At 39.9% G+C, this 57,671-nt stretch carries 52 protein-coding genes, 2 pseudogenes and 1 other annotated feature (1 of these 55 running past the window's edge); of the genes and pseudogenes, 16 read left to right on the forward strand and 38 right to left on the reverse strand.

Translation table 11 applies throughout. The features are described 5' to 3' along the window. Positions 1-123 precede the first annotated feature (123 nt). The 4 genes from thiI to refZ all read right to left on the reverse strand — a co-directional run bounded on the left by thiI (position 124) and on the right by refZ (position 5,094). The gene (gene thiI / locus ACO1D1_RS15110) at positions 124-1,329 is read right to left on the reverse strand and encodes a tRNA uracil 4-sulfurtransferase ThiI (RefSeq protein WP_149871254.1); all 1,206 of its coding nucleotides are present in this window, start codon (positions 1,327-1,329) and stop codon (positions 124-126) included. Continuing rightward, the gene (locus ACO1D1_RS15115) at positions 1,330-2,472 is read right to left on the reverse strand and encodes a cysteine desulfurase family protein (protein ID WP_423336390.1); all 1,143 of its coding nucleotides are present in this window, start codon (positions 2,470-2,472) and stop codon (positions 1,330-1,332) included. Between the two features lie 134 nt (positions 2,473-2,606). Further along, on the reverse strand, positions 2,607-4,295 hold the full coding sequence (gene ezrA, locus ACO1D1_RS15120; RefSeq protein ID WP_190284687.1) for a septation ring formation regulator EzrA: 1,689 nt from the start codon (positions 4,293-4,295) through the stop codon (positions 2,607-2,609). 166 nt (positions 4,296-4,461) lie between these two features. Next, positions 4,462-5,094, reverse strand: a complete 633-nt coding sequence (refZ, locus tag ACO1D1_RS15125; protein ID WP_149871257.1) for a forespore capture DNA-binding protein RefZ — start codon at positions 5,092-5,094, stop codon at positions 4,462-4,464. A 147-nt stretch (positions 5,095-5,241) separates the two neighbouring features. Between refZ and ACO1D1_RS15130 the strand changes: the two genes are divergently transcribed. Next, complete coding sequence (locus tag ACO1D1_RS15130; RefSeq protein ID WP_149872771.1) at positions 5,242-5,724, forward strand: GAF domain-containing protein; 483 nt, start codon at positions 5,242-5,244, stop codon at positions 5,722-5,724. A gap of 138 nt (positions 5,725-5,862) precedes the next feature. Here ACO1D1_RS15130 and ACO1D1_RS15135 read toward each other — a convergent pair whose 3' ends face one another. From ACO1D1_RS15135 to ACO1D1_RS15145, 3 genes are all read right to left on the reverse strand, one after another. Continuing rightward, positions 5,863-7,224 (reverse strand): IS1182 family transposase, encoded by a 1,362-nt coding sequence (locus tag ACO1D1_RS15135; protein WP_423336448.1) that lies wholly within the window; start codon positions 7,222-7,224, stop codon positions 5,863-5,865. Between the two features lie 124 nt (positions 7,225-7,348). Beyond that, positions 7,349-8,533 carry a methionine gamma-lyase gene (gene megL / locus ACO1D1_RS15140; protein WP_149871258.1) on the reverse strand — a complete coding sequence of 395 codons (1,185 nt, stop codon included), beginning with the start codon at positions 8,531-8,533 and terminating at the stop codon, positions 7,349-7,351. A 93-nt stretch (positions 8,534-8,626) separates the two neighbouring features. After that, complete coding sequence (locus ACO1D1_RS15145; protein WP_149871259.1) at positions 8,627-10,057, reverse strand: sensor domain-containing diguanylate cyclase; 1,431 nt, start codon at positions 10,055-10,057, stop codon at positions 8,627-8,629. A gap of 363 nt (positions 10,058-10,420) precedes the next feature. Here ACO1D1_RS15145 and rpsD point away from each other — a divergent pair, with 363 nt between their 5' ends. After that, a complete protein-coding gene (gene rpsD / locus ACO1D1_RS15150) occupies positions 10,421-11,023 on the forward strand; it encodes a 30S ribosomal protein S4 (protein WP_149871261.1) in 603 nt (200 codons plus the stop codon). Between the two features lie 92 nt (positions 11,024-11,115). Here the strand turns inward: rpsD and ACO1D1_RS15155 are convergent, their stop codons facing one another. The 5 genes from ACO1D1_RS15155 to tyrS form a co-directional block, all read right to left on the reverse strand. Next, positions 11,116-12,702 carry a SagB family peptide dehydrogenase gene (locus tag ACO1D1_RS15155; protein ID WP_149871262.1) on the reverse strand — a complete coding sequence of 529 codons (1,587 nt, stop codon included), beginning with the start codon at positions 12,700-12,702 and terminating at the stop codon, positions 11,116-11,118. A 24-nt stretch (positions 12,703-12,726) separates the two neighbouring features. Beyond that, positions 12,727-14,664 carry a TOMM precursor leader peptide-binding protein gene (locus tag ACO1D1_RS15160; protein WP_149871263.1) on the reverse strand — a complete coding sequence of 646 codons (1,938 nt, stop codon included), beginning with the start codon at positions 14,662-14,664 and terminating at the stop codon, positions 12,727-12,729. After that, complete coding sequence (locus ACO1D1_RS15165) at positions 14,664-16,610, reverse strand: putative thiazole-containing bacteriocin maturation protein (protein ID WP_149871264.1); 1,947 nt, start codon at positions 16,608-16,610, stop codon at positions 14,664-14,666. The genes ACO1D1_RS15160 and ACO1D1_RS15165 overlap by 1 nt, the downstream gene beginning before the upstream one ends. A gap of 238 nt (positions 16,611-16,848) precedes the next feature. After that, entirely contained in the window at positions 16,849-17,085 is a 237-nt protein-coding gene (locus tag ACO1D1_RS15170; protein ID WP_149871265.1) for a heterocycloanthracin/sonorensin family bacteriocin, read from the reverse strand. Positions 17,086-17,301: 216 nt separating this feature from the next. Further along, positions 17,302-18,558: a tyrosine--tRNA ligase gene (tyrS, locus tag ACO1D1_RS15175; RefSeq protein ID WP_423336391.1), complete on the reverse strand. Its 1,257-nt coding sequence runs from the start codon at positions 18,556-18,558 to the stop codon at positions 17,302-17,304. A 45-nt stretch (positions 18,559-18,603) separates the two neighbouring features. Then, positions 18,604-18,822 (reverse strand) — a binding site (T-box leader). Positions 18,823-18,969: 147 nt separating this feature from the next. On the opposite strand from tyrS, the gene ACO1D1_RS15180 reads away from it, so the two are divergent. Next, complete coding sequence (locus ACO1D1_RS15180; protein ID WP_149871267.1) at positions 18,970-21,717, forward strand: transglycosylase domain-containing protein; 2,748 nt, start codon at positions 18,970-18,972, stop codon at positions 21,715-21,717. A 51-nt stretch (positions 21,718-21,768) separates the two neighbouring features. Here the strand turns inward: ACO1D1_RS15180 and acsA are convergent, their stop codons facing one another. Further along, positions 21,769-23,487, reverse strand: a complete 1,719-nt coding sequence (gene acsA / locus ACO1D1_RS15185) for an acetate--CoA ligase (protein ID WP_149871268.1) — start codon at positions 23,485-23,487, stop codon at positions 21,769-21,771. Between the two features lie 229 nt (positions 23,488-23,716). On the opposite strand from acsA, the gene ACO1D1_RS15190 reads away from it, so the two are divergent. From ACO1D1_RS15190 to ACO1D1_RS15200, 3 genes and pseudogenes are all read left to right on the forward strand, one after another. Then, positions 23,717-24,349: a GNAT family N-acetyltransferase gene (locus ACO1D1_RS15190; protein WP_149871269.1), complete on the forward strand. Its 633-nt coding sequence runs from the start codon at positions 23,717-23,719 to the stop codon at positions 24,347-24,349. Positions 24,350-24,389: 40 nt separating this feature from the next. Further along, positions 24,390-25,037 (forward strand): acetoin utilization AcuB family protein, encoded by a 648-nt coding sequence (locus ACO1D1_RS15195; protein WP_149871270.1) that lies wholly within the window; start codon positions 24,390-24,392, stop codon positions 25,035-25,037. Continuing rightward, positions 25,034-26,207, forward strand: a pseudogene (locus ACO1D1_RS15200) (acetoin utilization protein AcuC). The gene ACO1D1_RS15195 and the pseudogene ACO1D1_RS15200 overlap by 4 nt, the downstream one beginning before the upstream one ends. A 277-nt stretch (positions 26,208-26,484) precedes the next feature. Here ACO1D1_RS15200 and ccpA read toward each other — a convergent pair. From ccpA to ACO1D1_RS15225, 5 genes are all read right to left on the reverse strand, one after another. Further along, complete coding sequence (gene ccpA, locus ACO1D1_RS15205; protein ID WP_149871272.1) at positions 26,485-27,483, reverse strand: catabolite control protein A; 999 nt, start codon at positions 27,481-27,483, stop codon at positions 26,485-26,487. A 237-nt stretch (positions 27,484-27,720) separates the two neighbouring features. Continuing rightward, positions 27,721-28,797 carry a bifunctional 3-deoxy-7-phosphoheptulonate synthase/chorismate mutase gene (locus tag ACO1D1_RS15210; RefSeq protein ID WP_149871273.1) on the reverse strand — a complete coding sequence of 359 codons (1,077 nt, stop codon included), beginning with the start codon at positions 28,795-28,797 and terminating at the stop codon, positions 27,721-27,723. Between the two features lie 312 nt (positions 28,798-29,109). Beyond that, positions 29,110-29,442, reverse strand: coding sequence for a bacillithiol system redox-active protein YtxJ (gene ytxJ / locus ACO1D1_RS15215; protein ID WP_149871274.1), 333 nt, complete (start codon positions 29,440-29,442; stop codon positions 29,110-29,112). A 69-nt stretch (positions 29,443-29,511) separates the two neighbouring features. Continuing rightward, positions 29,512-30,009, reverse strand: a complete 498-nt coding sequence (locus ACO1D1_RS15220; protein WP_423336392.1) for a YtxH domain-containing protein — start codon at positions 30,007-30,009, stop codon at positions 29,512-29,514. A 19-nt stretch (positions 30,010-30,028) separates the two neighbouring features. Further along, entirely contained in the window at positions 30,029-30,490 is a 462-nt protein-coding gene (locus tag ACO1D1_RS15225; protein WP_149871276.1) for a DUF948 domain-containing protein, read from the reverse strand. Positions 30,491-30,702: 212 nt separating this feature from the next. On the opposite strand from ACO1D1_RS15225, the gene ACO1D1_RS15230 reads away from it, so the two are divergent. Continuing rightward, positions 30,703-31,818 (forward strand): aminopeptidase, encoded by a 1,116-nt coding sequence (locus tag ACO1D1_RS15230; protein WP_423336393.1) that lies wholly within the window; start codon positions 30,703-30,705, stop codon positions 31,816-31,818. Positions 31,819-31,860: 42 nt separating this feature from the next. Here the strand turns inward: ACO1D1_RS15230 and murC are convergent, their stop codons facing one another. The 7 genes from murC to ACO1D1_RS15265 form a co-directional block, all read right to left on the reverse strand. Further along, positions 31,861-33,159 (reverse strand): UDP-N-acetylmuramate--L-alanine ligase, encoded by a 1,299-nt coding sequence (gene murC, locus ACO1D1_RS15235; protein WP_423336394.1) that lies wholly within the window; start codon positions 33,157-33,159, stop codon positions 31,861-31,863. A gap of 246 nt (positions 33,160-33,405) precedes the next feature. Beyond that, a complete protein-coding gene (locus ACO1D1_RS15240) occupies positions 33,406-35,742 on the reverse strand; it encodes a DNA translocase FtsK (RefSeq protein WP_423336395.1) in 2,337 nt (778 codons plus the stop codon). Positions 35,743-35,905: 163 nt separating this feature from the next. Then, the gene (locus ACO1D1_RS15245; RefSeq protein ID WP_149872773.1) at positions 35,906-36,694 is read right to left on the reverse strand and encodes a DUF1444 domain-containing protein; all 789 of its coding nucleotides are present in this window, start codon (positions 36,692-36,694) and stop codon (positions 35,906-35,908) included. A 93-nt stretch (positions 36,695-36,787) separates the two neighbouring features. Next, positions 36,788-37,102, reverse strand: coding sequence for a thioredoxin family protein (locus ACO1D1_RS15250; protein ID WP_149871279.1), 315 nt, complete (start codon positions 37,100-37,102; stop codon positions 36,788-36,790). Between the two features lie 137 nt (positions 37,103-37,239). Continuing rightward, positions 37,240-37,767 (reverse strand): hypothetical protein, encoded by a 528-nt coding sequence (locus tag ACO1D1_RS15255; RefSeq protein ID WP_149871280.1) that lies wholly within the window; start codon positions 37,765-37,767, stop codon positions 37,240-37,242. A 118-nt stretch (positions 37,768-37,885) separates the two neighbouring features. Next, entirely contained in the window at positions 37,886-38,398 is a 513-nt protein-coding gene (locus tag ACO1D1_RS15260) for a DUF84 family protein (protein ID WP_149871281.1), read from the reverse strand. Between the two features lie 56 nt (positions 38,399-38,454). Beyond that, positions 38,455-39,525, reverse strand: a complete 1,071-nt coding sequence (locus ACO1D1_RS15265) for a M42 family metallopeptidase (protein ID WP_149871282.1) — start codon at positions 39,523-39,525, stop codon at positions 38,455-38,457. A gap of 165 nt (positions 39,526-39,690) precedes the next feature. On the opposite strand from ACO1D1_RS15265, the gene ACO1D1_RS15270 reads away from it, so the two are divergent. After that, complete coding sequence (locus ACO1D1_RS15270; RefSeq protein ID WP_149871283.1) at positions 39,691-40,017, forward strand: PepSY domain-containing protein; 327 nt, start codon at positions 39,691-39,693, stop codon at positions 40,015-40,017. Positions 40,018-40,060: 43 nt separating this feature from the next. On the opposite strand, the gene ACO1D1_RS15275 is transcribed toward ACO1D1_RS15270, so the two are convergent. Both ACO1D1_RS15275 and trmB read right to left on the reverse strand, forming a co-directional pair. Beyond that, positions 40,061-40,903 (reverse strand): YtnP family quorum-quenching lactonase, encoded by an 843-nt coding sequence (locus tag ACO1D1_RS15275; protein WP_149871284.1) that lies wholly within the window; start codon positions 40,901-40,903, stop codon positions 40,061-40,063. Positions 40,904-41,005: 102 nt separating this feature from the next. Continuing rightward, positions 41,006-41,647, reverse strand: coding sequence for a tRNA (guanosine(46)-N7)-methyltransferase TrmB (gene trmB, locus ACO1D1_RS15280; protein WP_149871285.1), 642 nt, complete (start codon positions 41,645-41,647; stop codon positions 41,006-41,008). A gap of 159 nt (positions 41,648-41,806) precedes the next feature. On the opposite strand from trmB, the gene ACO1D1_RS15285 reads away from it, so the two are divergent. Beyond that, positions 41,807-42,085, forward strand: a complete 279-nt coding sequence (locus ACO1D1_RS15285) for a YtzH-like family protein (protein WP_149871286.1) — start codon at positions 41,807-41,809, stop codon at positions 42,083-42,085. Positions 42,086-42,101: 16 nt separating this feature from the next. Here ACO1D1_RS15285 and ACO1D1_RS15290 read toward each other — a convergent pair whose 3' ends face one another. The 5 genes from ACO1D1_RS15290 to pepV form a co-directional block, all read right to left on the reverse strand. Continuing rightward, positions 42,102-42,875 carry a phosphotransferase family protein gene (locus tag ACO1D1_RS15290; protein ID WP_149871287.1) on the reverse strand — a complete coding sequence of 258 codons (774 nt, stop codon included), beginning with the start codon at positions 42,873-42,875 and terminating at the stop codon, positions 42,102-42,104. Between the two features lie 210 nt (positions 42,876-43,085). After that, entirely contained in the window at positions 43,086-45,221 is a 2,136-nt protein-coding gene (gene pulA / locus ACO1D1_RS15295) for a type I pullulanase (RefSeq protein ID WP_149871288.1), read from the reverse strand. Next, complete coding sequence (locus tag ACO1D1_RS15300; RefSeq protein WP_423336396.1) at positions 45,208-46,200, reverse strand: diacylglycerol/lipid kinase family protein; 993 nt, start codon at positions 46,198-46,200, stop codon at positions 45,208-45,210. The genes pulA and ACO1D1_RS15300 overlap by 14 nt, the downstream gene beginning before the upstream one ends. Before the next feature lie 12 nt (positions 46,201-46,212). Beyond that, on the reverse strand, positions 46,213-46,782 hold the full coding sequence (gene thpR / locus ACO1D1_RS15305) for an RNA 2',3'-cyclic phosphodiesterase (RefSeq protein ID WP_149871290.1): 570 nt from the start codon (positions 46,780-46,782) through the stop codon (positions 46,213-46,215). 335 nt (positions 46,783-47,117) lie between these two features. Beyond that, positions 47,118-48,539: a dipeptidase PepV gene (gene pepV, locus ACO1D1_RS15310; protein WP_149871291.1), complete on the reverse strand. Its 1,422-nt coding sequence runs from the start codon at positions 48,537-48,539 to the stop codon at positions 47,118-47,120. Positions 48,540-48,972: 433 nt separating this feature from the next. On the opposite strand from pepV, the gene ACO1D1_RS15315 reads away from it, so the two are divergent. Beyond that, on the forward strand, positions 48,973-49,194 hold the full coding sequence (locus tag ACO1D1_RS15315) for a DeoR family transcriptional regulator (RefSeq protein ID WP_007086548.1): 222 nt from the start codon (positions 48,973-48,975) through the stop codon (positions 49,192-49,194). Positions 49,195-49,375: 181 nt separating this feature from the next. After that, positions 49,376-50,731 (forward strand): amino acid permease, encoded by a 1,356-nt coding sequence (locus ACO1D1_RS15320; RefSeq protein ID WP_149871292.1) that lies wholly within the window; start codon positions 49,376-49,378, stop codon positions 50,729-50,731. A gap of 55 nt (positions 50,732-50,786) precedes the next feature. On the opposite strand, the gene ACO1D1_RS15325 is transcribed toward ACO1D1_RS15320, so the two are convergent. The 3 genes from ACO1D1_RS15325 to ACO1D1_RS15335 form a co-directional block, all read right to left on the reverse strand. Continuing rightward, the gene (locus tag ACO1D1_RS15325) at positions 50,787-51,119 is read right to left on the reverse strand and encodes an ArsR/SmtB family transcription factor (protein WP_149871293.1); all 333 of its coding nucleotides are present in this window, start codon (positions 51,117-51,119) and stop codon (positions 50,787-50,789) included. Then, positions 51,120-51,542 carry an SRPBCC family protein gene (locus tag ACO1D1_RS15330; RefSeq protein ID WP_149871294.1) on the reverse strand — a complete coding sequence of 141 codons (423 nt, stop codon included), beginning with the start codon at positions 51,540-51,542 and terminating at the stop codon, positions 51,120-51,122. Between the two features lie 152 nt (positions 51,543-51,694). Continuing rightward, positions 51,695-52,123, reverse strand: a complete 429-nt coding sequence (locus ACO1D1_RS15335; protein WP_149871295.1) for a DUF2935 domain-containing protein — start codon at positions 52,121-52,123, stop codon at positions 51,695-51,697. 128 nt (positions 52,124-52,251) lie between these two features. Here ACO1D1_RS15335 and ACO1D1_RS15340 point away from each other — a divergent pair, with 128 nt between their 5' ends. Continuing rightward, on the forward strand, positions 52,252-52,998 hold the full coding sequence (locus ACO1D1_RS15340; protein ID WP_149871296.1) for an AAA family ATPase: 747 nt from the start codon (positions 52,252-52,254) through the stop codon (positions 52,996-52,998). A gap of 38 nt (positions 52,999-53,036) precedes the next feature. Here the strand turns inward: ACO1D1_RS15340 and speD are convergent, their stop codons facing one another. Further along, on the reverse strand, positions 53,037-53,846 hold the full coding sequence (gene speD, locus ACO1D1_RS15345) for an adenosylmethionine decarboxylase (RefSeq protein ID WP_149871297.1): 810 nt from the start codon (positions 53,844-53,846) through the stop codon (positions 53,037-53,039). A 155-nt stretch (positions 53,847-54,001) separates the two neighbouring features. Between speD and ACO1D1_RS15350 the strand changes: the two genes are divergently transcribed. From ACO1D1_RS15350 to ACO1D1_RS15365, 4 genes and pseudogenes are all read left to right on the forward strand, one after another. Beyond that, positions 54,002-55,267: a TolB family protein gene (locus ACO1D1_RS15350; protein ID WP_149871298.1), complete on the forward strand. Its 1,266-nt coding sequence runs from the start codon at positions 54,002-54,004 to the stop codon at positions 55,265-55,267. Between the two features lie 88 nt (positions 55,268-55,355). Then, complete coding sequence (locus tag ACO1D1_RS15355; protein WP_149871299.1) at positions 55,356-55,790, forward strand: Dps family protein; 435 nt, start codon at positions 55,356-55,358, stop codon at positions 55,788-55,790. 130 nt (positions 55,791-55,920) lie between these two features. Beyond that, positions 55,921-56,169: pseudogene (locus ACO1D1_RS15360) on the forward strand (DUF4309 domain-containing protein); the annotation flags it as partial. Next, a complete protein-coding gene (locus ACO1D1_RS15365; RefSeq protein ID WP_263315365.1) occupies positions 56,142-56,657 on the forward strand; it encodes a polysaccharide deacetylase family protein in 516 nt (171 codons plus the stop codon). The pseudogene ACO1D1_RS15360 and the gene ACO1D1_RS15365, both read left to right, overlap by 28 nt. Positions 56,658-56,722: 65 nt before the next feature. On the opposite strand, the gene ACO1D1_RS15370 is transcribed toward ACO1D1_RS15365, so the two are convergent. Next, entirely contained in the window at positions 56,723-57,442 is a 720-nt protein-coding gene (locus ACO1D1_RS15370) for a pseudouridine synthase (protein ID WP_149871302.1), read from the reverse strand. Continuing rightward, positions 57,439-57,671, reverse strand: partial view of a putative polysaccharide biosynthesis protein gene (locus tag ACO1D1_RS15375; protein ID WP_149871303.1) — the 3' portion only. The gene runs 1,393 nt beyond the window's last position; only the last 233 of its 1,626 coding nucleotides appear in the window; its start codon lies beyond the right edge, outside the window — the gene reads right to left on this strand; it ends in the stop codon at positions 57,439-57,441. The genes ACO1D1_RS15370 and ACO1D1_RS15375 overlap by 4 nt, the downstream gene beginning before the upstream one ends.

The raw sequence follows: 57,671 nt of genomic DNA on the forward strand, positions 1-57,671 counted from the left end.
GTTGCTTGCCATGTGATATCACCTCCTTGTGAGTATAGATTGTGTAAAACCCACAAGGTTCATTCCAAATTCTAATTGGTAATTGTTCACAAAATGTTCAATCTTTGTCACTATTCTTAGTTACTAAAATAATGATTCAAATTCCGATTTCTGTTCGTCCTCCCGTTTAACGACGATCGTCTCAACCTCTTGAACCGCTACCTGAATCAATGGTTCAAAATCAAAATAGCTTTCAAAATGTTGGACTTTTTCTCTTTTCGGTTTTGTTTTAGGTGAGGATGGAACAAAGATGGTACAGCAATCTTCAAACGGTCTGTTAGATATTTCAAATGTATCGATTTCCTCTGCCAGTTTTATGATTTCTGTTTTATCCATTGTAATCAATGGGCGCAAAATAGGTGTATTCGTAACCTCATTGATCGCATACATGCTCTCTAATGTCTGACTTGCAACCTGCCCAAGGCTTTCGCCTGTAACAATAGCAAGCCCTTCCTGTCTTTTCCGAATCTCATCTGTGATTCGCAGCATCATTCTTCTTGTCGTTGTCATCGAATAGTTTTCCGGAATTTGCTCACGAATTGCTTGTTGAATATCTGTAAACGGCACTATATGCATGGTGATGGAACCGTATATCTCCGCTAGCTTTTTAGATAAATCAATTACTTTTTCCTTTGACCGCTCACTCGTGAATGGGGGACTAAAAAAATGAACGGCTTCGATTTCTAATCCACGTTTCATCGCCAAATAGCCGGCCACAGGGCTGTCAATGCCACCGGAAAGCATGAGCATCGCTTTCCCGCTTGATCCGATTGGAAGCCCACCCGCACCCTGTATCGTTTCGCAAGAAAGATAAACGGCTTCTTTTCGGACTTCAATCCGTAAATTAATATCCGGATTTTTCACATCCACTTTGAGTCCCGGAATATGTTGCAGTAAATGACCGCCAATTGTGTGATTGATTCCTTCTGTATTCAATTCAAATGTTTTATCCGACCGTTTAGGTGTAATTTTAAACGTTTGCCCATCCTTGTATAAGGATTGAACTAATTCCAGTGACGTCTCTTTTAAGGATGGTACATCTCTTTCCACCTTGATTGCCGGGCTAAAGGATTGAATCCCAAATATAGTCTTTAATCTTCCCATGATTTCTATTCCATTTTCACCATTTAATAACACATACATCCGATCTCGGCTTGATTCAATCTTAATGTTTGGAAAGGGAGCGAGTGCAATTCTTACACTTTTTCGAAGTTTATCAACAAATTTATTGCGATTTCGCCCCTTCGTTGAAATCTCGCCATAGCGAATTAATATTCGATCATATTTCATTTAATCCATAACCTTTCGTAATTGGTTTGCTGTTTTTTTAATCACTGAAACAGCTGTTTTTGTTTCATCTTCCGTATTTTCAAAGGAGAGGCTGACCCTGATGGCACTTTCCGCTAAACTCTCGGGAACACCCATGGCAAGCAGCGTTTTACTAGGTGATTTCCTTTTTGATGAGCAAGCACTTGTCGTCGAAACAAATACACCCTGCTGCTCAAGAGCGTGGATAAACACTTCCGATCTCATCCCAATAAGGGAAAAGTTTACAATATGGGGTGCTGAATGTATGACTGGTGTATGGATCTTGACACCATCTATTTCATTTAGCTCCGTTCTTAGCATGCTCTGGATTTTCTTCATTCTTTCCAAACCTGCTTCACTTTTATCCATAGTCATTCTTAATGCTTTTGCCATGGCAACTGCCCCTGCAACATTTTCCGTGCCGCTGCGCATCTTTCGTTCTTGATTACCCCCTGAAAATAATGGAGCGAGTCTGGCTCCTTCACGAATAAACAGCGCGCCTGTCCCTTTTAGCCCATGGAATTTATGAGCTGACAGTGAGCAAAGGTCCACATTGCTATTCTTTAAAGACAGGGGTACTTTGCCAATGCCCTGAACGGTATCAACATGAAATAAGATTTGGGAATAATTTTTTAGTATTTCGCCAATTTCAGTTATCGGCTGAACGCTGCCCACTTCATTATTCACCTGCATGATCGAAATGAGAATTGTATCTTTTCGAATTGCTTTTTCGACATCATCCACACCAACTCTTCCGTTCTCGTCTACAGGAAGATAGGTGATCTCGAAACCTTCCTGTTCGAGCTCCTCCATAGCAGCCCTGACAGAGGCGTGCTCCACACTTGATGTAATGATGTGACGTCCTTTATTTCTATTCAATCGGGCCGCACCTTTTATTGCAATATTATTACTTTCGGTTCCACCTGAGGTAAAATAAATCTCAGCCGGCTTTACCTTTATTAGCTTCGCCAGCTGTTCCCTTGCTTGTGATAAGAGCTTTTCAGCCTGTCCCCCTAAACTATGTAGGGAGGAAGGATTGCCAAAGTATTCACTTGAAACCGTTACAAAGGAATCTAATACTTCTTTAAATGGTTTTGTCGTTGCACTATTATCTAAATAAATCATATTAATCTCCTCCTGTCCATCCTAACCTAATCTGGCGCTCCGCCCTTTTCCTTACGACAATAAATCTTATCACAAAGATATTCGTTTGAAAAGAAAAACCGATTCGACCATTGAAGGCTGAATCGGTTTTCTGCTTATTCAGTTCCTATTGCTGCTTTTATTTTCTTTAAGGCGTCAGGGTCTATTCCTTCAAGTGACGCCGCGACCTGCTCTAAAGCCTCTTGATAATCATAATGTCTGAATGCCGTCTCCGCATCTGTTAATCCTTTGGCAACCGACGGGTAGTGACTACGGTAACGATTTCCGTACTGAATCGCTTTCTCAGCCAGCGTCACATTCTCAATTAAATCATAAGTTGTCTGAATGAGTTTATCCACCGTTAATACAGCCACCTCTAAGTACTGATTAAGCGCTGAAATATTTAGCGGCTTTTCTTCAAGCTGGTAGCGAACATTTTGAATACTTTCGTTTGTATCCTCAAATAAATAATGATAGTCTGCCGGCACACCCGGAATATTGTTTTTCTTCACCAAACGTACGGTCTCGCCGACTCTTTTAGTAAGCTCCATAATCTTTTCTCTTGCTTCGATTTCATCTTTCCTAAGCGCCTGGAGTTTAAGCGCAAATTCTTGCTGTCCTTCACGGATTACATCCAATTGATCTTTTATTCCACTTAATTCCTCACTTAGCACCGTTTGCGCCGTTCCGTTTAGTTTTAATTTTTCAACTAAAATTTCATAGTGCTTGTAAACTGTGGAAAGCTCCTTTTCAAGATTCCTTTGCGTTTCAAAATCATCATCCGATAACTGATAGCTTTGTTGAACCTGATATACCTCGCCGGCAAGATTCTTATTTTCCTTTTGAGCTGCAGCCAGAAGTTCATATGCTCCCTTTTCATGCTTAATTACATAATGCTTAGCGTGAACTTCTTTCTCTAAAAGATCAAAAAGAATATCGACTCGGTCCTTTACTTCTTTTATCCCTTCTACAGCTTTATCAATTTCAGTTGCCTCAATAAAAGCAAGGTTTTCAGAAAGCTTTTCTTCTAAGCGTTTTATTTCCTTTTCGACATTTATATGCTCTAAATAATATTCCTGCGCAGCCATTTCCCGGTGTCCTTCTAAACAATCGGAAAGCTGGTTTGGAAGCAATGATTGACATTCAATTAAAAGCTGCGGAATTAAATCCATATGGTTTTTTATGGTTCCAAGATGTGCCTGAATCTGTAATACTATTTCGCGCGCTTCAAGATAATTGCCGAGTTCCGTTTTTTCATCAAATTCCTGAAATTTTTGCGCTGTGTCGTTAAGCTTTGCCTCTAAATATTTTTCAGAATTGCCGAAGCTGTGTCTGTGAGCAAGGAGCATTTTTTTCGCTTCCCGATATAACTCTTTTAACTCCTCTATTTCTACCCGGTTTTTTTCTTCACTTCCTACAAGCTCATGTAACTCTTCTAATATTTTTTTTATCTGATCTTCCGTTTCCTGCAATTTAGTATTAATTGCTTGTTGAACCTCTTTGGCTTTTTTGAATCGGTAGCGGTCTATGTACTCTTCTGCATCGAAAAGCATTTCCTCTAAGTCAGGCAGCTTTACTGTAACCACATCATCCCATTGATTTCGCCAGCTTTCGAAAAGCTCTTCCGTCTGGCCTGTCATATTTAACTGTTTTACCTTTGACATTTCATCCAGTACTGGTCGATCCATTAAATCAATTTTCCAAGCTTCCAATCGATCCATTTCTTTAAAATATTTTTTCTTTATTAAATATCCCAATACAAATAAGGCTAGTAATAGGATGAAAAATCCAATGAAATATTTCACAAGTAAGCCCCCTATTTCAAACAGCATTGATTCTATTCGTTCCGTTACACATCTATATTAATAAAATCTTCTTGTTCCATTCGTTGCTTTTATGATACCATGTAAACGACAATTTTTGACTATTATTTTCATTTTTTTTGTAAATAAAAAAAAATAGCGATTCTCGCTATTTAATCACTGCTTCCTTTTTCAATGGCATATCTGTACATAATGTTTTATCTATCCACATATTTATATCTTTTAAATATTTTTGTTCAAAGAACGGCTCATTTGGAAATATATATAAAACCTCTCTCATATACTGAGTATTCATATATGGCATCATTAAAAGGCTTTTAAGCTGAGTGATTAGATAGGGAATCGAATGCGGCCTGAATTCATTCCATTCAAAACCTCTTTCAAAAATCTTCTGGAAATAATATTTTTCTTTCAGTGAGTACGTAGACATGATTTCTCTTGCTATTTGTGAATCCATGGACATTTCCCGATAGACAAAACTGGTAAGATGAATATTCTCACTTTGATAATGAAGTAAGTCTGCTGCAATTCGCTTTAGGCACTCTTTTGCACCACGATCAATGGATGCATAGGCATCTTCCATCTTACTAATGTATTGTTCAAAAAAATGCATAAAGCAATATTCTAAGAGCCCTGGTTTATTATGAAAATGATAGGCTATGGCGGCGTTATTTACATTTGCCAAACTGGCAATATCCCTAATTGACGTCCCTGAATACCCATTTGAATTAAATAACGATATCGCAGCCTTTACAATTGCCTCTTTTGCATTTTTCTTCATTTCTTCTCCCCCTTCAGGTATCCCCATACTTAAATGATTCTTTATGTCACAATTGATTCCTTTATGAAAATATCGACAAAATGTGCTCTTTTTCTCCTAATTTTGATAAAATGCATTATAATAATGAAAAGAAAGAAGGGAAATATCTTGTTTAACGTCGAAATGTACACTGGGAGTCGTGAAGAAAATTATCAACTTGTGAAAAAACAGCTGCAGGCACTAATTCATGATGAGCCAAACCAAATCGCAAACCTTAGTAATGCCTCAGCCCTTTTAAACCAATTTCTTGACCGCGTAAATTGGGTTGGTTTTTATTTAATGGATACGAATGGGCAACTCGTGCTTGGCCCATTTCAAGGGCTGCCTGCATGTGTAAGAATTCCGCTTGGAAAGGGAGTCTGCGGTACGGCTGCCTTGAATAGAGAAACCGTCCGTGTTGAGGACGTAAATCAATTTCCGGGTCATATCGCTTGTGATGCAGCTTCTCAATCTGAAATCGTTATACCTCTTTTAAAAGGTGATCAATTAATCGGAGTATTAGACATTGACTCTCCCGAAACAAATCGCTTTGATCAGCTTGATGAAGTGGAATTAAAAGATTTTGTGAAAATTTTAATGGAATATATATAAAGAAAACTCGCCAAGGCGAGTTTTCTTTCAGATTGTCGACAAAAGGCATTCCGAATTTGCCCATTCGGGTGCCTTTTGTCATTCTTAAGTATTCTTTTGCTGAATTTGCCTTTGTTCAGACCCCTCCGGGGTCGTTTTTTATGCCATTGTTGGATTAACCCAGGTCCAGTTTGCCACCTTCTTTAAATTCATGGCAGCAAAAGTAAGCATCGCCTGCATAGACAATTTTTTAAGTCCCCTTAAAGTTGTCCATCGCATACCATGCTTCTCTTTCGCATCTGCAAATACACGTTCAATCGTTTCTTTGCGTCGAGCGTAGATTATTTTATTTTCGTCTGTATGCCGAAGGTGTTCAGCTTCCTCAAGATACTCTTCCCAAACATGCCGTTGAAGTAGCTTTTGATGGTTTTTACTTTGTGTACATTGGGATAAAAACGGGCACTCTTTACAATGAGCTGGATTCGAAAAATACTGCCGGTATCCTTCCTTCGTTGTCGTGCTATATTTTAACTCTTGTCCTCCCGGACAAAGGTAGCAATCATAGTGCTCATCATAAACAAAATCGTTCTTTTTCAAATAACCTTCTTTTGTACGAGGGCGGGTATAAGGTAAAGCAGGGCGAATCTCATTTTCAATTAAGTATTGAGCAATAGCAGGTGTTTTGTATCCAGCGTCAGCAGCAACAGCAGCAGGTTTCCTTGAGTTCTCTATGACTTTTTCAAGAAGAGGCTCTAACATCGTACTATCATGAACATTACCAGGGGTGACAATCGCGCCTAGGACAAAGCCATTTTTATCGGCAGCTGCATGAAAAGAATAGGCAAATTGCTTCGTCCGCTCGTCCTTCACGTAATACCCACTTTCTGGGTCCGTGGTACTTTCCTTGATTTCCTTCGTTTCTTCCTTTTCAAATTTGTCAGGTGGGAAAGGCTTTTTCCCATGTTCTTCACGATCACCATTGATTTCTTCTTGGAGACGTTCTTGATATGCTTTCGTTTCCTTACGAACTACCTTTTTCTCAAATTTACGCTTATTTGCACTTGCCTTCACGTGCGTAGAATCAATAAAAACGTGTTCGCTACTTACCAGTTTCTTTTCGGTTGCCTGCTTTAGAATTCTGTAAAATATCTGTTCAAATAAGTCTGTATCCTTAAATCGGCGTTCATAGTTTTTACCGAAAGTGGAGAAGTGAGGCACCTTATCATGGAATCCATACCCAAGAAACCAACGATAAGCTAGGTTCGTTTCAATTTCTTCTATCGTTTTTCGCATCGAGCGAATACCGAACATATATTGAATAAATGCCATCTTAATTAATACAACAGGATCGATACTTGGACGTCCTCGTTCAGCAGAGTACATCTCTTGAACAAGAGGATATATAAATGAAAAATCTATAGCAGCTTCAACTTTTCGGACCAAATGGTTCTCCGGGACTAACTGTTCAAGAGTTATCATTTCTAATTGATCCCGATTCATCTGAGTATTTTTCGTTAGCATTTTCTTCATCACCTTACAAAATTAATAGTATCTTCATTATACAAAAAAACTGTAGGCAAATCCCCCAAAAATGGGGGATTTGTCTACAGTCTGAAAGAAAACTCGCCAAGGCGAGTTTTCTTTATTAAATTTCCGTGAATGCTTGTTCCAAATCCTCTTTTATGTCCTCCCATGCTTCCAAACCAACTGAGAGACGCAGCAAGGTATTTTCTATCCCCATCTTTCTTCTTTCTTCTTCCGGCACAACCGCATGAGTCATGGTAGCTGGATGTTGAATTAAGGTTTCGGCATCACCGAGACTAACAGCAATTTTTATCATGTTTAATTGATTCATAAATTCTTGAGCTGTTTTCTTTGTGCCCTTTATTGAAAAAGATATGAGCCCACCCGGCGCTTTCATTTGTTTTTTCATAATTGCATAATCCTTGCTTTCAGGATCACCCGGATAGAATACTTCCTCAATTTTCGGATGATGTTTTAAAAATTCAAAAATCCGGCTTGCATTTTCAGCATGCCGATCCATCCGAACCGGAAGCGTCTTCATTCCTCTTAACAATAGCCACGCGTCAAAGGGAGAGATAATGCCACCGATGTCTTTTTGAGTTGTGCGCGAAACTTTTTGAATAAATTCTTTTTTTCCCACCACCATTCCAGCAATGACATCACCATGACCGCAAATATATTTTGTCGCGCTATGAATGACAACATCACACCCGATATTGAGCGGCGTTTGCAAGTAAGGAGAACAGAAAGTATTATCCACCACAACAGGAATACCCTTTTCCTTTGCTACTTGTACTGCCAATTCAAGATCCACAAGCTTCATTGTAGGATTAATCGGCGTTTCTATATAGATACAAGCCGTATTTGGAAGGATTTCATTTTCTAAAGTTTCTTTCGAATCCATTAAGGAAAAGGTGTGGCCAATCCCATATTTTTCTTTCATTAGTTCCAGCAGCCCAAATGTACAACCGTACACTCCTTGAGAACAAAGGATATGATCTCCCGTTTTGGTTAATGCAACTAACACCGCACTAACAGCAGCCATTCCCGACGAAAAGGCTAAAGCCGCTTCACCATTTTCAAGCTCCGCCATTCTATTCTCCAATATCTTCACAGTTGGATTACCCAAGCGTGAATAAATATACCCCTCTTCCTGCCCTGAAAACCGTTTCTCGCCTTGTTCCGCATTTGCAAAGGTGAATGTGGATGATTGGTAAAGCGGGGGAACTAAGCTTCCGTGATGCTCCTCTGCTTGATAGCCCGCATGAATAACCTTTGTTTCGAACCGTGAGTTCTTGTTTTCCAATTTCTTACCCTCCTAAAAATGAAAACGTTTTCAAATATTTCTATAGTTTATGTTATTCCGTGTATATCGTTAGGTCACCCAATTAATGGGTGCCTAACTTACTCTAATATTGCTGCCATGAATGACCACTTTATTTTTCCCTGTCTCTTTTGCTGTGTATAAAGCTTCATCCGCTCTTTTAAACAAAGATTGATAGGAATCAAGCTTTTCAATATTCCAAGAGGTAACACCACATGACACTGTTATACGCGGCTTAGTGCATTCTGAAACTTTTTTAACGAGACGTTTAGCTATTTCTACCCCTGTATCTAAAGTGACCTTCGGGAGATATATGGCCAGTTCTTCACCACCCCAGCGGGCTCCCACATCATTTTCACGAATGTTCCCTCTAATCAGATTAGCTACCTGAATAAGCACCTCATCACCAATTTGGTGTCCATGCCGATCATTTATTTCTTTAAAATTATCAATATCAATAAGAATAAAGGTCCCTTCCTCATCCTTCTTCATCGAACGCTGGATTTTTTCATCCAAAAACTTTCGCGAACGAAGCTTTGTCAGATGGTCAGTGGTAGCCAGTATTTTCAATTCCTCTCTCAGCATGGAGTTAATTAACGCTAATGATGCATGATGGACGAGTGACTGGAGAAGCTTAAATGAGTCAAAAGAGAAGAAATAGGGCCTTGGGTGCATAATCATGCAAAAACCCTTTATTTTCTTACTGACAACTACCGGTACAGCCATAACCGAATGAAATCTTGTTCCATCATTTTTTTCGGATAGGGTAAGGTCCCCAATAAATAGCGGTTCATTTGCCATTTGTAATCTTTCTTTAATATAGTCAACATAGACCCGTGCCTGTTTAGTAAAATAATATGGGGTTGACCCAGGCAGTGCCTTCGCTTTTGCTTTATCTTGAGAAAACAGAAAAAAACCAACCTCTTTCGCCTCAAAAGAAGTCTTAATTTGCGTCGATATGAAATCAAAAGCCTCAGTTAACGGCTGGTTAGAATTTAGTTGATGCGATGTTTCGTTAATTAACTGTAAATCAGAAATCGTCCTAAGTGATTTTTGATAGATCTGGGCGTTTTCCATCGCCCCTCCCGCACTTTCTGAAAAAAAAGTAATAAACTCCACATCGCTAGCGGGAAATTCTGAAATATCAGGAGCAATGATTTGCAGTATCCCATACACGCTCTGCTTGCCTTTTAAAGGAGCATAAAGAATGGCATGCGGATCAAAATGCGAACATTCAAATTGAACCTTGCCAGATTCAAATGCATTTATAGCTGCAATATTTTCACTGTCGTATTCAAATTCAATTATCGGAAGGTCGCTATGATTGTGAGTATTTGTTGCAAGAAGCAAGTTATAGGAAAAGTTTGGGTATACTTCCTTAAGCGCGATAAATAATTCCCCTAATAACACTTCCATATCAAGAGTTGAATGAAGTTTCTCCGCTATTTGAAATAATTTTTTATATTTACCCACATCCAATAGTAAATCTCCTTCAAGAGTATCCATTCAAATTCCACCTGTATTTTACAATTCCAAAAATATACATCGTACCCTAATTATAGTTAATATTAGGATACTTTTGGAATAACCTTTTGAATTATTTATTAATTTTTTTCTTACAGACTTTTTTATCAGCCAAAAATAAACTTGACTTAATAGGAATAAAAATTATATAATACTCCTTGTGTAAAATAGTGCAGCCTACAAGAATAAACTTAATTGTTTCATTTTGTTCCTCACACCTTTGTGATGGTGCATCGAGTAACCCTCCGCTGCTAGGGCGATGGTGCATGAAAACTAAATGACTGTTATTGTGTTTCTTAACGGTTTTTATTTTACCAAAATAAAAACACGAAGGAGGAGTCATTCATGGCTCGTTATACCGGCCCAAGCTGGAAATTATCCCGTCGTCTTGGAATCTCTCTAAGCGGCACAGGTAAAGAATTAGAAAAGCGTCCTTACGCTCCTGGACAACATGGTCCAAACCAACGCAAAAAGCTTTCTGAATACGGATTGCAATTACAAGAGAAGCAAAAGCTTCGTCATATGTATGGCGTAACTGAGCGCCAATTCCGTAATCTTTTCGTTAGAGCTGGCAAAATGAGCGGCGTTCACGGCGAAAACTTCATGATCCTTCTTGAATCTCGTCTTGACAACCTTGTATACCGTTTAGGTCTTGCTCGCACTCGTCGTGCAGCTCGTCAGTTAGTTAACCACGGACATATTTTAGTAGATGGTTCTCGTGTAGATATCCCATCATACCGTTTAGCTCCTGGCCAAACTATCAGCGTTCGTGAAAAATCACGCAACCTTGACGTAATCAAAGAAGCAATCGAAGTGAACAATTTCGTTCCTGATTACTTAACTTTTGATGCTGACAAATTAGAAGGTACATTCACTCGCTTACCAGAGCGTGCTGAACTTGCTGCTGAAATTAACGAAACCTTCATTGTTGAGTTCTACTCACGTTAATTGATTTGCTTATTAAATAGCCATAACAAAAACCCTAGAAACTTTGTTCTCTCAATGTTTCTAGGGTTTTTTATGCTTTACTCCTGTCTCTCCTAGGTAAGCAGCCTTCCTTTTAACCAGGCACGGGGACGGTATGGACCGATCGGGATTTGGATTAAGCTGGTTTTTCCTTTCGAATTAATCCTATAAAGTTCATCACATTGATTCGCATCGAATCCGAGAAGTGGATGCCCCCCCATCCCTAAGGCACATGACAATAAGAGCAATCGTTGCACGAGAATACCCGCTTCCATCTGTTGAATTCGATATCCTCTATATCCCAATTCCTCTTTGAGGTGCTTCCTATCTCCAATGACATGCATACAAAGCGGAACTTGATACAGATTCACATTAGGCATTATTAATCCAAATTGTAACAACTGCCGGTAATCCCCCTGAATTATACTCCGAAGTGCATGTGTGGAGTTGTCATAAGAATAGGCACCATTTGGAACTCCTTCTACGTTGTAAAAACTGCCATATAATGAAACACGACTCTCCACATTCCCATGTGTGCCATCAAGGTCATTCTGATACGAGAAGGAAAAGGTCTCTTTTAACAAAGTCGATAGTTGCGTTTGACTCACTTTACCCATTATAAAATCAAGATCCGGAGAATGCCGCTCCCTGCAAACGGCGGCGAAATCGTACGAAAAACTCTCGGCATAGGGAAGCAAGATCATTTCCGAATCTAAGGAAAGTTTCACATTACTGTCTTTCTTTATCTTCACAAATGACTCTGTTGTTTCAAACATGGATGCCTCATTAAATTTTTTCAGCATCGGATAATCCATAACCCTCTTTGAACGGTTATAGGAAACATGCTCCAACAGTGGGACTTCCCGACATAACTCAGTGGCAGAAATAATTTCCCCTCTATTATGTTCGTCGTCAACTCTCATGTTAGATGGATTAACAGATAATGGAATAACTGCATATACACTTTCATCCTGATTAGACAGACCAAGCAAATGATTAATCGACCGATCAAGAAATTGGTAATATACCCGAGATGAAAATCCTATTCGTTTGGCCACTTCTAAAGATTGGCCAATCAACACACCTGCATCTAACCCTTGGAGCCTATAGGAAAAATTATTGTATTTATAAAAGTTTTTCCAAAAAAGCGTTGAGATAAAAACAGTGCAAAAACTGTCAGAAAGATCACAGCTATTTCCAAGACTTCTTGATAAGTAGGAATCGTAATTTCCTTCTCGCAGCAAGAGGAGGCGGTGGTGTGCCGCATCGTAATGGTAAAGTCCAATTGGTGCGTCCTTCATCTTTATATACACATATAATTCATTGGGATATAACGCCCCTCCAGAGGGGACAAATCTGCGTAGTAACTGGGCATAGCTCGCATCCTCTATTCCCTCGGTGTCCCCGAATAAAGCGGATTGCGCGTATTGGGTAATGCCGTATACATACCATAAGAAATGACCTAGCTCCTTAAGACTGGGTTCCGTCTGAACTTCCCGTCCTTCCAGTGTTAACGGTACCTCTGCGTTCAGTGGAAACTCTGGTAAGCTGCGGTACAGTTTATAAGGAAGTGGTGCATCCTCCCAGTCCACTTGCCAATCTGGCGGAGCAACTTTTTTCGTATCAAAGTGAAGATGATGTACAAATGTTTCTAGCTCCAATCTTATACACCTCCTACTTCTCAATTATGGGAATGGGTGGGGAAAGGGATTAAGTTGTTCATACGATAACGGCTGTTTTATAAATCCAAGTTTCATTGGCACGCTAAGGACCCTCTCCAGCCCTTTCACACGGGTCAGGTGGTGTCCGAATGTCATCGGTAACATGCCAGGGATCAATACTTTCACACAGAACAATCCATTCCGTTTGGTTATCGGTGTCGTTTGATCCACCACGATGACCTCCAGATCTAACCGGTGGAACCTCTGAAGAATATCCTGAAGATCTTCCTTCAAATCAATATTTGCAGGCGGCTCCTTAAATTCCTCTGCAAATGTACGTAATGGACGTTGATTATCCAATAAAAAATTCAGCCGTTCCTCTGCTTCTCGCAGCCCGTAGAGCAAACCATGGTCTTCCATGGTACGTACTGCGAACGGATTCTGTAACATCTGTTGATATTTTTGCTGGTTTGCCTCCATTGTTTCGCCATGCCTAATCATTCCCGCAAGCTCGTAAATGGCACTTTTAACAGCCCTTACAGGATCAGGGTTAGCTCCCGCGGCACAAATGAGGTTTGCACCCTTGGATTTTAGGTTTTTTGCCACTGCCCACACGCTTGGAATCTCATGTTCCATCGTCGAATTAAAAAAAAGAAGGTCATATCCCGCCACCTCCCGCATCCGGTCGACCATCAGCTGTAATTCTTTATCGTTTACCGAACTAAGGTCAAGACGCGGAAGGGGGAGTTTTGCATACCAGGTTAACAAAAATGAATCCCGCTCGACAACCTCCATAATGGCATGGAAAATAGCTTCTTCTAAACTCCCCCCTAATGCGCATCCATTGGAGGTTTCATAAACAAAGCCCTCCCCATACCCCAAACTGTAATAGGCGAGTAACTCCGGAACAAGTATTGGACGTTCTTGTAAAAACGAATAACCCCAGACCCAATTCATTGGGTCATCAGGATGAAACGGTTTAAACGGAAAATGAGGCGTTTCATATTGTTCCTTTTCATGCAAACCTACTTTTTCAGGATTTAATGCATTTTTCTTTACATTTTGATAACTATCACGAACGATCGTCCTTTTTCCTCGAGGCCCAATCCCGCAATATCGTTCCAACCCTTCTAAAATGGCAGTCAGCTCACTCATTTCAAATGAATTAGACCGTCCAGCAACTCCCTCGTCCACTTCAAATAACGGCATATTCACTAATACATCAGCAAATGGCAGTGTGAAATCCTGCATTTTTCCATTCATGATACCAGTTCGATAATCCAGATAGTCTTTGACAAGTACTGTTTTAAATTCATCCATTGAACGGCTGCGATAACCACTGCCATTAAATTTAGGACTAGATTCTAACCTAATTTGAGCTAATTCTAGAGTATCATCAGGTATTGGCCTGCAAATCGGGCATAAGGGATAAGGTAAGAAAAGGTGACTAGAATTGGTTAACGATCTTAGGTTCATAATGTACACTTTTTCTTCTAAGTTGCTGGGTTTCCCTTGAAGAACCCTTTGAACTTCGTTGCATATCAAAGCTGCCATTTGAGATAGTCCAGTTCGTGATGCCCATGCATCTTGCATGACACCTTCACCTGCTGCCACTTTTTGCTGAAACTGCCACATTTCCTTCCGATCTGATCCAGCGATCAAGCGCCGAATGTCAGCACAGAAAGAACATCCTGGTGTATCGGGATGTACTAAGGGACCAATTATTCCCTCCCCAAATGAAACAAAACCTCGAAGCCACAAGATACCAGTGCTCCTGTATTTTTCTTCCGCTTTTTGATAAATGGCTGGATTCCAGGTATCGTGCAACACTAGAGCTAATTCTGTTTCTTCGGGAACCTCTTCAATTAGGCTTTGACGCTTTATGTGATAATTACCAGACAATTGATCAAAGACATAATCTGCTAATAAACCCTCTCCGTTAATGATAATATGGGCGGCCATTAGGAGTCCTCCTCTCGAACCTTCACACCATACACCCCTGCCAATTCCTGTTTTAAAAAAGGTTCGACTGCAAGATCATAAACGAAAAGGTGTTTGCTGTTTTCGTTCAACACCCGAATGGAAGATTGTAATAGCTCCAATTGTGTTATTTCTTCACAGGAAGGGATTGTGAATTTATATTCCTTTTCTTTCAAAAAAATAGCTGATTCCGATATTCTTTCGGTTCCATGCACCTGATTTTGTTTATCCATAAGCGCTTGTTGTAATGCCCTTCGTAAAGCCAACGTTGTATTTAAACCGGTACTTGTGTACCGACGTCCCTGCGACTTTACCCATATAACGGGGAAGCCCAGTATTTCCTTTTCTAAACCGACGGTCGGTGCACCATTTAAGGTAGTCAGGGCATTTAAATAAAATCTGCAGCGTTGATCTTCAATTTCTCCCAGTTGTACGCGAAAAACAGGATGCAATAGATCGTCCTTTCTATTTCTCCATTCTTTCTCTAAATAGGCTTGCAAACCGCGGCAAACAGCCTCTTCGACTGTTTCCCCGGCACCAATGCCGATCGAACCTCCTATTATGTTTTCACCAGCCTTATCTTTTTGATCATTACATTCCTTAAACAATTGTGAAACATACATTTCAATACCTGTCAGTCCCGCTTCCCTCTTTGCCTCCTCATGTGTAAAACCCGAACAGACAACCTCTGGCAGGAGGTCTGCTGGTCCCTCTGACACTGGATTAGCCGTTTGAACATAGCACTGTGAAAGAGGAAGCTGTTTCAAGTTTCGCTCCTCCCAGGTATGAAAAATTCCTGTTTCTTCTGAAGTTAGACGGCTGAAATATTCCAAAAGGTTACTCGAAGGTTTGGTTTTACTCTTTTCTTGCTTTATCCTTATATCAAGATCTTCCACCAATCCAGTAGAGATACTTTTATTTGTAACCAATGGATGTGTGGTGAATGAAAGCCAGTCTCCTTCCAGCGTTTCAAGATCAAGTTTGTAAATTTGGTTACTCTGATTTGACCCTGCAATTCCTGTAGCCTTCTTAAAAAATTCGAATACGGTAACATTGGCAAGAATGGCTCCGGACGTTGAAGAGAAAGATTGTTGCTGCCGCTCTAATTCCAATGAAGATTGATGTATTCTGCGCCATGCTGACTCCCAGCATCCCTCAGATTCCGGATAAACCAATGGGCCAGCAAGCCCCACTTGTTCTAAACAGATGGCAGGAAAAAATATTTTCCTTTGCTCTTTGCAAACCAGATTCAGATCCTTTAGTTCTTTTACATTTCCATCCTGAGAGACATATAGAATCCAATCATATGGATGCAAAGCTTTTCGCCAAAAACTCCTTCCTTCCCCTTCTTCAAATGGTACCTGCAAAGCCTCTACTTCAGAGTCAGCATTGCGGGCATTACGTACTAACTCATTTATCCGCAATGGATTTGTAGGTACTGAATCGGTTAACATGAAATGGAATTTGGGAAGTCCCGATTCAATTAATGCGGCAGCCAACGAAACCAGAAGGGATCCTGAACCGATTGCCAAAACTTTTGCTTGACGGTATTCTTGAAAACGGTACGCACCGGAATCTACAAAATTCTCAATAAATTCAATTTGTGAAGCATACTTTTCTAGGACTTTTGGGTTTAAATCATGTGTTCTATCTTGGCTTACATCTCGAACAAAGCCATTCTTGTACAGTGTTTCACCAATCTCATATACCCTGTTGCGATACGGCGCCGTTAATCCCTCTGTTATATCTCCCAATGATTGCTCCCCGTTAAACATCGGCACTAATTTTTCAATCCATTGGTAAATCGTATTTCCTTCCATTCGGAATGAACTTAAGTTATTTCTAAAATACACACCACCCTTTGGATCTTGCAGATAAAATGAATCCCTTTTGACCTTTAAACGTGTGGACGAGTTAAGTTTTGTCATTCAGCTCCTCCTTAATACATATCAATCCTAATTATGCACTATCATTTTATGTACATTTATTTGTCCATTATGATTATAAGAAAAGCGGAAGCGGCGTATGGCAAGGAGCTGGACATTTCTCACAGTCCAATGATTAATTATGTTATTACAAAAATAGAAGTGCCCCTGCGGCACATGTCCATGCAGGAGGCACTTCCTTATCATAAAATAACTATTTTTTTCTGAGACTCCAAAACAACTAAATAAAACCAAAACCGATACCGAAACAGCCGAAACCGAAACCGAAACAGCCAAAACCGAAGCAGCCGCCACAACCACCACAACGGAAACCGCATCCTCCGCAGCGGAATCCGCAGCCCCCGCAACGAAATCCAAACACTCGCATATCTTGACTCTGAGGATTTATAGGAACTAATTCACCAACTTGGTAATGATCCATTCCTAATGATTGTAAGCCATTCTGAAAATTATGCATTTTTTCCTCCCCTTTCTATATTATTCAACAGGCTGCACCTGAAGAGAGTGGAAAAATGAATACTCTCTTCAACAAAATATGATTTTTTTAGGTTGTTGTCACTGATTTAACCGCCTATTTTAGGTTTCAAAAAACCCCATACCAATTTTGGTACGAGGTTTTATATGGTATTGTTTTATGGAAAAAGGCTTTGGAGCATCCAAAGCCAAGAATGATTTAGAATTTAATTAACGTGTACTTCTTTTTCCCTCGTCTAATAATCGTGAATTGCCCTTCAATCCGATCACTTTCATCAAGTGTATAACTTGTATCTATTATCTTTTCACCATTTACGGTTACGGCTCCATTTGTAATATCCTCACGTGCCTGCCGTTTAGAAGGTGAAATCTTTGCCTCAACGAGCAGGTCAACTAGATTCCCCTCCGTTTCATTAGCATCGAAGGAAGGAACATCTTTAAAGCCTTGTTTAATTTCAGCGGCTGAAAGACTTTTTACATCTCCGCTAAATAATGCTTGAGAAATCTTAATGGCTTGCTGCAATGATTCCTCACCATGAATCAGGCGGGTCATCTCTTCTGCTAGCGCCTTTTGTGCTTTCCGTAAATGAGGTTCTTCGATAACTGCCGTTTCTAGTCCTTCAATTTCCTCATGTGATAAGAAAGTGAAAAACTTCAAGTATTTGACCACATCGGCATCAGCAGTGTTAATCCAGAACTGATAAAACTCGTAAGGTGTTGTCTTTTCTGGATCAAGCCATACAGCTCCGCCTTCCGTCTTTCCGAATTTTGTTCCATCTGCTTTCGTTACAAGAGGAATGGTTAATCCAAATGCTTTTGCACCCTCGGGCTGCATTTTCCTGATTAATTCTAGACCAGAGGCAATATTGCCCCACTGATCACTTCCCCCAATTTGTAATTTACAATTATGGTGTTCATACAAATGATTGAAATCCATAGCTTGTAAAATTGTGTAGGTAAATTCAGTAAAGGAAATCCCTGTTTCAAGCCTTGAAGCAATCGTATCTTTTGCCAGCATATAATTCACTCCAATATGCTTGCCGATATCACGTAAAAACGAAACGATATCCATTGATCCGGCCCAATCATAATTATTCACCATAACAGCACCATTTTCACCGTCAAAATCAAAAATAGCGGCAAGCTGCTGTTTGATTCCTTCAACATTCTTCTGCACAGCTTCAAGGGTTTGCAGATTCCGTTCTTCACTTTTCCCGCTTGGATCACCGATTAAGCCTGTTGCTCCACCGACCAATACGATAGGACGGTGACCGTGCTGCTGAAATCTTCTAAGTGTTAAAAACGGAACTAAGTGACCGATATGCAAACTATCAGCCGTCGGATCAGCTCCACAGTATAGGGAAATTTTCTGCGTGCTTAACAGTTCCTTTAATCCTTCTTCATCCGATTGCTGGTAAATGATGCCTCTTAGTGCTAAATCCTGTAATAAATCCATTCCTATTCCCTCCAAATAAACAAAATAAAAACGCCCCTGCAAAAATGCAGGGACGTAATTTTTACGCGGTACCACCCAGCTTGAGGAAGATTCCTCCAACTCAAAAAATTAACGGTTTTTGCCGTTTTCTGCTACTTACAAATGGTTTCACAGAAAAAGCTCAAGGAGGTAATTCATTCTTCTATATGTATCAGCTCGCACCACCGCTGACTCTCTACAAACAGGGATAGAAGAACTACAGTTGATTCCCATCACAGCTTTAATATTATTATTTGGTTATCATTTTTTTATCATATTTCAATACACCTGTCAAATATCAACTGGAAATTTCAGAAAATGTAGAAGGTTGTCAGTTTTTGCCTCGTCAATATGCTATAATGGATGTGATTTTATAATGAGGTGATGCTCTGAATGAATGAAAGAATGCAAGTGTGGATGGAAAAGGCAAAGTCCATACTTAACTTGTTTACCCATAAAAAGACGATAAAAAGGGCGCGAATTACCTATCAAGTTGTTTGGAATTTATGTCTTCTCGTGCTCATAGTCGTCATTCTCGGCGGATCGTTTGCAACAGGTGTTGGCGCCGGTTATTTTGCCTCACTTGTAAAAGATGAACCCATCCGCTCATACGAAAGTATGAAAAAAGATATTTATAATTACACGGAAACATCAGATTTATACTTTGCCAATGATGTTTATCTAGGCAGACTTAGATCAGACCTTGTTCGCGAAGAAGTCAAGATTGATCAGGTATCCAAGGATTTGACCAATGCTGTGATTGCAACCGAGGACGAATATTTCTATCAGCATAAAGGTGTTGTGCCAAAGGCTGTTTTCCGTGCCCTCTTCCAAGAAGTCACAAACTCCGCTGTTCAATCGGGCGGAAGTACATTGACACAGCAACTAATCAAAAATCAAATTTTAACAAATGAGGTTTCATTTCAGCGGAAAGCCAATGAAATATTACTTGCGTTAAGATTAGAGAAATTCTTCGATAAAAAAGAAATACTTGAAGCATATCTGAATGTTTCTACGTTTGGGAGAAATGCTTCCGGACAGAACATTGCCGGTGTTCAAGCAGCTGCAAAAGGAATCTTCGGGAAAAATGCTGCTGAATTGTCTCTTCCGCAGGCAGCTTTCATTGCAGGCCTGCCTCAAAGTCCATTTGGCTACACTCCTTTTACAAGGGAAGGTACCGTGAAGAATAATCTTGAACCAGGTCTCGCAAGAATGAAAACAGTATTAAAAAGGATGTTAGATGGCGGATACATAAACCAGCAGCAATATGCGGAAGCTTCGGCCTACGACATTACAAAGGATTTTACCACACCTGTTGCGAATCCGCTTGAAAACTATCCTTGGCTTACTTTTGAAATTGAGAAAAGAGCGATTGAAGTATTGACCAATGAGTTAGCTCAAAAAGACGGGTACACAGAGAAAGATTTAAAAAATGATGACACTCTTTATTACAAATATAAAACATTAGCCGATCATGATTTACATCAGAACGGATATCAAATTCATTCAACAATTGACAAAGAAATTTATGATGCTATGCAAGTGGTTAAAAATAATTATAAAAACTACGGCCCTGATAAGCCTGAGGAAAAGAAGGATCCAGAAACTGGTGAAATGGTAACAGTAATGGAACCTGTTGAAGTCGGGGCAGAACTTATTGAAAATAAGACTGGGAAAATTATCAGTTTTGTTGCCGGAAGAGACTACAATAAACAAAAACTTAACCATGCAACTAGTGCATACAGGCCCAACGCTTCCACCATGAAGCCGCTTCTTGTTTATGGCCCGGCAATTGAGTTGGGTAAAGCTTCACCAGGCACGCCGCTGCCAAACGTTGCCTTAAACTTTATTCCCGGAAGAAGCAAACCATGGCCGCAAAACTATGATTATCGCTACAGTGGTATAGTGTCTGCAAGATATGCTCTTGCAAAATCATATAACGTTCCTGCTGTAAAATTATACAAAGATATTGTTGAGCAGCAACCTGCTAAGTATTTAGAAAAAATGGGTTTTACTTCACTATTGCCGCCAGACTTTACTAACCTTTCCACTGCCATTGGATCAATGGAGAAGGGTGTCACAATTGAAGAAAATACGAACGCATTTAGTACCTTTGCAAACAATGGTAAATTTATTGATGCTTATATGATTGAAAAAATTGTTGATAAAAACGGTAAAATAATCTATCAGCACGAAGTAAAACCTGTAGATGTTTTCAAACCGCAAACAGCTTATTTAACGCTTGATATGATGAGGGATGTTATTAAATCGGGTACTGCTGCTGGAATTAATGGTAAGTTAAAGTTTAAAGCGGATTGGGCAGGAAAAACAGGTACAGGGAATGAATATACTGATGCCTGGCTGGTTGCCACTAATCCTAATGTAACCTTTGGTGTTTGGACTGGTTATGATACACCTAAATCGCTGCAATCTAAAGGGATGTCTTATAGCCAACGGAACAATAACCTTTGGACTGATTTAATCAATTCAGCATATTCCATCAAGCCGGATTTAGTGGCTCCTAAAGAATCCTTTCCAATGCCGGATGGAATTGTGAAACGATCTTATTGTGCCGTATCAGGTATGCTTCCATCTTCGGCCTGTTCTAAAGCGGGATTAATTGAAAGTGATTACTTCAATGTGAATGATGTTCCTACAAAAGTAGATGATAGCTTGGTAGAAGGTAAATTTGTCACCATTGGGGATAAGAAATATTTAGCCTTAAATTCCACACCACAAGAGTTTGCCCAATTCGGTTTAATATTAAACCCGGATTTTATCACTCGGATGGTCGGAAATAATTTCAAAAATTACAGCCAGCTTATTCCACAGAAAGATCGTTGGGGGAAAATACTCGTACCTACCGCTAAGATGGTGGATAACGGCAAGAACCCAGATGGTGTCAGTTTATCTGTATCTGGTAATACATTAACATGGACATCCTCTCCTGATAATGATGTGGTCGGATATCGTGTATATCAAAGCGGAGCAAAAATTGCAAGTATAACAAACGGCTCTAGTTTAGCATTTAATGCAGGCAATGGCGCCTTCTATGTAACGGCAGTCGATATCGCAGGAAAAGAATCTGCTCCTTCCAATGTTGTTGAGGTGGGGGCAACAACTGAAACAGTTCCTCAATAACAAAAACCGCACCAAGGTAATTTACCTGGTGCGGTTTTTCTAATCCTACTTTTAGTCTTCCATCGTTGAAAGATCACCTGTAGGTAAATTAAGTTCCCATGCCTTTAATACACGTCTCATAATTTTACCGCTTCGTGTTTTTGGCAGTTTTTCGCGGAAATCAATTTCTCTTGGGGCAGCGTGGGCGGCAAGCCCTTTTTTCACAAACTGCCTGATTTCTTCTTTTAATTCTTCTGTCGCTTCATAACCATCCCTTAGTGCGACAAAGGCCTTAATTATTTCCCCGCGGACAGGGTCAGGTTTTCCGATGACTCCAGCTTCTGCTACAGCCGGGTGCTCAACAAGCTTACTTTCTACTTCGAATGGACCAACACGCTCTCCAGATGTCATAATGACATCGTCCACCCTTCCTTGGAACCAGAAATAGCCATCCTCATCCATATACGCGGAGTCCCCTGAAACATACCATCCATTTGGCATAAAGTAGGACTCGTATTTCTCCTGGTTATTCCAAATCGTATGCATCATCGATGGCCAGCCCTTTTTAATCGCAAGGTTCCCCATTCGATATGGCGGCAGCTCACTCCCTTGATTATCAACTATCGCCGCGGTCACCCCAGGAATTGGTTTACCCATTGAACCAGGCTTAATCACCATACAAGGGTAGTTGCTAATCAGCTGTGCACCTGTTTCAGTCATCCACCAGTTATCATGGATCCGATGATTAAATACTTTCACGCCCCATTTTACTACTTCAGGATTTAACGGTTCACCGACACTTAACACATGGCGAAGGCTGCTTAAGTCGAATTTCTTAACTAGCTCATCGCCTGCACCCATTAGCATCCGGAACGCCGTTGGAGCGCTGTACCAGACTGTCACCCCAAAATCTTCTATCATTTGATACCATGATTCAGGGCTGAAACGGCCGCCGATAATAACGTTTGACGTTCCTGTCAACCAAGGTCCAAAAATCCCGTATGATGTCCCTGTAACCCATCCTGGGTCAGCTGTACACCAGTATACATCTTCTTCTTTTAAATCCAGCACCCATTTAGCCGTTTGATAATGCTGTAACATTGCATTATGTACATGAAGTACGCCTTTAGGTTTTCCGGTAGAACCGGAGGTATAATGCAGAATGAGGCCATCCGTCCGATCGACCCATTCAATTTTGAGGTCTTTACTGGCTGATTCGAATTTCTCTAAAAAGTCAATATACTGCCCCTGTTCTTCGACATTTTTTCCAACTAGAAAAATATGCTTCAACTCCGGTAACTCTTGAACAGGTACACGCCCCAGCAATTCCGGAGTTGTTACTAAGACTTTCGCTCCGCTGTCCTGCAGGCGGTCTCTTACAGCTCCCTCCATGAATGCTTCAAATAACGGGCCGACGATGGCACCTAGCTTAATAGCACCTAGAACAGTAAAATAAAGCTCAGGAGACCTTGGCATGAAAATAAATACACGGTCACCTTTTTCGACATCGCCATAACTTTTTAATACATTTCCAGCCTTATTTGATAGTTCCTTCATTTCCTTGAAGGTATATTTCTCATTTCTTGAACCATCACGGTAGTATAGGGCAATCTTATTTTTCCGATGGGTTTTTGCATGTCGGTCAATAGCCTCATAAGCCATATTAACAAGCCCTGTTTCACTCCAAGAGAATTCTTTTTCTGTTTCCTTCCAGTCAAACTGTCTGTACGTTTCTTCATAATTGCTTAGATTATGCTCCCCTAGCACAACTGGCAACGCTTCCACTTTCATTTCCATCTCCCCCTCTTGGCTAGTATGAGATTATTATAGTACAAATAAGGACTATTCACAATTTTAAAAATATATTTAGGAAAATTTAATTATCAGATGACAGCATGAGTAATTAATTTGCGGCCCGCTCCTTAACCATAAAACAGAAAATTTTGTGAAATCGCTTTATCGCAATAGATTTTATGTATAATAGAGTTGAACACTAACGATCTCTCAGGTAGGTGACCGTATGGAACACAAAAAGATTTACAACGCAAAGCAGTTAAAAACTCCGCATGGGTCCCTTATTGTTGAAGGGCCAATCACTTCAGATAAACTTAAGGGCTATGAATTTCACAAAGACCTTGTTGCATTCCGACCGCCTGAACAGCAGCATCAAGCTTTAATTGGCATTGCTGAACTTCCGGAAGGGAGAATTATTATTGCCAGACATCGGGACACCATTGTTGGTTATGTTACCTATCTTTACCCCGATCCGCTAGAACGTTGGTCAGAAGGCAAAATGGATAATTTAATCGAATTGGGTGCTATCGAAGTCATTCCGCAATTTAGGGGCTGTTCAGTCGGTAAAAATCTCTTGATTGTCTCGATGATGGATGATGCCATGGAAGATTATATTACGATTACGACCGAATATTATTGGCATTGGGATCTAAAAGGGACCAAATTAAATGTGTGGGATTACAGAAAGGTCATGGAAAAGATGATGAATGCCGGCGGCCTTGAGTGGTATGCCACAGATGACCCTGAAATATGTTCCCACCCCGCTAATTGCCTGATGGCCCGGATGGGGAAACGAGTTGATCTGGCATCCATTCAAAAATTTGACCGTTTACGATTTATGAACCGGTTTATGTATTAAATATTTTCCTGATAATGCTTGCGATAGGGGTGATTTTTTTATGATAGTAGAGGAAATTATGAAAACAGACGTTGCTACCCTTTTCCCATCTGATACAATAGCTGATGCCATTGACCTAATGGAGGCACGGAAGATCCGCCACATCCCCATCATTGATCTCGAAGGACAATTAGTCGGCTTGGTTACGGTTGCAAAAATACGGGAAGCTACGCCGTCTATTTTTCGTGCAAATGAACATCCTGAAGATTTAAAAAAGCCACTGGAGATGATTATGGAGCGAAATGTCATTACCGGACATCCGCTTGATTTTGTCGAGGAGGTTGCAGGACTTTTCTATGAGCATAAAATAAGCTGTATTCCCATCATCAATGATCGGAAACTGGCGGGAATTGTAACAGAAACGGATTTGCTTCGAACACTTGTTGAGTTAACGGGGGCACATCAGCCAGGTTCACAAATCGAAATAAAGGTACCTAACCTTACTGGTAAACTAAGCGACATTACTACTGTTATTAAAAAGCGGAAAGCAAATATTCTAAGCGTGCTCGTTTATCCTGACAAAACAGATGATCATTTTAAAATCCTTGTCATCAGAGTACAGACTATGAATCCGACTGCCCTCATTCAGGATCTTAAAGATGCGGGACACCAAGTTTTATGGCCAAATCTGCCGGGGATTTCCTTATGAGTGATACCTGCTCCTTTGTTTTTTCAGAAGAGCTGCTGAATTATAAATTCAGCAGTCATCATCCTTTTAACCAATTCCGGCTTAAACTAACAGTAGATCTATTAAATAAAATGAACGCCCTGAATCCCGGACAAGTAATCCCGCCCAAAATGGCATCTGAAGAAGAATTAGCCCTTATTCATGATAAAAGTTACATAGAAGCAGTAAAAAAAGCAGGGCATGGGCAGCTCGCAAATGAAATTGCTGAAAACTACGGCTTGGGTACAGAGGATACACCTATTTTCCCTAATATGCATGAAGCGAGTTCTTTATTGGTTGGCGGTACTTTAACAGCAGTTGATCAAGTCATGACAGGGAAGGCCCTCCATGCCCTTCATCTAGGCGGAGGACTGCACCATGGTTTTCGCGGTAAAGCATCTGGATTTTGTATCTATAATGACAGCTCCGTAGCGATTAAATATTTGCAGGAAAAATATAATGCACGCGTGTTATATGTTGATACCGATGCCCATCATGGCGATGGAGTTCAATGGTCCTTCTATGATGACCCTAATGTGTGCACCTTATCGATTCATGAGACAGGGAGATATTTATTCCCTGGTACCGGAAACATTAATGAACGAGGTCAAGGAAAAGGATACGGTTATTCCTTTAATATCCCTGTGGATGCCTTCACTGAAGATGAATCCTGGCTGGATGCGTACAGACAATCCATCAAAGAAGTGGCTTCCTTTTTTAAACCGGATGTCCTCCTGACTCAAAACGGGGCGGATTTCACACTTTCTTGATCCCCTAACCCATTTATCAACAACCATGAAGACTTATCGGGAAATACCAAAGCTGGCACATGAAATTGCCCATCAATATTGTGACGGGAAATGGATTGCGGTTGGCGGAGGTGGTTATGATATCTGGAGAGTGGTTCCAAGAGCATGGTCGCTAATATGGCTTGAAATGACGGAAAACCCAAATTGTTATGGCAGTTTACCGGAAGAGTGGCTCATTCAGTGGCAGAAAGAGTTGCCAGTGCCATTACCAAAAGAATGGGATGACCCAGAAGATTTATATACACCCATCCCAAGAAAAGCCGAGATAACCGAAAAAAATTTACTTACAGTTGAAAAAGCCCTTTATCCAATCAAAAATTCTAAAAAGAGTGAGTCTGTTTAAAAAGGGCTGCCATGGGGCAGCCTCTTTTAAAAAGATAAGAACGTATAAATTTCGACTTTGAGAAATGTCCAGCTCCAGCGCCCTAGCGCCTAGTGTCCTTCGCTCTCCGCCCTACGATAAGTCAACATCGAATCGCTAACGCTCTTCGTGTTTCCTTTATCTCAGTTGGAGCGCTCCACAAGGAACGCTTCGGCAGCATAGGCATCGCACGAAGGAAAAGCGTTAGCTTTTCCGAGGAGGCCATACGCCGCTGAACAGGGTGCTTGCGCTTTTCTTATTATTTTGTTGATTGACGATGTTCAATTCTATGTGGAAGGACCACAATTTGATTTTCTGTTTTTTCCTTATTCATTAATTTGGTTAAGAGCCGCATCGCAACTGCACCAATATCATATAATGGCTGAACAATCGTTGTAAGTTGTGGACGTACCATAAGTGACAGCCTTGTATTGTCTGAAGTAATGATTTCAAAGTCTTCAGGAATACTAAATCCTTTGTCCTGTGCCCCATGAACAACCCCGAGCGCCATTTCATCAGAACCCACTAAAATAGCTGTTGGTCTTTCAGCAGCCTCCATTAATTTGTCAAAGGCTTCAATCCCAGTGTCGTACGTATAATCTCCTTCAACAACAAGCTCTTCATTATACGGTAAACCAGCGTCTTGCAGCGCTCTTTGGTATCCTTTAAGTTTTTTCTGCGCATTTTTGGGTTCATGAAGCGGGCCGACAACAAATGCAATGTTCTTATGGCCTTTATCAATAAATCCCTTAATAGAATCATAAACGGCTGCTTCGTAATCAATATTAACAGAAGGGATTTGATTAGACTCTTCGATTGAGCCTGCCAGTACAATAGGCACCGGTGATTTTTCAAATTCCTCAACATGATCAGCGGTAATATTTCCTCCCATAAACACAAGGCCATCCACTTGTTTCCCAAGCATGGTATTAAGTAAATGTAATTCCTTATCTTTATTTTGGTCGGAATTGCTTAAAATGATATTGTATTTATACATTGTGGCAATATCTTCAATACCACGGGCTAATTCAGCGAAAAAGATATTGGAGATATCCGGAATGATTACCCCTACTGTTGTTGTTTTTTTACTTGCAAGTCCTCTTGCCACGGCATTTGGACGATAGCCTAATCTTTCAATAACCTCTAACACTTTTTTCCGGGTCACAGGTTTAACATTTGGATTCCCATTGACTACACGGGAAACTGTAGCCATTGATACATTGGCTTCTCTTGCCACATCATAAATTGTGATATTCACGTATAACACTCTCCTAAAACGTACATTGTTTTCTTTATTTTACAACAGCTTGTGTAAACTTAGTCATTTTTGTTTAATGTTTGTGAGGACATAAACAATCTTAAATATGTACTTAATGATACGATAAGATTAGTAAAGCCGCAATTGCATTTGTCAATATTTTTTTAAAGACTTTTATATTAATCAAAAATACCTTCTGCAATGAACCGCAGAAGGTAAAATTGTATATATTCCATATTAAATTTTCACAAAATTGGATGCAAGCAATTCGCTATAAAAATGGTCAAACTGTTCAAGATTCATTTGCTGCTGTGCATCAGAAAGGGCTACGGCAGGGTCCGGATGAACTTCGGCCATTACCCCATCAGCACCGATAGCAATCGCAGCTTTCGCGCAAGGAAGCAGCAAATCTCTTCTTCCTGTTGAGTGGGTTACATCGACCATTACAGGCAAATGGGTTTCTTGTTTTAAAATTGGAACCGCTGAAATATCAAGCGTATTTCTTGTTGCACGTTCATATGTCCTTATTCCACGCTCACAAAGAATGATTTGTCCATTTCCTTGTGCCATAATATATTCCGCAGCATTGATAAATTCCTCGATTGTTGCAGAAATCCCTCTTTTAAGCAGTACAGGCTTTTTAACGGCACCGGCAGCTTTTAACAATTCAAAGTTCTGCATGTTGCGGGCACCAATTTGAATGACGTCAATATAATCAATAGCCATTTCAATATCAGCTGGATTCACAATCTCACTTATAACTGCCATATCAAATTCATCTGCCACTCGCTTTAAAATCTTTAGGCCTTCTACCCCTAAGCCTTGGAAATCGTATGGAGAGGTTCTTGGTTTATAGGCACCGCCGCGTAATAGCTTTAAGCCTTTTTCTTTCATCGCTTTTGCGACAGTTGCTACCTGCTCATATGATTCTACAGCACATGGGCCAAAAACGAAGTGCTGCTTTCCATCTCCAATATTTTCACCCTTTAAGTTAACAAGCGTATTTTCTGGCTTCTTCTTTCTTGAGACAAGCAGTGCTTTTTCATGATCATCTTTTTGCAAATCTAATCCTGCTTTAAAAATTTCTTTGAAAAGATGATCGATGGTAGAATTTTCAAACGGTCCATCGTTATGTTCTTTAATCACTTCAAGCATTTTTCTTTCACGGACTGGGTCGTAACGATACACTCCTTGATTTCCTTTAACTCGTCCAATCTCTTGAACAAGCTGAGCTCTTTCATTAATAACCCTCAACAATTCTAAGTTAAGTTCATCTACCCGTGTCCTCAGTTGATCCAATTCATTATTGGTCATTATTCGTCCCCGTCCTTTCATTTGCAAATCATTTATCACCTAAGTACATAGATGTATTTTCTGGCATAACTAGATGATTTACAAGCATAAAGTTTTAAAGTTTTCAATTTTTTAATAATTAGGGTTTATTATAGCTGAAATGTATTCTCTTGTCACTAATTTTTTCTTTATCAATTAAACGCTTTTAAGTGCTAAAGCGACCAATCTATAATAGAGTATTATATGCTAATTTTCTCGATCTGTTCATCAACACACACTTAAATTTATAATTAAATGAGGATGAACTATTCACCCTCATTTTTTTAATTGTTTTTATTGAGTTCCACCGCTGGCACTTGCTAACGAACGATTGGTTATTTTCCAGTGTGAGGCATTCCATAATGGTTCTCCGTTTGCAAAGAGAATCGCTTGTGGGGACTCGTGCTTAATCTGAAATCTTTCCGCGATCTCGTTCGATAACGGTCGTGAATCTTGAACAGCTATATAAAACGTTGGAACCCCATGATTTTCATTGGAGAATTTTTCATACTCCTGATATGCTGCATGGCTAATTGGACATGTTAAACTGTGCTTCAAAAGGTAAAATTTGCTTTCATTTGCAATTAATTGATCAAATTGTTCAACGGACTCAATTTTTTCAAGCATGTAAAAACCTCCAATTAATAGATAAACGGTGAAGTAATTTTATCACTTCACCGTTTTTATCACAAATAATTAAATTTTTACCTTGCTCTCTTCTTCATCAAAAGCCTTTTGCGCCTCTTCTAATTTTCTTCTTATTTCGCTGCTGTCAAGGGGTTTGAGTTTAATCAATTTCTTCTTGGCTTCTGAAGCTTCTTTTGAGTTATGAATAGGAATGTAGATTAATTCCGATTCTTCCACTGTTTCCTCTGAATTCGCGGATTTCCCCTTTACCTTATTTAATAAGCCTGAAGATTGCTGTACGATTCCTTGCGAAAGCGAGGATGTTTTAGACATGAATTCATTACCCTTACTCATCACATTTTCCCGCAATTGACCAGACTTGTCCATAATTGAACCTGCTTGATTACTCAATGTAACCCGCAGTTCCTTGCCGGTCTTGGGAGCCAAGAAAAGTGCCGCAGCGGCTCCGACCACACCGCCGATTAACGCACCAAGTAAAAAGCTATTAGAAGACTCCTCATTGCGGCTTTGATTCGTATCTCTTGATTCATATTCTCTACTGGACATTTTATTAACCTCCTTTTTATTAGTGAGCCCTTACCCTTTGTTTTTCTTGTGAACTTACTTCCCCTTTTAATTGCTTTCTAGCCTGCCACTTATCCTTTAATTCAAGAAGAATATTACCCCATTGCACAATTTGTGAGATTTTCTCTTTACTCTCTTCTACCTGTTGATCAACAGAATTGGTAATGTTTTTAAGAGTTCCATTAAATTGTGAAACAGTAGTGCCTACATCCTTCACGGCTTCCACCACACTATTTAAACTTTCAGATTTCTGCTGAATATCTTCAGCAAGGGCATTTGTCTTTTGTAAAAGTAACGTGGTTTCAGTTGTTACGCCATCCAATTGTTTTTCTAAGCCCGTCAATGTGTTCGAAACACTAGTCAGTGTAACTTGAAGTGATTTGAGTGTTGTCGATAAGTAGATGACAAGCACAAAAAACGCAATTGCTATCAATGCTACGCTTAAATATAAAATAATTTGCATCGTGCACCTCCGCCTTAATTCTATCATTATGTATTACCCATCCAATAAGGTTATAAACCTCGCTCAATATCTTATACTACTTCCCTATTTCTGTCTTGTTTTCCTGCTATAAATTTAAAATTTTGTCCTAACTGTTTATTGTCATTTCAACTTTTCCGCTGGATTCGGGTACAATAGAAATGGAAGTTATTTTTGTTGTTGGAGGCGTTAGTGTGAAGGATCCTCGTATCGAGAAACTAGCAAAAAATTTAATTAATTATTCTGTTCAGCTACAAAAAGGTGAAAAGGTACTAATTGAAAACTTCGGTCTGCAGCGTGAACTTGTTACTGCCCTTGTCAATGAGGCCTATGCCGCAGGAGGTTACCCTTTTGTACTTTTAAAAGACCATCAGGTTGACCGTTCATTGCTATTAGGTGCACAAGAAGAACAATTTAGCCTGATAGCCGATTTTGAAGCAAATGTAATGAGTAAAATGGATGCATACATAGGCCTGCGCTCTGGCGATAACATCAATGAGCATGCAGATGTCCCGGATGAGAAAATGAAGATTCACGGCAATACGATTGGCAAAAAGGTGCACCGTGATATTCGTGTTCCAAAAACTAAATGGGTTGTTCTCAGATACCCAACCTCTAACATGGCTCAATTAGCAAAAATGAGTACAGAGGCATTTGAAAACTTTTACTTTGATGTTTGTAACCTGGATTACAGTCAAATGGACCAAGCAATGGACAGCCTTGTAGAATTGATGAACCGAACGGACAAGGTTCGCCTCACAGGACCCGGTACAGACCTCAACTTCTCGATTAAGGATATTCCTGCGATTAAGTGTGCCGGCAGATTAAATATACCAGACGGCGAGGTTTATACTGCACCTGTTCGTGAATCGGTTAATGGCGTGATCACTTATAACACCCCTTCCCCCTACCAAGGATTCACGTTTGAAAATGTGAAGCTTACATTTAAGGATGGCAAAATTGTCGAAGCAGAATCCAATGATACCAGCCGAATTAATAAAATCTTTGATACGGATGAAGGGGCACGTTATGTTGGGGAATTTGCGATTGGCGTAAATCCATTTATCCTGACTCCAATGCAAGACATTCTTTTCGATGAAAAGATTTGCGGCAGTTTCCACTTTACCCCTGGCCAATGCTATGATGATGCTTTTAATGGAAATCATTCGAATATCCATTGGGATATGGTCAATATCCAGCGCCCGGAATACGGCGGCGGAGAAATCTATTTTGATGATGTATTAATTCGAAAAGATGGCTTATTTGTATTGCCGGAATTAGTAGTATTGAATCCAGAAAATCTTAAATAATTGAAAAGGATGCCAGCGCAATGCCGGCATCCTTTTTATAAATTATGAAAGTTGCTTTTCATACGATTCCTGAAATTTTTGGATGTCTCCTGCTCCCATAAAAATAATCACACTGCGGTCATGTTCGTTTAATACAGCAGTATTTTCTTCAGAAATGATTTCAGCGCCGGTAATTTTTTCCTGCAAATCTTGGATTGTCAGCTTTCCATGATTTTCCCTCGCGGAGCCAAAAATCTCACATAAATAGGTTTGATCTGCCTGGCGCAAGCTTTCGGCAAAATCCTCTAAAAATGCCTGTGTCCGTGTAAAAGTATGAGGCTGAAAGACAGCAATAATTTTTCGGTCTGGATATTTCTGCCGGGCTGCCTCAATTGTTGCCTTAATTTCAGTTGGATGATGGGCATAATCATCGATTAATATTTGTGAACCAACACTTTTTTCAGAGAATCTTCTTTTTACACCTTGGAACGTTAATAAATGTTCCTTCACTATTTCTACATCAATTTCTTCGTAATGACATAAACCAATGACAGCTAATGCATTTAATACACTATGGTCGCCAAAAGTTGGAATCGAAAATGTATCATAGAAAGTATTGCGAATAAAAACATCAAAGGTCGTTCCATTAGTTGTTTTGACAAGATTTTTTGCCTGATAGTCATTTTCTTCGCCAAATCCATAGAAAAGAACGGGAACCTTCGCTTGAATTTTTTGCAGATGTTCATCATCACCATAAGCAAAAATCCCTTTTTTTACTTGGACCGCCATTTCCTGGAATGCGGAAAAAACATCATCAATATTGGCAAAATAGTCGGGGTGATCAAAATCAATATTTGTCATGATTGCATAATCCGGAAAGTACGATAAAAAGTGTCTCCTATATTCACATGCTTCAAATACAAAATACTCCGCACCTTCTTCACCTTTACCAGTTCCGTCACCGATTAAAAAGGATGTGGGCTTTGCACCTGCAATTGTATGTGCAAGCAGTCCTGTTGTGGACGTTTTCCCGTGTGCACCAGTAATAGCAATGCTTATAAAGTTTTGCATAAAATCGCCTAAAAAGCGATGGTACCGTACGATCGGAAGTCCCAGCTTCATAGCTTCCTGAATTTCTTCATGCGTATCAGGAAATGCATTTCCTGCAATAATGGTTAATCCCGGCTTGATGTTTTCCTTTTGAAAGGGAAGAATCGTAATCCCCGATTTTTCTAGGGCATCCTGGGTAAAAAAGTGCTTTTCGACATCGGAGCCTTGCACTTGAAATTTCATATCATGTAGAACTTGTGCGAGAGCACTCATTCCAGACCCCTTAATACCTACAAAATGGTAAATAGTCATAGAAGAACCTCCAACCAAACGTAATACTGTAAAACAGTATATGACATCTGTCTGTATTTGCTAATTGTCTTGAGAATCTCAAAAACGTTTAAGATTTATTTATCATTAATGAAAATCATTTAATTATTATACCATTGTTCTCTTATAAAAACTATTTGTTACTTTATAAATTACATACTCGAAGTTTATATCCACTTTATTATTTGTTCCAATAACTAAAGAATACAATGGTTTAGTGAAAATATACTAGTCGGAAATAGCCTCCAAATCCGCAGCTGTTATCAAAACGTCACGAGGTTTGCTTCCATTGGCACCCGTAATATAGCCGTTTTTTTCGAGCAGGTCCATTAACCGTGCGGCACGGTTATAACCAATTTTAAACCGTCTTTGCAAGCTTGAGGTAGAAGCGCCTCCTTGATCAACAATAAATTCACAGGCCTCAAAAAATAGTTCGTCTTCCTCTTCCGTAACTTGCGCTTTTTTAAGTAATTCTTCTTGCTCGAACAGGTATTCAGGCTCCCTCTGCTCTCTCACATGGGCAACAACCAGATCAATCTCTTCATCAGAAACATATGTGCCTTGTAAGCGTACTGGTTTTGATGAGCCATTTTCTAAAAATAGCATATCGCCGCGGCCAAGCAATTTCTCAGCCCCGCTAATATCAATAATCGTACGAGAATCTACCTGAGAAGAAACTGAAAAGGCAATCCGGGTAGGAATATTTGCTTTAATTAATCCGGTGATGACATCCACTGATGGTCTTTGCGTAGCTAAAATCAAATGAATCCCGCAGGCTCTAGCCTTTTGGGCAATCCGGCAAACTGCTTCTTCTACATCTGCCGGGGACATCATCATCAAATCAGCTAACTCATCAATAATAATCACAATAAACGGCAGTTTGTCTGAGTAGCGCTTATGCTTTATCGCCAGTTCATTAAATCGGCCAATATCGCGAACACCTGTATGAGCAAATAGCTCATAGCGTCTTTCCATTTCATCTACAGCCCATTTTAACGCCGCTGTTGCCGCCTTCACATCTGTGATCACGGGGCTGACTAAGTGCGGAATCCGATTATATGGTGCAAGCTCTACCATTTTAGGATCAATCAATAATAGCTTTACATCTTCTGGACGGGCCTTATATATCAAACTAACCAAAATAGAGTTAATGCAAACACTCTTTCCCGACCCGGTCGCACCTGCGATTAATCCGTGCGGCATTTTCTTCAAGTCGGTAACAATAGGGTTCCCGGCAATATCAAGACCAAGAACCGCCGTTAATGGTGAGGGAGAATCACTGAAAACACTGCTCCCGATAATTTCATTAATAAGAACAGGTCTTGACTTATGATTAGGCACCTCAATTCCAATCGTATGTTTTCCCGGAATAGGCGCTTCAATCCGGATATCCCTTGCGGCAAGGCTTAATTTTATATCATCACTTAAGTTTGTGATTTTGTTTACTTTTACACCTGGCTCTGGCTGTACTTCAAAGCGTGTAACCGACGGTCCTTGTGTCACATTGACAACACTTGCGCCGACATTAAAATTTCGCAATGTTTGATTTAAAAGCTCTTCTTGCTCAAGTAACCATCCCTGGTCACGGACCTCTGTTACCGGAGGGTTTAATAAATTTGATTTTGGCAGTATATAGGTACTATCATTCAAACTTTCGTTTTCATTATTTTCTAAAGGTTTTATAAGCAGATTAACTATTTCTACCGCTTTTTTCTCTTTTTCTCCGGCAGCTTTCTGTTCCATTTCCCTCGTTCGCTTTTTCTCTTCCCATTTTTGTTTATCCTGCTTTAGCATCATCACATTGAATGGCAACTTCGAACGTTTTTGGGCAGGTATTTCTGGGTCAGATACAATTTCAGGTTCGGGTTCAGGTTCGAGTTCGGATTCGAATTCAAGTTCGGGTTCGGTTTCCGGTTCAGGTTCGGATTCGAATTCAGGTTCGGGTTCAGGAAAAGACTCTTCCACTGCTTCAACTTGTTCCACATGTTCTTCAAGCAAGGTTTCTTCAGCTTGAAAAATTTCCTCTAACGCAGGAGAAGATGTTTCAATTAGAATCTCTGTTACGGAAGCTGGAGTTTCCACATCAGCCTCAATAAGATGATCAACCCCGTTTTCAAAATCCTCTTGTAAAAAACGGCTCAATTCATGCTCCACAATTGTATCCGACTTTTTTGGCCTATTAAAGCCAAAAACAGGAGAAGGAATTTCAGTTGGATGAAACGGTCCCCTTGATCTAGACACCTGTTCCTTCATTTTATTCGTCACTTCTTTTTTTACAGGCGTTACCAAAGGCTTTTCTGTTCGTCCTTGTTTTTCTGGAAGCTGCGCTGTTCTTTTTGGACGTACGCTTTCCTGCTTATCCTTTTGAAGGACCCTCGGCGGACGAGCTGGAAGATTACCGCCCTTAGGGTATTGATACGATATTCTCGTGTCCAAATCCTTTAAACTATCAATTTGATTTTGTGGTGGAAGGGTTTCCTGGTAGTGAGGATGTATCCTTACCTCGTTATACTCTTCTTCCTCATCTTTTTTAAACTTTTGAAAAAAGTTTTCGATCCAACTCAAAACTATCACTCTTTCTTTTTAAACTATTTTCTATTTTATCAGTAATTGATATTTTTTCGAGATAATTCTTTAGAATGAGTCGAAATATGTTCCAATTGGATATATACGGTACGTTTTCATGAAAAAAGACCACTTTTTGAGGTGATCCTTTTTCTGATCTTCTTCACTTATTTTTTCCTAATATAAAAATCGGTTCTAATTCCCCATCTTCGTAGTAAAAAGATAAAGCCGTGATTGGTACTCTTCCGTTCGTGAAAAAACTCATCGCCATCTGGGCAATAATATCATAGCCCCTATCATTACGAATATCAGCAATGATCAATACATCCTGATGTGGAACAGCAAGCACCATTTTCCCTGTAATCCGCTTTTCCATTTCATTTAAGAATCCCTTATTTAAGATCCTGCTGGCATCATATGCATCGTTGGTGTTAAGGAAATAAAAGGTATTTCCTGCCACATGATCCTCTTTTAATGGGGTTGAAAGCGACCTTACATTAAATAAGGCAATTTCCTTGATTCTGTTTGGAAGCCATCCTTCCTTCTGCATAATACGTTCATCTATCAGCCGATAGGTTTTCCCCATGTCAAGGGCATAGTAAATCTTAGTTTCAGCAGTATGTTCATCCATCAAAAATGGAATACCTTCTTCCGCTTCGGTTGGAAAGGAAGCAGAGCGAATGACAGGAAAGATCTTTTTCTCATGATCCGTTAACTGAATCGGATCCTCCATTGCCCGAAGCCCTTCTTCAACGTAATAAACTATCTCATCAATCGCCTTATCTTTTTCTATATTCCATTTTGCTATGATTCCAGGTAATGAAACCGTAATCCCCTTATTAACAATTTCGCTTTCGATACGGAGCTGATCTTTTTCCCGGTCATAAGAAATTACTCTGTCTTTCCCGGCCAAGCGCTCCTCTATTGCACGACGCATTTTTTTACTATCCATTTTCATATTTTAACCCACCATTTCTTGGAGCTGTATCTCCTATTGTACATGAAAAAAACCCCCATCTCAAAAGATAGGGGCGTTCACGTTTGATTATTTTAAACCTGAAATGAAAGCTTCAATTTCTTCCTGGGTTTTACGGTCTTTACTTACAAAGCGGCCAAGCTCTTTTCCGTTTTCATAAGCGATAAAGCTTGGAATGCCATATACGTCTACTTGTTGGCATAAATCAATAAATTGATCACGGTCCACATGAATAAACGTAAATTCTGTAAATTTAGCTTCAATTTCTGGCAGCACCGGTTCGATAAAACGGCAATCCCCACACCAATTTGCTGAAAACATAAAAATAGTTTTGGATCCATCACGAAGTTGTGCAAATTGCTCCATAGACTCTAAATTTTTCACACTTAACGCCTCCGATTGAAGATATACTCTTTGGTAAGATTCTTCTCAAATCATAACAGTCCCACAGCTTTTCAGTCCAATCATCTGCACATAATTTAGATTAGCTTTTATGTTATGATGCGATCCTTAACGTAGGATTATTCTTTCGTTTCTTGTGGATATTTCACTGAATTGACAATTTGCATCATCGATTTGGCATCCTCATTCAACTTACCAGTTTTGACTTGAGTCGTTATTTTGGCACCGCCAACACCGATCGTTACTTCATTCAAGTCGTCATCCTTCAACTGCTGAATGGTTAAAAATCCATATTTATTGTCATTCTTAAATGTTTCATTGATATCGAGCTTTTCATATTGATCAACAGTAGATTTATAAAGGACATCACTGGTCCTTTCCTCTTGCGGATTGATGAAAAGAATAAATATTTCAGAGCCATTTTGTAAAATAATATTGTTTGGAGATTGATCTTTTATGCTATAACCTGTTGGAAGATAAAAATGAATTTTACCACTTTTTTTATTTGTTTGTTTCTCCTTCTCATTAAACGTTGTTTTTACTGTATTAACGGCTGCTTTACTTTCCTCTTTAAATGATGGATTGTTGCATCCACTTATTAACAAAATCGCAAACATAAAAATGGTGATTATTTTAATAGTTTTCATTCAGATTTTCCGCCTCCTTACAAGATGTATAAAGTCCTATCTTCATCATACCTTCCAAAATAATCAAAAAACAAGACTTTTTGACGATTCTTGCTGTCGAAAAATCAGGATTTTTTTCCTAACTGCCTTGTTGATAGCGATATTGTCCAACTAATAGATTCGCCACATGTGTAAACATATCAACCCGATTAATCATGCCATTCGTAAAAATCCCAACTGCTCCTTCATGTTTCCTAACATTTTTCATTTTTGCAAAAATCTCCATAACCGGACCGAGTTCTTCTCCGGCTCTTAGCCTTACTGCAATTTCTTCGGGGAGAAGAAATCTTGCTCCGCCGGCAATAATCGGCTCCATGTTATGAGCGGCTAATGCTCCCCAATTGCAAAGCAATAGCCCGTGGCTCGTTTCCTGGACACCGCCTTCTAGTCCAATGCCAATGTCTCCATTACCTTGCTTTAACGCTCCTACAGCTCGATTGATGGCACCGCGGATGGTTTCCTCATCTGAAAACGGCTGCTCGCCTACATCAGAAGGAATATCGAGTGAAACAAACTCTGTTTCTTGGTCTGCGAAACTATTTTTTACAGCATTAATTTTTGCTGGATTTTTTGAACCGATGATGATTTTCATGATAGTCTCTCCTTTTTAACATCAAAATAGAGGCATGGTTAGTGCCTCCATTTTAATTAGCTATTTGCTTTAATTGTGTCTACTGTTGTTTGGTCACATGCTTTGACGAGTTTAACCAATAACTGTTTTGCCGCTGCGTAATCATCCACATGAATGATGGAGGCATGAGTATGAATGTAGCGCGAACAAATACCGATTACTGCACTTGGAACACCCTCATTAGATAAATGAACCCTTCCTGCGTCTGTTCCACCCTGTGAAACAAAATATTGATATGGAATCTTATTTGTTTCTGCTGTATCGAGAACAAACTCTCTCATTCCGCGATGGGTTACCATAGAACGGTCAAGTATTCGAAGCAATGTCCCTTTTCCTAATTGGCCAAATTCATTTTTATCACCAGTCATATCATTGGCCGGGCTTGCGTCCATGGCAAAAAAGATATCAGGTTTAATCATATTGGCTGCTGTCTGCGCACCTCGTAAACCGACCTCCTCCTGAACGGTTGCCCCGGAATACAAGGTATTTGGCAATGTTTCATCCTTTAGCTCTTGCAATAATTCAATCGCAAGTCCGCAGCCGTACCGATTATCCCAAGCCTTTGCCAAGATTTTCTTTGGATTTGCCATTGGGGTAAATGGACAAATCGGCAAAATCGGATCCCCTGGCTTAATCCCAATCCGCTTTGCATCTTCGCGGTTATCCGCGCCAATATCGATGAGCATATTTTTTATTTCCATTGGTTTATTTTTCTTTGAATCGTCTAACAGATGCGGAGGAATTGAACCAACAACACCTACGACAGGGCCATTCTTTGTCATAACTTGAACACGCTGGGCGAGAAGAACCTGACTCCACCAACCTCCCAGTGTTTGAAAACGGAGCATTCCATTATCAGTGATGGCAGTAACCATAAAACCGACTTCATCCATGTGCCCCGCTACCATGACTGCAGGACCACCCGCTCCTTTTTTCACTCCAAAGATACTGCCTAATTGATCCTGAATAATTTCATCTGCGTAAGGAGTCAATTGTTCCCGCATAAACTTTCTTACTAAATGTTCATTTCCGGGTGCGCCCGGAAGCTCGGTTAATGTTTGAAAAAGCTTTAAGGTCTGTTCGTTCATAAAAAGGCTCCTTTTAATCTATTTATGTATATTTCCATTTTACAGAAACTTTTTATTGGTTACCAACATTTCATTTTCTGTAATAATTTCTTCTCCCAGTCAAATACGTTATACTGAGAAGAGATACCTTTTAAGTAATCTTTTCCAAATTTGGGGGTGCAATAGATGAACTGGAAGTCATTTTTACTTGGTGCCGCAGCGGGGGTAATCAGCGGCTACGTAACAAAAGAAATCTTAAACAAAAAAACAAAAGTGTCACCTGAAAAAGTATTAGAGCATGTAAAAAAGCAATTTAAACAACATGGGCCAATCAGCGGCTCATGGATTCATATGGCAGCTGAACCGTATCAAAAACAGCATTTGAACTATCAGGTTTATAAAGGCGGCATTTCTAAACAAAATGATGGTGCAAATGAACAATACGAATTTATTGCGGATGCATCCACCGGAACCATTTTGGATCTGCGTTCGTTAACAGAAGAGCTGGTTTAAAAGATAAAAATAGCCGCATTATCATGATACGGCTATTTTTATCTTATCTTTCTCTTTTAATGCTTTCCACTATTTCTTTTCCATCCTGTCCCCATTTAACAGCCCGGTAAAAAGCATCATGATAAAAGGTAAACCAGGCGTTTTTTGCTAAACCGAATGGCAGCCATTTTTCCTTTGCCGCAATCGAATCCATTGGGTAATCATCGTAAGCCATAACCCATAGTACATTCTGATGGGCATGTGTCGCCATCAGGTCTGCCATGTGAATAGACATTTCGCCCTGATCCTCGATGATCAAGATTGAATGTCCATTACTATGTCCGCCTGTATGAATCATTGTAATGGCTCCGAAATTCCACTTTTCCTCAAAAGGAATCACTTGTGTTTCGATTGCCTGCCAATTTTCTTTCCAATATGTATTTTTCGAACGGACATTAGGCTGACGCATTTCGTCCCATTCTACTTGAGAAGTAATAATTTTTGCATTTGGAAAGGTTGAAACATACTTGCCGTCCACAAGCTTGGTCAAGCCGCCAACATGGTCAAAATGCAAATGTGTCATTAGTACATAGTCAATCATTTCAGGATGTAACCCAACTTGAGCTAATGATTCCTCAAGCTCCGATTCTCTTGTTACACCATAATTTCTTAACTGTTTGTCGGTTAATTTTCCTTTTCCTATGCCAGATTCGACTAAAAGATTTTTCCCTTCCATCTGGATTAAAATAGGGTCTGTTGGCAGTTCAATTTGGTTTTTTTCATTTGCCGGATACTTTTTCGACCATAATCCCTTTGGGACCACGCCAAACATAGCACCGCCGTCCAAGTTTGTTACGCCTCCCGATAACCAGGTTAATAAAACGTTTCCAACTTTTAATGTCTCCATTCTCCATCTCCTCCATTTCACTCATTTCTCTATAATTTTAACATTGTCTAAATTTTGAAGAAACAAAAAAAGGACAGTTCATCATTTGAACTGCCCATATGTTTAGTTTTGATATTTTACCTCGCAGCGATAAATCCGATTGCCTTGCTCGGAAAATTTCTGCTCGTATTCGGTCATGATGTTTCCTTCATAACCACTTTGATGAAAATCGAGGCTTACATATTTTAATAATAAACCATAAGCGGAAAAGCTCATGAGTGAGTATTCAAATAAACCTTGATTATCTGTTTTAAAATGAATTTCGCCGCCATCGACCAAAATATCTTGATAAAGTTTTAAGAAATCTTTATACGTTAATCTTCTTTTCTCATGGCGGACTTTAGGCCATGGATCTGAAAAGTTCAAGTAAACCCGATCCACATCATTTTTAGTAAAATACTTTGCTAAATCAGCCGCATTGACGTTCAAAAGCTTTACATTTGGTAAATCAGCCTCAATTAAACGATCCAATGCTGCTACGATGACACTGTCATATAACTCAATTCCCATATAATTAATGCCGGGATTCGCTTTTGCCATCTCGGTGATAAATTGACCTTTTCCTGTACCGACTTCGATATGAAGCGGCTGGTCTTTTTCAAAAACCTCATGCCATTTTCCTTTGTGCATTTCGGGATTGGCGACGATAAATTGTGGATGCTCTTCTAATTTCTCCTTTGCCCAAGGCTTATGTCTAAGTCTCATTGTGACACTCCTAATCAAATTTTCCTTCCAAACATAACATGCTGACCATTTTCATGACAAGCTAAATTTAATGGAAAAAAGGTTAAAGCATAAATAGAAAAAGAATTCACATCCTAAGGTGAATTCTTTTTTTCATTTCCACTGAAAGGGTGTGCTTTTATGCCATTAAGTCACGATGACCAAGTTACATTATTGAAAGATATCTTAAACAATCATCAAACAGACTGCTGCGGATCCGTTGCAGAATGTGAACAGCTCGAACGCTTAATTAAATCGCTGATGGTCAACACTCAAGTCGATCAAAATGTGAAAAACATCTTACAGGAGGTCTACCATTACAGCCAGCACGGTTCACAGACTGCCGATTTAGACCAGCATATTTTATCAAACCAAGAAAACTTATCCCAATGGGTAAGCGATATTGGTCAATTTTCATAAGAAAAGCGCAAACGCCTTAGAGGATTTCGTTTATAAACCGAATCCATTTATTCATTTCTTCCAGACGGTTCTTATTTTTATACCATTGAATGGAAGATAAAGTTTGAATCGTCACATACCATTTCATTCTCAGCTTTAGATGGTCTGTCAGCTCTTTTCCGTAGAGTGTAAGCCAATCCTGCCAGTTTTTTTCAGGAATGTACCAATAGAGGAGCAATCCCAGGTCGATGGCGGGGTCGGCAATCATCGCCCCGTCCCAATCAATCAAGTACAGCTGGTTGTCATCAGAGAGCAGCCAGTTGTTATGATTGACATCCCCATGACAAACGACTTTTTCATCGCAATAAATGTGCATGGCTTCCTTTTTTAGAAAGCTCATTGCTTTCTGTGATTCCGGTAAGGTAATAACCTCATCATCCAATTCGGATATTACCGATTGCAAAATAGGCTCCGGAAGTAAGGGTGAATGTTCAATCCGGCTTAACATGCCAAGCATTGGCTCCGAACAATGAATTTTCTTAAGCAATCTTGCAACATTATCTTGGTTCATTTCTGACGGCGTTAATTCTCGGCCAGGAAGCCATTGCTGCGCTGTGATTACATCTCCATTTTCCAATCGTTTTGTCCAAACTAGCTTTGGGACGATTCCTTCTGCTGAGAGTACTGCAAGGAATGGAGAGGAATTCCGCTTTAAAAAAAGCCTTTGATCTTCATATTCCGCATAAAAGGCTTCTCCCGTTTTGCCTCCAGCGGGGGTAATTTCCCACTCTTGTCCTAGTAAATGTTCCAAAATTGCTCACCTTCAATTTATGCCGTTCTATTGGGCTTTTTCCCCAGACTAAAGAGGTAAAACCTGTGCTGCCGAAAGGTTTTAATTTAATCACCATTATTTCAATAGCTTTTTTTAAATAAAAAAAAGCTATTGAAACCATTGCACACAATAGCCATCTTAATAAATTTTATCTCCAATTGCCTTTTTTCGTCAAGTCATCTTGAAAAACTATTTTTTTAATAAAACATTCAAAGAAATAGGTTCCATCGTAATTTCTCCCACTAGCATACATTCCTTGGAAGAAATTCCTGCATATTCATGATTAGCCAACACTGACCATTCTCCATCTGGAAGGTGAATATTTTTTTTCTTATTAGAAGGATTAATCATGAGAATAACTTCTCTATTATTCATTTTATACAGACAGCCTAACACTGGAGCAGTTAATGATAATGGATGAATATGGGAACGGATTTCATCAGACGTTCGCATCCGGAAACACGAAAATGCTTTGCGAATTTGAATCAAACCTTTAATATATTCCACATTTTCGATAAATTGGATTTTGCGTTCCCAATCAAGCTGGTTTATTGAGTCAGGAGAACGGTAGCTGTTTCCCTCTCCTTGTTTTGTACGGAAAAATTCCTGTCCGCTATGAAGGAATGGTATACCTTGAGATAAAATAACAATACCTGTCGCAAGACGATGGTATCTCATACAGATCTCAGGCTCCTGATCAGGAAAGCAGGCTTGAAGTTTATCCCACAGCGTATGGTTATCATGACATTCAACATAATTCACAGATTGGCTGGGTTCATTAAAAAGCCGAGATCCTTTCTTAGTCAAGCCGATACTTCCTGTTATTACATCTATAGCAGCATCCAGGTGATGCTCATTCCCTAATGCGTACCCTTTTGCAAACAAATTAAATGTACTCCCTTTAATGGTGTCACGAAATTTATCATTGAACTGGCCAATTTGCGGAATTTTTGCCTGATTGACAATGGTTGCCTTTTGTTCAACTGGAAGTGGTGTATTCAAGCTCCATCCTTCACCAATGATAAGCGAGCCTTTCTTGATACTATCGCACGCTTTCCTCACCTCCATCATTGTTTCCACATCTAAAATTCCCATAAGGTCAAACCGAAAGCCATCTATATGATACTCTTCCATCCAATAGCGAATGGAGTCAACAATAAATTTTCTAACCATTCTTCGTTCTGAGGCGATATCATTTCCCACACCTGTACCGTTTGATGGCAGCCCCATTTCATTATGACGAAAATAATACCCGGGAACCACCTTTTCAAACGATGAATTCTCACGTATAAAGACATGATTATACACCACATCCATGATGACACGGAGCCCGCTTGAGTGAATTTGATCAATTAATTTCTTTAACTCATTGATTCGTGAATAAGGGGCAGATGGGTCTGTAGCATAACTTCCCTCGGGAGCATTAAAATGGAGAGGATTATAGCCCCAGTTATAGTCTTTATTTGGATGCAATTCATCGACACCGGCAAAATCATGGAAGGGGAGGAATTCAATATGGGTGATACCCAATTCTTTCAAATAAGTTAACCCCGTGGAACTGCCATCTTTCCCTTTCGTGTCCAGTTCCGCTGCTCCAAGGTATAGTCCCTTATTCTGGATTCCACTGTTTTTATGGATGGAAAAATCTCTTATATGTGTTTCATAAATAATGGCATCGACAGGGTGCTCGATTGGCGGTAAATCATGTCTAGGCCTGTTTGAATTTTCGAGGTTCACAATAACTCCCAGCTCTCCATTGGCTGTTACCGCCTTGACATATGGATCCACTACCTCCCGCCATTCTTGATTCACAAAGACCAAAAAGCTATATTGGAAAGTGTCTAAATCACGATTGACCCCAACAGACCAAATACCTCGATCTTCTCGTCTCATCTTGACAATTTCCGAATACTGGCCCGCCGGCGGGCGTAATTTTAATTTGACTCCTGTCGCGGTCGGGGCCCAAAGCTTAAATTGAGTTTGCCCCCCCTGAAAGGTCACCCCGAGATCATTGCCATCATAATAGAACGCTTCATCAAATGCCTCCGTTCTAATCACGGCCCCGATTTGGAGATCCGTCTTCCCTCCATGTTCATCAACAATCCAATATTGCTGTCCAAATGCAATATCTCCTTTAAACTGGCAAATATATTTATGATTATGTTCTATTTCGGTCTGCTTTAAGATTTGCAGTGGTGTCTTCACAGCATCAGCCATCATATAGAAAGAAGATGACTGGCCATGATGATAGGAATGCGGAAGAAGAATCGTAATGATATTCATTTCATCTAAGTAGGCAAGAAACTTCCTATCAGCAGAAATCATTCGAATCCCTCTCCTTCAGATTAATTTCTTCCGTTCCGCGTCTTCTTGTTAACACCTTCAAAATTTTCGGTTGAAGGCGGATTGTTAGTGGGGTGCTGCCAATATGTTCCCCATCTGCGTGAACAAATAAAGAGGCGGGGGATTGAATCGAAATAACTCTTCCCCTAAAGGTTTTTACTTCTTTAAAATGGATATGCTTTCCCCAAAAAACACTTATAAAAACAAGGAGCAGCTTCAGTCGTGATAACTGATGGACAACGGTAATGTCAAAAGTCCCATCATCCGGCACAGCATTTGGAGCAATTTTCATCCCGCCGCCATAAAAAGGCTGGTTAGAAATGGTTACAAACCATGTTTGTTCAAATATATGCTTATTCCCGTCAATTGATAAATCAATTGTAGTAGTTTTATAAGTAAATAATTTTTTTAACAAAAAATAAACATAAACCAGCCTGCCTAGTGAAATCCTATTCAACCATGCCTTTATCCGTGATTGATTCACCTCATAGGATATTACGGCATCGAATCCGGCACCCATATTATTTATAAAAAAGTGCTCTCTTGCATCCCCAGCTTCCGCATTCGTCACTTTCCCGATATCGACTGGCAATGCCTTCTGCTTCCTCAGTCGAAGTATCACGTTCAACGCTTCCAGCGGATCCGCAGGAATGTGATAACCCCTTGAAAAATCATTGCCAGAACCACCGGGAATAAAGCCGAGGGTGATATGCTTTTCTTTGACAACCCCATTCAACACTTCGTTTATAGTTCCGTCCCCGCCAACAGCAATAATCAGTTTTTGCTCCTGATTCTTTGCAGCAATTTGGCGGGCTAGTTTTTTAGCATGTCCGGAATATTCAGTAAAAAATGCTTGATAGGGTATTTGTTCCATCATTAGTTGACTTTCAATTCTCTCCCATATTTTAAGGCAGTAGCCGTTCCCTGCTTTTGGATTAATGATTAAGAAAATTTGCTTCATATGACCAACCTTTTATGTTTGTAATGGGTAAAGTGTTATTGCTTCGTATTTTGGCGATTGATTAAGATGTGTTTGATATAAAACAACCTCATTTGCTTGAAAGGGAAGCGGTTCAGGCTGTAACTCATTCCAAATTTCTAGCTGCCCCAGCTGAAAGGACTCGTCTCCCATCCACTTCCTTGCTAATGTGATATGCGGACGGAATGGTCTTGTTTCCAGTTGAAAGCCCGCCTTCACACAGGCTGAGAAAACCTTTTGTCTAATTTCTCTCAGCTCACTGTTCTCCTCAGTATCCGCCCAAAAAACACGTGGCGCATCTTCCCGGCCGAAAACTCCAAGTTTATTAATTTTCAATTTCAATGCATGGGCATCCCTTAAAGCCTCTTTCACGTTGTCTTCTGCAGCAGCCAACTTTTCAGGATCAGCAGCACCTAAAAAGGCCAAGGTAATATGCAGATCCTGATGGTGTACCCATCTGCCAAAAGGAAGGGCCCCCTTCATCCTCCCAATATGATCTTTGATGATTTCTTTCGCTACATTAGGAATTTTTACGGCAAAGAAAAAATGGGTTCGTTGATCCATTGTATGGTTCAGTCCTTTACTTAATTTTAGTCTATTTTCACCGAATTGTATCCCTTATCAAACATTAGAATGGATGATTTTTTTATGTAAAGCTGTGTTAAACTTGGCTGTTGAATTCCGCTCCAGGCACTTCGCTTTCCGCGGGCGTGACGGGGAGCCTCCTCGTCGCTTCGCTCCTGCGGGGTCTCCCCTGCCCCGTACTCCCGCAGGAGTCTTCGTGCCTTCCGCTCCAATCAACAGTTTTTAAAAAATAACAATGACCTTTAACACAGCCTTATGTAAAGAAAAAGACGTGCAGGAGGGGGTCCGAAAGCTACGTCTTTTTCCGTTTTTATTTATTCTGTTTTAGCTAATTCGAAAATGGCTTGTGCGTAAATGGCTGTTGCTTTGAGTAAATCTTCTATATACATATATTCATCTTTTTGATGGGCGATATCCGGTCTTCCTGGAAATAATGGACCAAAGGCGACTCCAGCGCTGAGTGAACGTGCATAAGTCCCACCGCCAATTGCAATTAATTCCGCTTTTTCCCCTGTTTGCTCTTCATATACTTTTTTCAAGGTTTGAATTAGGAATTCCTGTTCATCGACATGATGTGGTTTTGAGTCTGAAAAATTCTCAATCCTAAAGCCCTCATTTGGTATTAGTGCATCTAGTTTCGCCTTGGTTTCTTCCATTTTGCTTGTAACCGGGTATCTGCATGTCATTCCGATCCTTCCGCCTGCTTCAGGTGTAAAGCTCAGCTTTCCAGGGTTAATCGTTAATTCACCAGAAATTTCATCTGAAAAGGCCACACCAAGGTTTACACCCCTTGAATCGTCAAAGAAATACCGCGATACGAATTGGAAATATTGAGCCGCTCTTACATCTAAGGACTGCTTAGAAAGAAACTCCGCTAAGAACAAGCCGGCATTTTTTCCATTTCTCGGTTCCATTCCGTGTGCAGAAACACCAATTACCTCGAAAATCAGTTCCTCATTCTGAGCGTGGTAATTATATTCCAACTCCACTTGTTTCATAAAAGCGATAAATTGCTGTACCACCTCATCTTGATGTTCCTTTACAAGGATGATGGCTTTAGCATGATCCGGAACCATATTATACCTTTTTCCGGAAACAAAGCTTACCACCTTTAAATTGGCCTCATCCGAGCTCTCAAGTGACCCATGCTGTACCATATCAAAATCAGCAATTCCTTTTTCGGCATTAATAATCGGGAAATCAGCATCTGGGGCAAACCCTAAAGTCGGCATTTCTTCGTGCTTAAAATAATGCTCGACACAGCGCCAATTGCTTTCTTCGTCAGTACCAATAATCATCCGGACACGCTTTTTCAGCGGTAAGCCAAGTTCTTTCACAATTTTCATGGCATAATACGCAGCCATTGTTGGACCCTTGTCATCCAGTGCACCGCGGGCATAGATTTTCCCATCACGAATTTCTGCTCCAAACGGATCACTTGTCCAGCCATCACCCTCTGGCACTACATCTACATGGCAGAGAATTCCCAGTAGTTCTTCTCCTTCACCAAACTCAAGGTGACCTGCAAGATTGCCAACATTTTTTGGAGTAAATCCATCTTTTTCACCCAAGTTAAGCATGAAATCAAGCGCTTCCTTCACCCCTTGTCCAAGCGGGGCATCATCAGTAGTATTTTCCTCATCTAAAATACTTTTAATATGTAATAATCCTTGCGTGTCCTTAATTAGGGCATCTTTTCTTTTTTCTACTTCACCCATCCAATTAATTTCAGTCATTTGAATAACCTCCTAATATGTATGTGCTTCTTTAACAATATCATTTCTCCAATTATCTTAGCAATTAACATTCCAAACGGATGAACAAGCTTAAATTAAATATTTTAACTAAAAATTCAAATAATTCATCATAAACCAAACACCTAAAGCCATAATCTATAGTAAGAGAATGATAAAGGAGGCAAAAAGCCGAACAATAACAGAAAACTTTGAAGATTTTTTTGTGATTTTCACTATAGTGGTAGAAATTTTCAGAAATTGTGGGTACAATAAGGTTAGATGTATGACATCTAGGTACTCACTTCATGATCCATCCTAAAAAAGGAGATGGCTGCGCGGAAAAGAAAACTACATATTCTTGAAGAGTAATCTTCAAACAGGCTGTCGGTAGAGGGATTAGACTTGGTTTTAAAAAAGGATAGGGAGTGGTTCTTTGAAACCTTCAACTAACCGGATGTTAAACCGCATCAAATGTATCTACATGTTTATTCGTAATAACGGCACTGTCACGACGCAAGAACTTGTAGAGGAATTTGGTATCACTCCTCGCACCATACAACGAGATTTAAATGTCTTAGCCTATAATGACTTGGTCATAAGCCCAAGCCGCGGAAAATGGACGACTACACAAAAGAAAGTGAAGATGTCATCATAACACAAAATAGAGAGACTTACGCATAGAAAGCACACGGGATTCACAACCGTGTGCTTTTGTTTTTTTAGGGATTGTAAGCGATTACTCCAATTGACAGGTTTAAAAAATATGATATATTAGTATAAGAATTCTTTAGCGCTTAAAAGCGTTTAAGTAAAATAGAAAAGTAGGTTGGGACATCATGGAGAATAACCATCAGAATTTACACAAGGGGCTATTACCAAGGCATGTTCAATTCATTGCCCTGGCGGGTATGATTGGAACGGGGATATTTAAAGGCAGCTCTGACACGCTAAATATTGCCGGGCCCAGTGTCGTTATTGCCTACTTAATTGGCGGGCTTTTGCTATTTATTATTATGGCGGCATTAGGGGAAATGGCAATAGCTTTTCCAAATATGAATGTTCAACATCTCGTAAATAAAGCATTTGGGTTTCAAGTATCGTTTCTCGTCGGATGGCTTTACTGGATTAATTGGATCATTGTAACGGTGGTTGAATTATTAGCTGCGGGGAGTTTTCTGCAATTCTGGTTCCCGCAGATTCCGTTATGGCTGTTAAGTTTACTATGTGCCGTAATTATTGTAGGCATCAATTTATTTCAAGTAAAATACTACGGTGAACTTGAATTCTGGTTCGCCGGCATTAAAATTATTGCCTTAATAGCTTTTATTATTTTAGGCTGCTTCCTTCTTTTGGGTTTGATTCCTAGCACTGTTGAGGATCCATTGTCGAACTTTACCGCACATGGCGGATTTTTCCCGCATGGTTTGGGCGGTACATTCAGTGCCTTTTTAGTTGTGATGTTTTCATATGGCGGAGCCGAATTAATCGGGGTAGCTGTAACCGAAACAAAAGATTCGGAACGCGTATTGCCGAAAATTATTAAATCTGCCGTGTGGCGTGTCATCATCTTTTATATTTTTCCAATTCTTATTATTTGCGGCATGATGCCTTGGGACAAGGTTTCTGGTGCTGACAGCCCTTTCGTACAGGTGTTCAGCAGTACGGGACTGCCTGGGGCAGCACATATTATGAATTTTGTACTTTTGACTGCGGTACTTTCGGCCGCCAATTCCGGTATTTATGCGACATCAAGGACATTGTTTTCAATGGCCCAAAGCGGTGTGGCACCGAAAGGATTAGGAAGGGTTTCAAGTAAGGGGATTCCATTAACAGGAATCATGATTACAAGTGCCTGTATTTTAGCAGGTGTATTCTTGGCTTACTTAACGCCGAGCGAGGTTATCAGCTATCTTATGACCATCCCTGGATTTACCGTCATGATCATTTGGATCAGCATTTGTGCGGCACAGTTAAAGCTGCGTCCGCTCTACAAAGCTCAGCCTGCCTTTCGGGTAAAATGGTTCCCTTATACAACCATTTTCGCAATTGTTTCCTTAAGCGTCATCTTCATTGGATTTTTATTCAATCCTAATAATGTAATTGGAACCACAGTTAGTATCATAACAATTGGATTTCTCATGATTCTTTCTTTTTTTAATCGAAAGACAGGGGCTAATAAGATTACTGCTTAAACGGTCGGCAAATTTTTGCCGGCCGTTTTTTATTAGCATTTGTTGCTCTGGTCATTTATTTTTCCTTTTCATCCGACTCCACATACCGTTTTAGGGCGGTCAGCTTATTTTCCCAAAATAGTTCAAAATACTGAAGCCAGTCTTTTAATTCAACTAGTGGTTCCGGCTCTAGCTTGTACCTTGTTTCCCGGCCGACTTTCCGCTCTTTGACCAACCCGGCATCAGCTAATACTCGGAGATGCTTAGAAACGGCCGTCCGGGTCATCGGGAAGTGTCCGCAAATCGCAGTAACAGGCATCTCTTCTTTACTTAGAAGTTTCAGCAATTTTCGCCTAGTTGGATCGGCAATTGCCTGAAAGACATCATGCTTTGCGGGAGTTGCAGCCATTTATGCCTCAACATATCCTTGCAATTTTTTCACAAGACCTGCCCAGCCCTGATTCATATTGTCGCGAATTGGAGTGTGCGGAGCACCAAACTCAGTAACTTTGTTTGCATCCCAGCCGGAATGAATCATCGTAAATTCTGTTTTTCCTTCCACTTCTTTTAATTCAAACGTCAGTGTCCAATCTTTTCCCCACTTAAATGAAAGGCTATTAGGCGGATCGACTTTCGTTACTTTACATGGTGACATCCCAAATTGACCGGCATTTAAATGAAATTCATGTCCTTCAACCGGCTCCATATCATTCGGCATGAACCAGGCAGCTAGGCCTTCTGATGTCGCAACAGCATTCCAAACTTTCGAAATGGGTGCATTGTATACTAGAGTATGTCTAATATCCGGTAATGTTTGTGTTTGATTTTCCATTTTAATAGCTCCTCTTCATCTTATAAATATGTAACCATTTGGTTTCACTTTAAAATAATATAACACCATTTGGTTTCATGTCAAGCATTAAATAAGTGACTCTACATTAAGTAAAGTCACCGTAAAAATCGCTTTTCATTCAACTATTTTGTCTATTGACCGCTGGATAACAACGCTCGGGCGATTCCAACAAAGTACTCGGATTCACGAATGATGTGATTTAATACCACTTTTGCGGTATGATTGCTGCTTACCGCTTGGCTATGTGTTTTTATTTGCTCACATAGTTGAATAAACGATTCACTCTCCTCCAGGCAATAAGATACGAGTTGGAGCACTTGCTGATACAATTGATCCGATACCTGTGAACCGGAGCGAATTACGGATTCAATGAAACTGACAACCTGCTTGTGTGTTTTCCCAAGTGCTTGCTCCCATTTTTTTAAGGCATCGACAAATTCTGGCTCAAGCCCTGACACCAGCTCTCGGATGACAACCGTGTGTTCCTCTTCTTGGTGCTTCCAAAATTCTGCTTCATCTAATATCCGCAGCGGCATTTGCGGGCCATAGTAAAATTGCATAGTCATCCCCCCATCATCTAGTCATTTCAATGTATGGGATGGGCTATCAAAATATGCTTTAATCGATAACTTCCAGCTCTATTTTGGCAATATGTTACAATAGATAAAAATAAGAGAGGAAAAAAAGTATGTTAAACACGCAATATATACGAAGTATCAAATTGAGTAGAGATGAAATCCCTTCTTTTAATAAGTACCCTTTCAATCTGCCTATCTTGAAGACATTGGACGAACTCTCATTTCATCCTAATGTAACATTTCTTATTGGTGAGAATGGAATGGGTAAATCGACTTTACTTGAGGCAATTGCTGTGTCGTTAGGGTTTAATCCAGAAGGTGGATCTATTAATTTCAACTTTTCTACATATGATTCTCATTCGATGCTAGGGGATTATCTTAAAGTTATAAAAGGAATTGATAAACCGAGGGATGGATTTTTCTTGCGGGCGGAAAGTTTCTATAATGTGGCATCTAATATTGAGGAATTGGATAAGCAAGGCGGAGGCCGGCCAATTATTGATTCCTTTGGCGGAGTATCCCTGCACGAACAGTCACATGGTGAGGCTTTTTTTGCTACATTCCTGCATCGTTTTGGCGGAAATGGCTTATACATTTTAGATGAACCTGAAGCGGCGCTCTCACCGCTAAGGCAAATGTCGATGCTAACGAGAATTCATGACCTGATTAACGAAAATTCCCAATTTATCATCGCAACCCATTCCCCAATCATCATGGCATATCCAGATGCAAAAATCTTTGAATTTACCGAAGATGGAATGAGGGAGAGCACACTTGAAGAAACAAACCACTATCGGATTATGAAACAATTTTTTGATGATAAAAGTAGAATGCTTCATCATTTATTAAATGGATAATTCACGCCCAAAAAGAGCGCTGATTGATCTGCGCTCTTTCATTGTACAATATTCTTTCCATAAAAGATTTCATCCATCTCAAGCTTTAATCTCTCAGTGATTTCAATATGCTCATCCGGGGTTAACTTATCTTTTGTATAGCCAAACAAATAGTTATTTAAATCAAATTCGCGCAGCTTACACTTTGTGTGGAAGATATGCTCTTGATAGACATTGACGTCAATCATATCAAATAATTCACCGACGTCCTCCGGGATATAATTCTGAATCGAGTTAATCTCATGATCAATAAAAAGCTTGTGCCCCGTTTTATCCCTTGTAAAGCCGCGGACACGGTAATCAATTGTCATGACATCGGTCTCAAATGCACGGATTAAATAATGGAGAGCCTTAAGCGGCGATATTTCTCCACAGGTAGAGACATCAATATCCGCCCGAAACGTGCTGATACCTTCATCGGGGTGAAATTCCGGATAGGTATGCACCGTAATATGACTCTTATCCAGCTGCATCACCACTGATTCAGGCAGCGGTCCTGGGGATTCCTCGAATGATTCTGACGGGGCATTAGCGACAGGTCCCTCTGACACCAACATTGTTACACTCGCGCCCGCCGGCTCAAAATCCTGACTGGCTACATTTAATACATGGGCACCGATAATATCAGAAACATGCCTTAAAATTTTTTGCAATCTTTCTCCACTGTATTCTTCATCAATATATTTTAAATATGCTTCTCGCTCTTCCCTCGTTCGTGTAAAACAAATATCGTACATATTAAAACTTAACGACTTCGTCAGGTTATTAAAGCCATGTAACTCAATGGCCTCCTCATGTGTAAGCTTCATGTTTTCTTCCCCCTTCGTATCCTAAAACCTATTTAGCCTTTATAGTACCCATTGTTATACTCGGTTACTTATTTTTTCAAAAAGAAGTTAATTTCATCATATTTCCCGCCCTCTTGAGGAAAATAATTGAAGGTCTTCTTTGAGGAGGTGAAAGGATGAAAAGGCAGTTTTGTATTTTATTTATTTTTCTAATATTGGTGCCAAGCGGCTTAGTGACTGCGGAGCCCGTTAATGAGAATAATGTAAAGGTTGCTTTTGTCAGGGATGGCTTTCTTTGGACAAAAATAAATGGCAAGGAAGAAAAAGTAACGAAGGAGGCAGCAAGGTATGACTATCCTCCCCAATGGTCACATGACGGAAAATGGATTGCTTATCAAGTTGAAGCAAAAAAGAAACTTAATCCGAACACTGAGTTCCAGACAGAAATATGGGTGTACAATCTCGCAACAAAAAAGCACAAACAGATTACCATTGACGGAAACAACCCTAAATGGTCGCCAGTAGAGAATATTCTTGCCTTTAAAAGCGGCGGTGTCCTGAATGTTTCCAACCTTGAACACTTTTATAATATTGCATTAGGTGTCGGAGATTATAGCTGGTATCCTGATGGCCGCTCTTTTATTACAGCTTCGGGTGCTAACCTCAGACCAGACGGCTGGACAAATCCGGTTCTTTTTCAAATCGGTCTTGAAAGGGATTTATCTAAAACCACCAGTCTAACAAAAAATGTGAAGAAACTTTATACCATTCCAAGTGAACTAAAAAAAGGGAATATCAGCTTACTGGCGATCGATGCCTATAAATTCCAATTCTCCCCTGATGGAAAGTGGATCTCCTTTGTGGTCAGTCCAACAGCTTCCTGGTCAATGGACAGTAATTTGGTTTGCGTAATTTCGTCAGATGGTAAAAATTTTGAGCCAATCGATGAAATAAATGGGGATTCCATTGTAAAGTGGGCATTTCACAAAGATCGTTTAGGCTATATTGCCGGTGGCGGCAGAATAGTCTTTGGCTTTAAAGATAAGGATATGAAAGTTACTGATCTTCCTGCTTTTAAATCCATCAGCCTTACACCGCCAAAGTTCGCGGAACTCGGATTTACGTGGACGGATGATAATTCTTTAATCGTTTCAAGGGTTAAAGAAAGTGCGTGGTCTAATGATGCCATGAAGCGGCCTGACCCTTCCTTATTTTTGATAAAAATTGGGGAACCAAAGCAATCTCAAATTTCTCATCCGCCGAAGGACTTTGGTGATTATAATCCGGTATATCTACCATCCGTCAATACATTAACATGGTTGCGATACACTGATCTTGTAGATTCGCACAGAGATCTATGGATTGCTAATCAAAACGGGTCAAATGCGAAGCTATGGATTCATAATATTAGCGGGTATGACTTTTTTATAGAAAAGGATTAACCTTATTTATAATTATTATAAATAAATATTGATTATAAAATAATATGTGTTATAATTAACTTAGATAAGAAATTAGGAGGAATGCTCAATGACTATTGAACAAGTAATCAACCAACAAATTGCTAACTGGAATGTTTTATACACAAAATTACACCAGTTTCACTGGTATGTAAAAGGCCCGCACTTCTTTACCCTGCATGCAAAGTTTGAAGAACTATATGATGAAGCGGCAGCAACAATCGATGAATTCGCGGAACAATTACTCGCAAATGGCGGCAGCCCTATCTCAACATTAAAAGAGTCGCTTCAGCTTGCAACAATCAAAGAAACAAATGATAAATTAACGGCAGATGAAATGGTTCAGGCCGTAATCAAGGACTTTTCAATAATTATTGATGAATTAAAAACTGGGATGACAGTTGCAGAACAAAATGACGACGAAGTCACAAGTGATATGTTCCTTGGTCTCATGGGTAAACTCGAAAAACATAACTGGATGTTGAAATCCTTCTTAAATGCTTAATAGATAATATCACTCTAAAGGACAAGGCTTCATGCTTTGTCCTTTTTAATTTTTACGAAAAACAATGGTAAATTTGTTATGATTATGGGAAGGAGGAAGAAATTATTACAGAAAATGAAATGTTGTTCTCGGCTACAATAAGGCAGGAGACCTTTTCGATGTACGCTCATATGCAAATGATTTGAAGGAGATTACTGACCTGATGGTTGTAAAAGAATTCGGGCAGCCTGCGGAAGTGAAAGACAACAACAATGAAACTATTTATGTTTATAAAGTGAACCAAGACATTCAATTAATGGACCTAATAAAAAGAAAGTTGCCCTTACTTTTGATGATGGCCCAGATCAAACCATCACCCCGGAAATCATTGATATTTTAGCTGCCTATCATGTGAAGGGGAATTTCTTCTTTTTAGGAAATAAAGTGAAGGAACACCCTGATGTTGTGAAACAGGCATTTAATCAAGGAAACTTAGTCCTCAGCCACAGCAATCATCATGTGGAATTAACGAAATTAAGTAAAGAAGCTGCTCGTAAAGAAATTGATGATGCCGGAGAGGAAATCCAGTCCGTAATCGGTAAAGAACCGGCTTTTCTAAGAACACTATATGGGGATACAAACGCACAAGTAGCTGCAATTTCCAAGCAAGAAGGATTTTCGATTGTTTTATGGTCAATCGATACTCTGGATTGGTCGCAAAAGGATTCCCAAAATATCGTTAACAATGTCATTGCTAACGTTCGTAACGGCGACATCATCTTAATGCACTCCGATTCTGATAAGATTGAGACCAAAAAGGCACTACCGCTGTTAATCGAGGAATTGCAAAAAAGGAATTTTGAAATAGTTATTTACAAGATTTGTTGAATATTAATGCTTATCAATAGGAATATCAAAAAGCAGCTAAATAGCTGCTTTTTCAAAAAAGTTTTCTATTTCACTTGGTATTCTTTCAATAACTCAATTTCCTCTTCTGTTAGTTCCCGGTATTCGCCAAGCTCGAGTGTTTCATCTAACGGCAGAGGCCCCATTGAAATCCGCTGTAGGTAAACGACCCTTTTTCCAACAGCTTCAAACATTCTTTTGACTTGATGGAATTTGCCTTCGGTGATGGTTAACTCGATATCAGAGCGGATACCCGATTTTAAGATTTTCAATTCGCCAGGCTTTGTTTCGTACCCGTCATCTAATGTTACTCCTTTGGCAAAAGCCGCAACATCCGCCTCAGTCACTTCACGATCGATCACAGCAAAATACGTCTTCGGTACGTGCTTCTTAGGGGAAAGCAAACGATGTGCCAATTGTCCATCATTGGTGATGAGCAGCAAGCCTTCTGTATCCTTGTCGAGCCGGCCAACAGGAAAGGGCTCATACACCTGATCCTCCATCTCCAATAAATCGATAACCGTTTCACAAGAATTATCTTCTGTCGCTGATAATACCCCCTGCGGCTTGTTCATCATTAGATAAATAAATTCCCTATACTCAATCACTTCACCATTTAAAGTTACAGTTTGATTAGCAGGATCGACATGCTGCTTCGCATCTTTGACAACCACGTCATCCACTTTCACTGCACCGCTCTTTAGCAGCTGCTTGACTTCCTTGCGGCTGCCATAGCCTAAATTGGCGAGCATCTTATCAATTCTCACGCCGTTCCCCTCCTTTTAGAAAGCTTTAATTTTACCAATAACCTGTCAAGCTTTTCCCCAAATAAGCGGGAGGCAAGCCCCGATTTTAAACCAAGATAAAAATAAATTCCGGCGCCGACAGCGGCACAAATGATGATTATTAGCACAGACTCAATCTTTGATGAAGGAGAAAGGAATAACAATAATAGTTTATACATTAATTCTGTACCCACCCACATGAATCCAGCAA

Origin of the sequence: Neobacillus sp. 19, from assembly GCF_049463095.1 — a bacterium.
Classification (GTDB): domain Bacteria; phylum Bacillota; class Bacilli; order Bacillales; family Cytobacillaceae; genus Neobacillus.

Bases quoted from the DNA above. Each gene is read 5' to 3' on its own strand.
- thiI (WP_149871254.1), bottom strand. From the start codon at position 1,329: ATGAAATATGATCGAATATTAATTCGCTATGGCGAGATTTCAACGAAG.
- ACO1D1_RS15115 (WP_423336390.1), bottom strand. From the start codon at position 2,472: ATGATTTATTTAGATAATAGTGCAACGACAAAACCATTTAAAGAAGTA.
- refZ (WP_149871257.1), bottom strand. From the start codon at position 5,094: ATGAAGAAAAATGCAAAAGAGGCAATTGTAAAGGCTGCGATATCGTTA.
- ACO1D1_RS15135 (WP_423336448.1), bottom strand. From the start codon at position 7,224: ATGCTAACGAAAAATACTCAGATGAATCGGGATCAATTAGAAATGATA.
- ACO1D1_RS15145 (WP_149871259.1), bottom strand. From the start codon at position 10,057: ATGGATACTCTTGAAGGAGATTTACTATTGGATGTGGGTAAATATAAA.
- rpsD (WP_149871261.1), top strand. From the start codon at position 10,421: ATGGCTCGTTATACCGGCCCAAGCTGGAAATTATCCCGTCGTCTTGGA.
- ACO1D1_RS15160 (WP_149871263.1), bottom strand. From the start codon at position 14,664: ATGGCCGCCCATATTATCATTAACGGAGAGGGTTTATTAGCAGATTAT.
- ACO1D1_RS15165 (WP_149871264.1), bottom strand. From the start codon at position 16,610: ATGACAAAACTTAACTCGTCCACACGTTTAAAGGTCAAAAGGGATTCA.
- ACO1D1_RS15170 (WP_149871265.1), bottom strand. From the start codon at position 17,085: ATGCATAATTTTCAGAATGGCTTACAATCATTAGGAATGGATCATTAC.
- tyrS (WP_423336391.1), bottom strand. From the start codon at position 18,558: ATGGATTTATTACAGGATTTAGCACTAAGAGGCATCATTTACCAGCAA.
- ACO1D1_RS15180 (WP_149871267.1), top strand. From the start codon at position 18,970: ATGAATGAAAGAATGCAAGTGTGGATGGAAAAGGCAAAGTCCATACTT.
- acsA (WP_149871268.1), bottom strand. From the start codon at position 23,487: ATGAAAGTGGAAGCGTTGCCAGTTGTGCTAGGGGAGCATAATCTAAGC.
- ACO1D1_RS15190 (WP_149871269.1), top strand. From the start codon at position 23,717: ATGGAACACAAAAAGATTTACAACGCAAAGCAGTTAAAAACTCCGCAT.
- ACO1D1_RS15195 (WP_149871270.1), top strand. From the start codon at position 24,390: ATGATAGTAGAGGAAATTATGAAAACAGACGTTGCTACCCTTTTCCCA.
- ACO1D1_RS15210 (WP_149871273.1), bottom strand. From the start codon at position 28,797: ATGACCAATAATGAATTGGATCAACTGAGGACACGGGTAGATGAACTT.
- ytxJ (WP_149871274.1), bottom strand. From the start codon at position 29,442: ATGCTTGAAAAAATTGAGTCCGTTGAACAATTTGATCAATTAATTGCA.
- ACO1D1_RS15220 (WP_423336392.1), bottom strand. From the start codon at position 30,009: ATGTCCAGTAGAGAATATGAATCAAGAGATACGAATCAAAGCCGCAAT.
- ACO1D1_RS15225 (WP_149871276.1), bottom strand. From the start codon at position 30,490: ATGCAAATTATTTTATATTTAAGCGTAGCATTGATAGCAATTGCGTTT.
- murC (WP_423336394.1), bottom strand. From the start codon at position 33,159: ATGACTATTTACCATTTTGTAGGTATTAAGGGGTCTGGAATGAGTGCT.
- ACO1D1_RS15245 (WP_149872773.1), bottom strand. From the start codon at position 36,694: ATGGATAGTAAAAAAATGCGTCGTGCAATAGAGGAGCGCTTGGCCGGG.
- ACO1D1_RS15255 (WP_149871280.1), bottom strand. From the start codon at position 37,767: ATGAAAACTATTAAAATAATCACCATTTTTATGTTTGCGATTTTGTTA.
- ACO1D1_RS15260 (WP_149871281.1), bottom strand. From the start codon at position 38,398: ATGAAAATCATCATCGGTTCAAAAAATCCAGCAAAAATTAATGCTGTA.
- ACO1D1_RS15265 (WP_149871282.1), bottom strand. From the start codon at position 39,525: ATGAACGAACAGACCTTAAAGCTTTTTCAAACATTAACCGAGCTTCCG.
- ACO1D1_RS15270 (WP_149871283.1), top strand. From the start codon at position 39,691: ATGAACTGGAAGTCATTTTTACTTGGTGCCGCAGCGGGGGTAATCAGC.
- ACO1D1_RS15275 (WP_149871284.1), bottom strand. From the start codon at position 40,903: ATGGAGACATTAAAAGTTGGAAACGTTTTATTAACCTGGTTATCGGGA.
- trmB (WP_149871285.1), bottom strand. From the start codon at position 41,647: ATGAGACTTAGACATAAGCCTTGGGCAAAGGAGAAATTAGAAGAGCAT.
- ACO1D1_RS15285 (WP_149871286.1), top strand. From the start codon at position 41,807: ATGCCATTAAGTCACGATGACCAAGTTACATTATTGAAAGATATCTTA.
- pulA (WP_149871288.1), bottom strand. From the start codon at position 45,221: ATGATTTCTGCTGATAGGAAGTTTCTTGCCTACTTAGATGAAATGAAT.
- ACO1D1_RS15300 (WP_423336396.1), bottom strand. From the start codon at position 46,200: ATGAAGCAAATTTTCTTAATCATTAATCCAAAAGCAGGGAACGGCTAC.
- thpR (WP_149871290.1), bottom strand. From the start codon at position 46,782: ATGGATCAACGAACCCATTTTTTCTTTGCCGTAAAAATTCCTAATGTA.
- pepV (WP_149871291.1), bottom strand. From the start codon at position 48,539: ATGACTGAAATTAATTGGATGGGTGAAGTAGAAAAAAGAAAAGATGCC.
- ACO1D1_RS15320 (WP_149871292.1), top strand. From the start codon at position 49,376: ATGGAGAATAACCATCAGAATTTACACAAGGGGCTATTACCAAGGCAT.
- ACO1D1_RS15325 (WP_149871293.1), bottom strand. From the start codon at position 51,119: ATGGCTGCAACTCCCGCAAAGCATGATGTCTTTCAGGCAATTGCCGAT.
- ACO1D1_RS15330 (WP_149871294.1), bottom strand. From the start codon at position 51,542: ATGGAAAATCAAACACAAACATTACCGGATATTAGACATACTCTAGTA.
- ACO1D1_RS15335 (WP_149871295.1), bottom strand. From the start codon at position 52,123: ATGCAATTTTACTATGGCCCGCAAATGCCGCTGCGGATATTAGATGAA.
- ACO1D1_RS15340 (WP_149871296.1), top strand. From the start codon at position 52,252: ATGTTAAACACGCAATATATACGAAGTATCAAATTGAGTAGAGATGAA.
- speD (WP_149871297.1), bottom strand. From the start codon at position 53,846: ATGAAGCTTACACATGAGGAGGCCATTGAGTTACATGGCTTTAATAAC.
- ACO1D1_RS15350 (WP_149871298.1), top strand. From the start codon at position 54,002: ATGAAAAGGCAGTTTTGTATTTTATTTATTTTTCTAATATTGGTGCCA.
- ACO1D1_RS15355 (WP_149871299.1), top strand. From the start codon at position 55,356: ATGACTATTGAACAAGTAATCAACCAACAAATTGCTAACTGGAATGTT.